The following is a 55,099-nucleotide window of genomic DNA, read 5'->3' as shown; positions in this document are numbered from 1 at the left end:
CGTTGGGCGTGGAGGCGTCCTCCACGACCTTGCGCCACGCCTCGGCCTTCGCCTCGGCGTCGGGGCGGCGGGCCCGCGCGCCGGCCGCGTTCTCGCGGCCCTGGTTCGTGTCGTCGCGCGCCAGCTCGGCGTCGATCTCGGCCTCGTCGACGTCGCCCAGGCGGGCCAGCCCGCGGATGAGCGTCCAGCGCAGGTCGGCGTCGATCTGCAAACCCTCGATCGAGCCGCCCAGCACGTCGCGCAGGCGGTCGGGCGTGGTGGCCGCCGCCGCGAGCGCCCGGGCGAACGCGAGCTGGTGGTCGCTGCCGGACTCGGCCGCGGCGAGCAGCTCGGCCACGCCCTGCTCCCAGCGACGCGCCAGCTCGACGCGGTGCTCGTCGGAGGTGAACAGGCTGATCGCCGACTGCGCCTGGCGCAGCAGGGACGACACGGCGGTCAGGTCGGACTCGGTGCCGACGCCCGCCAGCACGAGGTCGACGAAGCGCGCCGACGGCAGCTCTGCGTCGCGCGTCATGTCCCACGCCGAGCCCCAGCACAGGGCCCGCGGCAGCGAGTCGGCGAACGTGGCGATGCCGGCGAGGAGGGTCTCGAACGAGCCCTCGTCGAGGCGGATCTTGGCGTACGTCAGGTCGTCGTCGTTGAGCAGGATGAGGTCGGGACGGCGCTGGTCGACGAGCTCGGTGATCGTCGTGCGCTCGTCGCGGACGTCGGTCTCGATGCGCTCGGTGCGCACGAGGCGGCCGTCGTCGCCGCGGTCGTACAGGCCGATCGCGATGCGGTGGCGGCGCAGCGTGGGGTACTCCTCGGTGGCCGTCTGCACCACGTCGAAGCGCGTGAAGCGACCGTCGTCGTCGACGTCGAAGTCGGCACGCAGCGTGTTGACGCCCGAGGTCTGGAGCCACTCGGCGGCCCAGCTGTCGAGCTCGCGGCCCGACGCCTCGGACAGCTCCACCAGCAGGTCCTGGAGCTCGGTGTTCCCGTACGCGTGCTTCGTGAAGTAGGCGCGCAGACCCGCGAAGAAGTCGTCCTCGCCGACCCAGGCGACCAGCTGCTTCAGGGCGGAGGCGCCCTTCGCGTAGGTGATGCCGTCGAAGTTCGCCTCGACCGCGTGCAAGTCGTAGTTGTCCGCCGCGATCGGGTGCGTGGTGGGCAGCTGGTCCTGGCGGTAGGCCCAGTTCTTGCGGCTGTTGGTGAAGCCGGTCCACGCGTCGGTGAACCGGGTGGCCTTGACCGAGGAGTGGTGAGCCGCGAACTCGGCGAACGACTCGTTCAGCCACAGGTCGTCCCACCACTTCATCGTGACGAGGTCGCCGAACCACATGTGGGCCATCTCGTGCAGGATCGTGTTCGCGCGCTGCTCGTAGGCCGAGACCGTCTGGCGGCTGCGGAAGATCATCTCGTCGCGGAAGGTGACGGCGCCCGCGTTCTCCATCGCGCCCATGTTGTACTCCGGCACGAACAGCTGGTCGTACTTGCCGAACGGGTAGCCCATCTGGAAGGCGCCCTCGAAGAACTCGAAGCCCTGCTTGGTGATGCCGAAGATGTCGTCGGCGTCCAGGAACGGCACGAGCGACTGGCGGCAGAAGACGCCGAGCGGGATCTCGTCGTACGCGCCGGCGTAGGAGTCGCGCACCTCGTGGTACTCGCCGGCGACGAGCGCCGTGATGTAGGTGCTCATCGTCTTGGTGGGCTCGAAGTGCCACACCGCGCTGCCACCGTCGAGCGTGATCGGCTCGGGCGTGGGGGAGTTGGAGACGACCTTCCAGTGCGCGGGCGCCGTGACGTGGAACGTGAACTGCGCCTTGAGGTCGGGCTGCTCGAACGTGGCGAACACGCGGCGGGCGTCGGGCACCTCGAACTGCGTGTAGAGGTAGACGCGGTCGTCGGTGGGGTCGACGAAGCGGTGCAGGCCCTCGCCCGAGTGCGAGTAGAGGCACGTGCCCGTGACCACGAGCTCGTTCTGCGCCTCGAGGCCGTCGATCGCGATGCGGCTGTCGGCGTAGGCCGACAGGTCCAGCTCGCGGCCGTTGAGGGTGACCGAGGTCAGCTCGCCGTCCACCAGGTCGACGAAGGTGGAGGTGCCGGGCTGCGCGGCGAAGGTCAGGGTGGTGACAGAGCCGAAGCGCTCGCCCTCGAGGGTCAGGTCGAGCGCCACGTCGTAGGACGCGTCCGAGACGACGGCTGCGCGCTGGCGGGCTTCTTCACGGGTGAGGTTGGTACCGGGCATGCGCCCACTCTTTCACCCGCCACCCACAGATGTCACAGGCAGCGTCTGCACGATCTGGGTCACACGAGCGCCTTTCGTCGCGGCATGCTCCGGCGGGTCGGGCAGGATGGGGGAATGCACATCCCGTTCGCGGCTTCCGAGCGCTCGACGATCGGCATCGAGTGGGAGCTGGCGCTGGTCGACCAGGACTCCGGTGACCTCCGCCAGGTGGCGCAGACGGTCCTCGACGCGGTGGCGCCCGCCTACGGCGAGGAGCACCCGCACATCAAGCAGGAGCTGCTGCTCAACACGGTCGAGGTCGTCACGGGGGTGTGCCACACCGTCCGCGAGGCCACCGACGACCTGGGCCGCAACATCGAGCGGCTGCGCCAGGTCACCGATCCGCTGCGGGTCGAGCTGATGTGCGCGGGCACGCACCCGTTCGCGCGCTGGACCCAGCAGAAGGTCACCGACAAGGAGCGCTACGCGACCTTGATCGACCGCACGCAGTGGTGGGGCCGCCAGATGCTGATCTACGGCGTCCACGTCCACGTGGGCATCGAGGACCGCGACAAGGTGCTGCCGATCAGCCGGGCGATGCTGACCCACTACGGCCACTTCCTCGCGCTCAGCGCCTCGAGCCCGTTCTGGGGCGGCCAGGACACCGGCTACGCCTCGAACCGCGCCCTGATGTTCCAGCAGCTGCCCACGGCGGGACTGCCCTTCCAGTTCGACCACTGGCACGAGCTCGAGCAGTACGTCGACGACATGATGCACACCGGCGTGATCGACGTGTTCGACGAGATCCGCTGGGACATCCGCCCCTCGCCGAAGTTCGGCACGCTCGAGATGCGCATCTGCGACGGCATCCCCTCGATGTCGGAGCTGGCCAGCATCGCGGCGCTCACGCACTGCCTGGTCGAGCACCACTCGCGTGAGCTCGACGCCGGCCGCGAGCTGCCGTCGATCCCGTCGTGGTTCGTGCAGGAGAACAAGTGGCGGGCCGCCCGCTACGGGATGGACGCGATCCTCATCCTCGACCGCGAGGCCCGCGAGGAGCTCGTCACCGACGACCTCGAGCGGCTGCTCGTCGAGCTCGAGCCGGTCGCCGAGGACCTCGACTGCGCCGAGGAGCTGCAGGGGATCCGCGAGATCATGCGGGCCGGAGGCGCCTCCTACCAGCGCCAGCGGGCGGTGGCCGCGCAGAACGGCGGCGAGCTCGACGCGGTCGTCGCGGCCCTCGTGGAGGAAATGCGGGCGGGCCATCCGGTGTTGGACCGGACATGACCACCACCGAGAACGTCGACCTCTGGTTCGACCCGCTCTGCCCCTGGGCCTGGATGACCTCCCGCTGGATGCTCGAGGTCGAGCAGGTCCGCCCGGTGCGGACGTCCTTCCACGTGATGAGCCTGTCCGTCCTCAACGAGGACAAGGACGTGCCGGACGAGTACAAGGAGATGATCGAGCGCGGTTGGGGTCCGGTGCGGCTGTGCATCGCGGCCGAGCAGCAGCACGGCACCGAGGTGCTGCGGGACCTGTACACCGCGCTCGGCACCCGCCACCACGTCGAGGGCCGCGACTTCGACCGCGCCCTCTACGAGGAGTCGCTCGCCGAGGCCGGCCTGCCCCTGGAGCTGGCCGACGCCGCCGACGACACGTCGCTCGACGACGCCGTGCGCGCCTCGCACACCGACGGGATCTCGCGGGTCGGCGAGGAAGTCGGCACCCCGGTCATCGCGATCGGCGACACCGCGTTCTTCGGCCCCGTCGTCTCGCCCGCCCCGAAGGGCGAGCAGGCCGGCGCCGTGTTCGACGGCGCCCGCGCGCTGGCGTCCTACGACGGCTTCTTCGAGCTCAAGCGGACGCGCACGCGCGATCCGATCTTCGACTGATCTCGATACACCGCCTCGCAAGCTCGGCGGCACTCGATCACCGGCTTGGCGTTCCGACTGATCTCGTTGCGCCCTCGCGGGCACTCGATCACCGGCCTTCGGTGCCTGATCTCGATGCGACCGTCTCGCTCCGCTCGCCGGTCACTCGATCACCGGGCTCCGGTGATCGAGTGCCGGGGCGATCGCAGCGAGCTCCCGGTGTATCGAGATCACGCGGCGCTCCACGGGCCCTCGCATCCGAACCGCTAGGTTGGATCCGATGTCGACATTGCTGGAGCGGGTGCGAGGGCACCTCGATCGCCGTGAGCACCGCATGCGGCACCGGTTCCGCACCGACGTCTCCAGCCGCAACCGCGTCCTCTCGTGGTCGACAGCCGCCCTGGTCGGCGTCGCCGTCCTCGCGCTCCTGATCCGGTGGCTGCTCGACCTCCCGATGGCCGCCGGGGTCGTCGCGGCCGTGATCGGCGTCCTCGTCGTCCGCGTGGCGATGCTCCGCCCGGCCGCGCCGCCCCACGTCCACGGCCTGCCGGGCGTCCCCGAGCCGAAGGTCTGCCCCGCGCCCGAGCCGGCCGACCGCGGCCCCTTCGTCATCGCCGTGAGGTGGCTCGGCGCCGTCGCGGCGCTGGCCGTCGCGCTCGCCCCGTCGCTGGTCGTGGGCCTCGCCGTCCTGGTGCTCGTGGCGGCGGCCGCTCCGGTCATCGCCGACAAGGTCGTGCTGTGGCGGGCCCGCCTGACGCTGCGTCGCGCGCTGAAGGCCTACGAGCCGCGCTTCGTCCTCGGCTACGGCGGCTACGGCGGCGGCCCGATCCACGTGGGCATGTGGGAGCCGCACCTGCTGGCCTCGGGCGACCGCGGCGTGATCGTCGGCCTGCGCAGCCACTACTGCGCGGAACTGCGTGCGGCCATCCGTCCGTCGATGCCGTGGATCTCCGCCGGGTCCGACGTGCTGGGCGACATGCGCGTCCTCACGGTGCCGAGCGTCACCACCTTCTTCTACGTCCACAACGCGCCGGGCCACCTCAAGCTCATGGGCATCCGTTCGGTGCGCCACGTGTGGCTCGGCCACGGTGACTCGGACAAGGCCGGGAGCCACCACACGCGCCATCTGCGCTACGACGTCCTGGTGGCATCGGGCGAGGCCGCGATCGACCGCTACTCCCGCCACGGCGTGGAGATTCCGCGTGAGCGGTTCGTGCTGCTGGGCCGGCCCCAGTCCGGCGACGTGCTGCCGGCCGTCACGCCCGTCACCGAGGTCGCCCGGCCCACCGTGCTCTACGCGCCCACGTGGACCGGCAACGGCAAGATGACCGACTTCTCGTCGATGCGGATCGCCGACCGCATCCTGCGGGCGCTGCTCGACGCCGGGACCGACGTGATCTTCCGCCCGCACCCCGTGTTCCTGCGCGACGCCTACTGGGCCGGGCGGCTGGAGGAGCTCAACTCGATCCTCGCCGCCGACCACGAGGATCCCGTCACGCCCGGCCGCCACGTGTGGGGCGAGGAGGCCGTGAGGGGCTGGTCGGTGGCCGAGTGCATGAACCACGCCGACGCCCTCGTGTCGGACGTCTCCAGCGTCGTCTCGGACTGGTTGGCCTCGGGCAAGCCCTACCTGATGGTGAGCATGGTCCACGACCTCGACGAGTTCGCCGACGCCGTGCCGGTGGCCGCCGGCGGCTACATGGTCGACCGCGAGCTCACGGATCTGCCGAAGGTGCTCGCGCAGATGCTGCGCGAGGACCCCCTGGCCGCGCGCCGCCGCGAGCTCAAGGTGCACGTGCTGGGCGAGTTCGAGGGCGACGCGTCGGCCCGGGCGTTCTCGGCGTGGGTCCACGAGATGGCCCACACGCCGATGGTCCGCGGCTGATCCCACCTGCGAGAATGGCCGCATGCGCGTCCACCTCGGTGCCGATCACGCCGGCTACGAACTCAAGACCCACCTCGTCACCTGGCTGCGGGACAACGGCCACGAGCCGATCGACCACGGCGCCCACGCCTACGACGAGCTCGACGACTACCCGCCCTTCTGCATCGACGCGGCCCAGGGCGTCCTCGACGACCCGGGCTCGCTCGGCATCGTCATCGGCGGCTCGGGCAACGGCGAGCAGATCGCCGCGAACAAGGTGCCCGGCATCCGCTGCGCGCTGACGTGGAGCGTCGAGACCGCCCAGCTCGCCCGTCAGCACAACAACGCCCAAGTGATGGGCATCGGCGCGCGCATGCACTCGGTCGAGGAGGTCGAGTCGATCGTCGAGGCGTTCCTCACCACGCCGTGGAGCGAGGCCGACCGCCACCAGCGTCGGATCGACCTGCTGGCCGAGTACGAGGAGAAGGGCACTCTTGCCTGAGGGACACACCCTCCACCGGCTCGCGCTCGACCTGACCGGCACGTTCGGCGGCAAGCGCGTCCGTTCGTCCAGCCCTCAGGGCCGGTTCGAGTCCGCCGCGGTGTTCGACGGCCGTGAGCTGGTCGAGGCCACGGCCCACGGCAAGCACCTGTTCGTCGCCTTCGCGGGCACCGAGGAGCAGGTGCATGTGCACCTCGGCCTGTACGGGTCGTTCAACCTCGTCGACGATCCGGCGCCGCCGGTCGTGGGGCAGGTGCGCTGGCGCATCGCCTCCGACCGGGTCAGCGCCGACCTGCGCGGCCCCACCGCGTGCGAGTCGCTGACCCCCGACGAGGTGGAGACCGTGCTGGCGCGGCTGGGCGAGGACCCGCTCGACCCCGACGCCGACGTGGAGCGGGCCGCCGCGCTGGTGGCGCGGTCCCGCGCACCGATCGCGACGCTCCTCATGGACCAGCGCATCATCGCGGGAGTCGGAAATGTCTACCGCGCCGAGGTGCTCTTCCGGCACCGCATCGATCCGAGGACCCCCGGACGCGACCTGCGGCCGGTGACGTTCCTCACACTGTGGTCCGACCTGGTCGACCTGATGGGGGAGGGGGTGCGCACCGGACGCATCGACACGGTGCGCGCCGAGCACGAGCCGGAGGCCATGGGGCGCCCGCCCCGCGTGGACGATCACGGCGGCGAGGTCTACGTCTACCGCCGTGCCGGACAGCCGTGTCACGTGTGCGGGACGAAGGTCCGCACCGAGGTCGTCGCGGCGAGAAACCTGTTCTGGTGCCCGCGTTGCCAGAGACGCCGATAGGGTCAGTCCGTGAGTACGGCGCGAGGGGCGAGACGCGACCCTGTCGGTCGCTACCTGTCGTCCAACGCCCGTGAGTGGCGCTCGGGCTCCCGGGACGGGCAGATGGCCGTCCTGGCGGCCCTGCTGCTGGTCACCGTGGTCATGTTCATCATCAGCCTGACCTGGTACGCGATCATGCCGGTGACGATGTTCATCCTCCCGCTGCTGGTCGGCGGGATGCTCCTCCAGTGGTGGCCGCAGGCCTCGCTGACGGGCATCGTGCTGTTCGCCGCCACGGTCTCGTCGCTGGTCTACACGCTCGACAGTGGCTGGAACGCCGCCCGACCGGCGTCCCTGCTCGCGGTCTACCTCGCCAGCGCGATCCTGCTCTACAGCGCGTCCCGCACCCGCTCGGGCCTGCCCGCCGCACTCGGCGAGGCCATGCTGATGGAGCTGCGCGACCGCCTGCAGGCCCAGGGCACCGTGCCGAGGCTGCCCGAGGGCTGGGTCAGCGAGTCCGCCATGGAGTCGGCCGGATCGGCCAAGTTCGCCGGCGACTTCCTCGTCGCCAACCTGTCCAAGGACGAGAAGTACCTCGAGATGGTGCTCGTCGACGTCTGCGGCAAGGGCGTCTCCGCCGGCACCCAGTCGCTCCAGCTGGCCGGAGCGCTCGGCGGGCTGATCGGCTCGCTGCCACCGCTGGGCCTGTTCGCCGCGGGCAACGACTACCTGCTGCGCCAGTCGTGGGACGAGGGATTCGCCACGGCGGTGCACGTGCTGGTGAACCTCGAGACCGGCGGCTACGAGGTCCTCAACGCCGGGCACCCGCCGGCGATGCACTGGAAGCCCGACGAGGACCGGTGGGTCGTCTCGGGTGCGCGCGGTCTGGCGCTCGGCATCATCGACCACCCCGAGTTCCGCGGCGCCACCGGCGTCCTCGCGCCCGGCGAGGCGCTGATGTTCTACACCGACGGCGTCGTCGAGACCCGCACGCTCGACCTCGCGGTGGGCATCGAGTGGCTGCGGGGTGCGGCGAAGATCGCGATCAGTCACGGCATGGACGGCGCACCCCGCCGGATCCTCGACCAGACCGAGCCCGGCGAGGACGACCGCGCGGTGCTCATCCTGCACCGGCTTCCCGCCTGACCTCCGCGCTGCGGCCGTCGTAGAGTCCGAGGCATGGACGACTCGCCCCGCGGACTCGCCGACCAGTGGCCGCTGCTCGCCACGGCGGCGGGCGTCGTGCTGATGGGGGTCTTCATCCTGACCAGCACGAGCGACCCCGACAAGGGCTGGGTCTTCGTGGTGTTCGGCGCGGCCTGGATCGTGGTGACCGTGGGGCGGACCCTCGTCGCTCGCGGGCGGGGCCGGCGCGACTGAGGCGCAGGTACGTGGAGCGGACGACGAGATTCGAACTCGCAACATCCTGCTTGGAAGGCAGGGACTCTAGCCATTGAGTTACGTCCGCGTGGCGCCGAGGCGCCGCCTCCATGATGCCACAACCGCGTGAGGACTCAGGACCCCGTCGACACGATCAGGTCGGCTGCCTCCGGCGTGTGGTCGGTGGCGATGTACTGCTCCTCCTGGGCGGCCCACACGTCCCACCACGGGGCGTAGGTGTCGCCGTCGCGGGTGAGGGCCCGCCGGCGGCGCTCCTCCTCGGGCGCCTGGAGCCACACGAGATGGCTCAGGAACGGCCGCAGCGCGGTGGCGCCGGCCCCCACGCCCTCGATGATGAGGTCGTTCGTCGGTCGCACGGTGAGCCACCGGCCCGGCGCGTCGGCCTCCCAGTCCCACTGCCGGGCGCGGCCGATCTCGCCGATCGCCAGGTCGGCCAGGAGGGCACGGACGATCGCGGGGGTCCGGGACAGGCCGTGCCAGCCGGGGTAGAGACGCTCGAGGTGCAGGATTGGCGCGCCGATCCGGTCGGCGAGGTCCAGGGCGAGTGCCGTCTTGCCGGCTCCGCTGCGGCCGTCGATCGCGATGACGCGGGTGGCTCCGCAGGCCGGAGCGCGGCCGCGCACGCGCGCGGCCAGGAGCTCGGGAAGGCTGGAGGGGTCCACCGGGTCGACGCTACCCGTTCGTCGGATCGTGGCGAGCCCGCGTGGACGCTAGTTTGGCTGCATGGAGCCCGTGAGAGTGCGACTCTTCGCCGCCGCCCGCGAGGCGGCCGGCACCTCGGAGACGACGGTCGAGGCCGCCACGATCGGCGACGTCCTCGACGCGTTGGCCGCGAGGTTCGAGGACCTCGGTCCGGTGCTGACGCGGTGCTCGGTGCTGGTGGAGGGCACGCGCACGACCGACCGGTCGGCGCCCGTCCCGGCCGGTGGCACCGTCGACGTGCTGCCGCCCTACGCGGGAGGCTGAGCCGCGCCGCTCAGCCGCCGATGGCGCTCATCGGGCGGTCGGGCTGCACGAAGGTGGGGGAGTCGATCCCGTGGCCGGCGCGCTTCGCGGCGATCGAGCCGCTGATGATCCGCACGAGGTCCTCGTCGCTGCCGCCGCCGCGCAGGACCTTCACGAGGTCGGACTCGTCGCGCGCGAAGAGGCAGTTGCGCACGTGGCCGTCGGCGGTGATGCGGATGCGGTCGCACGCGGCGCAGAAGGGCGCGGTCACCGAGGCGATGACGCCGACCGAGCCGGGACCGCCGTCGAGCAACCACGTGTCGGCGGGGGAGGAGCCGCGGCCGGGGATCGGCTCCAGCTCGTAGCGCGTGCGCAGCCGCTCGAGGATCTCGTCGCCGGTGAGCATCGCGGCGCGGTCCCACGTGTGACCGGCGTCGAGCGGCATCTGCTCGATGAACCGCAGCTGCGCGCCCTGGCCGACGGCGTACTCGACCAGGTCGACGAGCTCGTCCTCGTTCACGCCACGCATCGCGACGGCGTTGAGCTTGAGCGGCGTGAAGCCGGCGACCCGCGCCGCCTCGATGCCCGCCAGGACGTCGTCCAGCCGGTCGCGGCGGGTGAGCTGGGCGAAGCGCTCGCGGTCGAGCGTGTCGATCGAGATGTTGAGGCGAGCGAGGCCGGCCTCGCGCAGGGGCTGGGCGAGCTCGGCCAGGCGCAGTCCGTTGGTGGTCATCGAGACCTCGGGGCCCAGCGCCGCCAGGCGCCGGACGACCTCGACGGCGTCCTTGCGCACGAGGGGCTCGCCGCCGGTCAGCCGGATGCTGGTGACGCCGAGACCGACGCAGACCCGCGCGATCCGCTCCAGCTCGTCGGTGGTGAGGATGCTGTCGCGCTCGATCCACGGCACGCCCTCGGCGGGCATGCAGTAGGTGCAGCGCAGCGAGCACTTGTCGGTGAGGGAGATCCGCAGGTCGCGGTGCACGCGGCCGAAGCCGTCGACGAGGGTCACAGGCCCACCCAGTCCGAGCGGCCCTGCGTGTCGGTCTGGCGCTTCCAGATCGGGACCTCGGTCTTGATCAGCTCGATCAGGGCGCGAGTGGCTTCCAGCGCCTCGCGGCGGTGGGGGGCCGCGCTGGCGATCACGACGGCGACGTCGCCGACGGAGAGCGAGCCGAAGCGGTGCGAGACTGCGACCGTCGCTCCGGTGTTGAGCGCGACCTGGCCCGCCAGGGCGGCCATCATCCCCTCGGCGTCGGGGTGCGCCTCGTACTCCAGCTGCGCGACGGTGCCGGCGGCGTCGGGGTCGTGGTCGCGGATCGTGCCGACGAACACGTCGGTGGCGCCGGTCGCGCGTCCGGTGACGGCGGCCAGGTGCTCGGCCACGTCGAGCGGCTCGTCGACCACGCGGGCGTGGACGACCCGTCCGGTCACCGCTTCGGTCGTCATGCAGACAGCCTAGGTGCCCGCACCGAGTTCGGCCGGGCTCGTCTCGTGGCCGGGACGTGGTCGGGATGACAGGATTTGAACCTGCGGCCCCCTGCTCCCAAAGCAGGTGCGCTACCAAGCTGCGCCACATCCCGTGGGCACGGATCAGTGTAGGCCGCTCGGCGGCAGCCCGTTTGACCCGCCACCACGGGGGCCCCGTAGACTGGACGCTGGCCTGCGTGAGGACTCCGTGGGCTTGCCACGAGCCCAACGACGCAGGAGTCATCACGTGAAGAGCAGCACCGAATCGCTGAGCCCCACCCGGGTCAAGCTGACCATCGAGGTGCCGTTCGAGGAGTTCAAGCCGAACCTCGACAAGGCCTACAAGACCATCGGTGCACAGATCCAGGTCCCCGGATTCCGCAAGGGCAAGGTTCCCTCGGCGATCATCGACCAGCGCGTCGGCCGCGGCGCCGTCCTCGACGAGGCCCTGAACTCGGCCCTCCAGGGCTGGTACGCGCAGGCTCTGCAGGAGACCAAGACCACGCCGCTCGGCCAGCCCGAGATCGACCTGACGAAGTTCGAGGACGGCGAGACCATCGAGGTCACCGCCGAGCTCGACGTGCGCCCGCAGCTCGAGATCCCCGACGCCTCCGAGATCGCCGTGACGGTCGAGGACATCGAGGTCGGCGACGACGACGTCAACGAGCAGCTCGACCAGCTGCGCGAGCGCTTCGCCACCTTCAGCGAGGTCGACCGCCCGGCCGCCGAGGGCGACTCGATCACGATCGACCTGTCGGCCGCTCGCAAGGACGGCTCGCTCATCGACGAGGCCCAGGCCGAGGGCCTGCCCTACGTCATCGGCAAGGCCACCATGCTCGACGGCCTCGACGAGGCCGTCACCGGCCTGTCGAAGGGTGAGTCGGCGACCTTCTCCACCACGCTGGTCGGCGGCGACCTCGCCGGCGAGGAGGTGGACGTCACCGTCACGCTGCAGGACGTGCGCCAGACCGACCTGCCCGAGCTCGACGACGAGTTCGCCCAGATGGCGTCGGACTTCGACACCATGGACGAGTTCCGCGCCGACCTCGTCGAGCGCCTGACCCGCGGCAAGCGGATCGAGCAGGCCGCCGAGGCCCGCGACCTCGTGCTCGAGGAGCTCGTCAGCAAGATCGACGCCCCGATGCCCGAGGGCCTCGCCGAGGGCGAGCTGACCAACCGTCGCCAGCAGATGGACCAGCAGCTCGCGATGGCCGGCCTGACGCTGGAGGACTACCTCACCGACCAGGAGGACGGCAAGACCGTCGAGGAGTTCGAGGCCGAGCTCGAGCGCGACGTGCGCGAGTCGATCGTGGCGCAGTTCGTCCTGGACCAGCTGGTCGAGGAGAACGAGTACCCGCTCGACAACGACGAGCTGAGCCAGCACATCATGCGCCGCGCCCAGCAGTCCGGTGAGGACCCGAACTCCTACATCCAGCACATCATGGAGCACAACCACGTGCCCGAGATGATCAGCGAGGTGCTGCGCGGCAAGGCGCTCGCCGCGCTCGTGGAGTCCGCGAAGGTCACCGACAAGTCCGGCAACGTCGTCGACCTGGCCAACCTGCGCGCCGACGGCACCGTGGGTGGCGCCGAGGACGAGACCGAGTCCGAGTCCGAGTCCGACTCGCAGTGATCCCCGGTGGGCTCGTCCCACCGACCGAGAGCCGGTACCCCGCTGGGGTGCCGGCTCTCTCTCGTCTCCGGACGCTCTCGCCACGCTGTCCAGCCAGAGAACAGGGTCTTGACGTGAGCCACCTCACACGGGAATGTAACTTCTAGTTACACTGTAACTAACAGTTACACGTCGTCCCAGCGACCAGGACCCCAGGAGACAATGTGAAGTTCCCACGCCCCCGTACCGCGAGTCTCGCGGCGACCGCCGTCGTCGCGTTCGCGGTTTCGACCATGTCCTCGCCCGCGCACGCCGCCGAGGACGTCTACACGCCCCCGGCCACCATCGCCGGCGCCCCCGGCGCCATCCTCAAGCAGGCACCCGGCACCTACGCCTTCGACAACCTCGGTCTGAACCGGGCCGATGCCACGGTCACGAAGGTCCAGTACGTCTCGACCGGTGCCCGCGGAGCCAAGACCGCTGTCACGGGCACGGTCATCGTCCCGAAGGCAGCCTGGACCAAGGGTGGTGAGCGTCCGATCATCTCGTTGAGCCCCGGCACCCAGGGCCTCAACGACAAGTGCGCCCCCAGCAAGCTGATCGAGACGGCCCAGCTGTACGACGGGAACTGGCTCAAGCAGTTCTACGACGCCGGCTACGCCGTCGCGATGACCGACTACGAGGGCCTCGGCACGCCGGGCACGCACCCGTACGCGAACAACATCGCGTTGGGCCAGAACGCGCTCGACGTGGTGCGGGCCGCGCAGAACCTCGGCTTCTCCAAGACCGCTCCGGTCTTCCTCCAGGGCTTCTCCGAGGGCGGTGGCGCCACGGCGGGCGCCCTCGAGCTGGCCCCGACCTACGCGCCCGAGCTGAGGATCAAGGGCGGCCACGCCACGGCGCCCACGGTCGACCTCGGCGCGGTCGCGAGGAACATCGAGCACAGCGCCTACCAGACGTTCATGCTGTTCGCGGTCAAGATGCTCGACGTCACCTACCCCGAGCTGGGCATCCGCGCCCTGACCAACGAGGCAGGCCAGAAGCTGCTCGACGGCGCGGACACCGCCTACGGCTGCCTGCCCGAGAGCCTGCCCAGCGGGTGGCTGGACACCAAGACGCTGACCAAGGAGGGCAAGACGATCACGTCCTACCTGTCGCGGGCCGACATCGCGAGCCGCCTGGGCCAGCTGAAGCTCGGCTCGAAGAAGATCGGCGTCCCGTTCAAGGTCACGTCCTCCTGGGCCGACGACGTCATCCCGAACGCGACGGTGAAGCAGGCCTCCAAGGACTGGTGCGCCAAGGGCTCGAAGATCTCGTACAGCACCCTGTTCGCCCCGACTCACGTGGCGTCCGGCTACGAGGGCAGCGGCCAGGCCGTCGGGTTCTTCAACGACCTCGTCGCGGGCAAGTCCTTCGCCTCGAACTGCGGCTGGATCTTCTGAGGTCCTCTCCGCGGCGCGACACCGCCCCCGCGAGCTCCGGCTCGCGGGGGCGGCTGCGTTCACGGGACGAGATCGCGCGCCTGCGATGCGAGGCCGTACGGCACCATGGGTCCATGTCCTCCACGGCGCGCACCACCGATGTCGCCGCGCTGGCCCTCGAGTACGGCGACAGGCTCGTCCTCGGCACGGTGCGCGAGGTCCACGGCGCCATCGCCCGCCGGGCCTTCCGGGCGACGCGACTGGTCGGCAGCCGGGTGCCCGAGTCCGTGCACGACGCGGTCGCGGGCTCGATCTACGGTGGCATCTCGGGTGCCCTGCGCCTCTCCGGTGGGGCGGCCCGCGCCCTGGCTGCGCGCGGCGTCGGCGCGCCGGTCGACGACTCCCGGCTCGGGCGCCAGGTGCGATCCGCCGTCAACGGCCTCGTCGGCGACGAGCTGCGGCTGCTGGGGGATCCGCAGGCCATCACGATGTCGCTGCGTCACGACGGCACGGACATCCCCGCCACGCCGTGGAGGCTGCGGCAGGCCTACCCCGACGCCACGGGTCACCTCGTCGTCTTCGTGCACGGCCTGTGCGAGAACGAGGAGTCGTGGTCGCGCAGCAGCCGCGAGCGCCCGACGTACGCCGACCGCGTCGCTGCCCACACCGACGCCACCCCGGTGCTCCTGCGCTACAACACGGGCCTGCACGTCTCGGAGAACGGCCAGCACCTCGACGAGCTGCTGGAGCAGCTGGTCGAGGCCTGGCCGGTGGCGGTGCACCGCATCACCCTCGTGGGCCACTCGATGGGCGGCCTGGTCGTGCGCGCCGCCACCAACCGCGCCACCGTGGCCGGGCACCAGTGGGCCCACCGCGTGAGCGACGTCGTGTGCCTCGGTACGCCGCACGCCGGCGCGAACCTGGAGAAGGCCGCGCACCTCGGCTCGCGCATCCTGAGGATCTGGCCCCAGTCCACGCCGTTCGGCGCCATCCTGGACTCCCGCTCGGCCGGCATCGTCGACCTGCGCCACGGCTACATCACTGCCGACGAGTGGGAGGGTCAGGACCTCACCGCTCGGTGGGGCCTCGACCGGATCGCCGCTGCCCCGCTGGCGCACGCGGAGTACCACTTCGTGGCCGCGACGGTCGGGGCCACCCAGCGTCACCTCCTCAGCACGGTGCTGGGCGACCTGATCGTGCACTTCTCCTCCTCGGCGGGCATCGGCCGGAGCGGGCCGGTCGTGGAGCACGCCCGGCTCGAGTACCTGCCCTCGACCCACCACCAGGCGTTGCTGAACCATCCGCGGATCGCGGACTGGCTGGTCACGTGGGTGACCGCGCGCCCGCGGCGTACGCGAGCGCTGGAGTCCTGAGCCCGCTCACACTGTGAGCCGGATCACCCCCATGTGACAGTTCTGGTGTCACGGTCCACTAGGCTCGCCGAGCAGTGACCGCGACGAAGGAGAGCAGCATGGCCAACCGCGACGAGATCTCGGCGACCATCGACATCGAGGCGCCCCCCGAGCGGGTGTGGGAGCTGGTGAGCAACCCGGCCCACATGCCCCGCTGGAGCCCGCAGTGCCGCAAGATGATCGTCCGCGGCAAGGGACCCGTCGGCGTGGGCACCACCACGATCAACGTGAACCGGCGCGGCCCGCTCTTCTGGCCGACGCGCTCGAAGGTCAAGGAGTTCGTCCCTGGGAAGCGGTTCGCGTTCAAGATCGCCGAGAACGGCACGATCTGGTCGTACGACCTCGAGGCCACCGCCACGGGCACGCGCCTCACCGAGAGCCGTCACGCGCCGCACGGTGTCTCGTCGCTGTCGAACTTCCTCACGCGCCGCGTGCTGGGCGGCACCGAGAACTTCGAGGAGGAGCTCGAGGCGGGCATCCGTCAGACGCTCGAGCGCATCAAGGCCGCGGCCGAGAGCAGTGACCTGGTGGGAAAAGCCTGAGCGGGGGAGTCCCGCCCCTCGAGACGTCCCTGCTCGTCGCCGCTCCGCCGGAGAAGGTCTGGGACGTGCTGAAGGACCAGCGCAGGATGAGGCGCTGGAGCCCCGAGACGTGGCTCCAGCTCTTCTACCCCCGGCGGCTGAGCCACAACCAGGTCTCGCTCAACCTGAACCGGCGCAAGGCGTTCGTCTGGCCCACCGTGAGCCGCTACGTCGACGTGGTGCGCCCCCAGCGCCTGGCGTTCCAGGTCTACGGCCCGGCCGCGCGGTGGAGCTACCGCCTCGACCCCGAGGACGGGGGCACGCGCCTGACCCTGCGCCGCGACCTGGCCGGGGGCCGGCGCAGCCTGCTCAGCCGGGTCGTGGCCACGCTGGCGCTCGGAGGGATCCAGAGTCACGACGACGAGCTCCTCGTCGGCATGGACCGCACGCTCGCGGCCATCTCGGCCGAGGTCGACGCGCACGTGGCCCGGTGACCCTGTACGCCGATGGCGAACACGGGGGCCGGGCGCGTGTCTGCGTCGGTTCCGCGGTCTAGGGTCAATGACGTGAACGCACCCATGAGCCCCCAGATGGCCGTCGAGGCGGGTCCCTCCGATCTCGACGGGCACATCTACAACCGACTGCTGAAGGAACGCATCGTCTTCCTCGGCTCGGAGGTCCGCGACCAGAACGCGAACGCGATCTGCGCGCAGCTGCTGCTGCTCAACGCCGAGGACCCCGAGGCCGACATCTACTTCTACATCAACAGCCCCGGCGGCTCCGTCGACGCGGGCATGGCGATGTACGACACGATGCAGTTCATCTCCAACGACATCGTCACCGTCGGCATGGGCCTGGCCGCCTCGATGGGCCAGTTCCTGCTCGCCGCCGGCACCGCGGGCAAGCGCTACGCGCTGCCCCACACGCGGATCATGATGCACCAGCCCTCGGGCGGCATCGGCGGCTCCGCGTCCGACGTCAAGATCCAGGCCGAGCAGTCCATCCTGCTGAAGAAGCAGCTCAACCAGCTGCAGGCCCAGCACACCGGCCAGAGCGTCGAGCAGATCGAGGCCGACGCCGACCGCGACCGCTGGTTCACGCCCGCGCAGGCCAAGGAGTACGGCTTGATCGACGAGATCGTCAACACGGCAGGAGACGTGCGATGAGCGAGCGCCAGCGAGTGAACAATCCAGATCTCCGAATCGCGACGCCGACCTACCGTCGCTTCTCCAGGAAGGCGTCGCGATGAGTTATTACATGCCGCAGTGGGAAGAGCGCACGTCCTACGGATTCCGCCGGATCGACCCCTACACGAAGCTGTTCGAGGACCGCATCATCTTCCTCGGCACCCCGATCAGCGACGACGTCGCCAACGCGGTCACGGCCCAGCTGCTGTGCCTGCAGTCGATGGACCCCGATCGCGACATCAGCATCTACATCAACAGCCCCGGCGGCTCGTTCACCGCGCTGACGGCGATCTACGACACGATGCGCTACATCAAGCCCGACGTGCAGACGTTCTGCCTGGGCCAGGCCGCCTCGGCTGCCGCGGTGCTGCTGGCCGCGGGTACGCCCGGCAAGCGCTTCGCGCTGCCGAACAGCCGGATCCTCATCCACCAGCCCTACACCGAGGGCACGGGCGGCCAGATCTCCGACCTGGAGATCCAGGCCAACGAGATCATCCGGATGCGTGAGCTGCTCGAGAAGATGCTCGCCGAGGCCTCGAACAAGACGGCCGAGGAGGTCAGCCGCGACGTCGAGCGCGACAAGATCCTCACCGCCGCCGGTGCCGTCGAGTACGGAATCATCGACCAGGTGCTCGAAACCCTCAAGGTCCCGGTCTGAGCGACACGACCGGACCGAACCGCCGTTGACGGGTCCCCCACGACGCCTCCGTGTGGCATCGTGGGGGGACCGCCAGGAAACGACAGGAAACAACTCGCATGGCACGCATTGGTGAGACCGCCGACCTGCTGAAGTGCTCCTTCTGTGGGAAGAGCCAGAAGCAGGTCAAGAAGCTGATCGCCGGACCCGGCGTCTACATCTGCGACGAGTGCATCGACCTGTGCAACGAGATCATCGAGGAGGAGCTGGCCGAGGGCGCCGAGGTCAGCCTCGGGGAGCTGCCGAAGCCGGCCGAGATCTACGAGTTCCTCAACACCTACGTCGTGGGCCAGGAGGGCGCCAAGAAGTCGCTCGCCGTGGCGGTCTACAACCACTACAAGCGCGTGCAGGCGCAGGCCTCCGGCCGGATCAACAAGGACGAGACGGTCGAGCTGGCCAAGTCGAACATCCTGATGGTCGGCCCCACGGGCTGCGGCAAGACCTACCTCGCCCAGACGCTGGCGCGCATGCTGAACGTCCCGTTCGCGATCGCCGACGCCACGGCGCTCACCGAGGCCGGCTACGTCGGCGAGGACGTCGAGAACATCCTGCTCAAGCTCATCCAGGCCGCCGACTACGACGTCAAGAAGGCCGAGACGGGCATCATCTACATCGACGAGATCGACAAGATCAGCCGCAAGAGCGAGAACCCCTCGATCACCCGCGACGTGTCGGGCGAGGGCGTGCAGCAGGCGCTGCTGAAGATCCTCGAGGGCACCACCGCCTCGGTGCCGCCGCAGGGTGGTCGCAAGCACCCGCACCAGGAGTTCATCCAGATCGACACCACCAACGTGCTGTTCATCGTCGGTGGCGCCTTCGCCGGACTCGACCAGATCATCGAGCAGCGCAGCGGCAAGAAGACCCTCGGCTTCAACTCCGACATCGCGCCGGTGGTCGAGGAGAACGACCTGCAGAAGCTGTCCAAGGTCGTGCCCACCGACCTGCTGAAGTTCGGCCTGATCCCCGAGTTCATCGGCCGCCTGCCGGTCATCGCCGCGGTCAACAAGCTCGACAAGCCGGCCCTCATCTCGATCCTCACCGAGCCGCGCAACGCGCTCACCAAGCAGTACATCCGGCTGTTCGCGATCGACGACGTCGAGCTGGAGTTTACCGAGGACGCGTGCGAGGCGATGGCCGACCTGGCCCTCGAGCGCGACACCGGCGCGCGCGGCCTGCGCTCCATCGTCGAGGACGCCCTGCAGGACGTCATGTACGAGATCCCCAGCCGCGAGGACGTCGCCAAGGTGATCGTCACGGCCGACACCGTGCGCCACCACACGCCGCCGCGTGTGCTCACCCACGACGAGGCCGACAAGAAGGCGAGCTGACCCCGGTATAGCGTCGACCCATGGTCGATCTCACGCTCTTCGGAGCCACCGGGTTCACCGGCGGTCTCACCGCCGACTACCTCGCCGTCCACCTGCCCGCCGACGCCACCTGGGCGATCGCGGGCCGCTCGCGCGCGAAGCTCGAGCAGGTGGCGGCGCGCATCGCGGCCACGGGTCGTGAGGCACCCGCGATCGTCGTCGCCGACCTAGCCGACGACGCCTCGATGGCGACGATGGCCTCCGGCACGCGGGTCCTCATCAGCACGGTCGGGCCCTACCTCGAGCACGGTGAGCCTGCGGTCAAGGCCGCGGCGGAGGCGGGCATCGACTACGTCGACCTGACGGGCGAGCCGCAGTTCGTCGACGAGATGTACCTCAAGTACCACGAGACCGCGGTGGCCACCGGGGCCCGGCTGGTGCACTCCTGCGGCTTCGACTCGATCCCGTACGACCTGGGCGTCTTCCACACCGTGCAGCAGCTCCCCGCCGACGCCCCCATCACGGTCAAGGGCTACATCCGCGCGAAGGCCTCCTTCTCGGCCGGCACCTACCACTCGGCGCTGGGCCAGATCGGCCAGTTCCGCGGCTCGAAGGCCGCCGCCAAGCAGCGTCGTGCCCGCGAGGGCCGACCCACGGGGCGTCGCGTGCGCGGCGGCGGCCGCGTCGGTCGCGCCGAGCCGCCCGTGAAGGGGTTCGGGGTGCCGCTGCCCACGATCGACCCGCAGATCGTGCTGAGGTCGGCCCGGGCGCTCGAGCGGTACGGCCCGGAGTTCACCTACGAGCACCACGCCCACTTCAGGACCCGCCGGATGATGGCGCTGGCCGCTCCCGTGCTCGGTGCGGTGGCGGTGGGCGCCCAGATCCCGCCGGTGCGCGCCATGCTGGTCAAGCTCAAGGCGGCCGGCGACGGTCCCACCGAGGAGCAGCGGGCGAAGTCGTGGTTCACGCTCACGCTCGTCGGCATGAGCGGCGACACCAAGCTCGTCACCACGGTGCGCGGCGGCGACCCGGGCTACACCGAGACCGCCAAGATGCTCGCGGAGTCGGCGATGTCGCTGGCCTACGACGACCTGCCCGAGGTCTCGGGCCAGACCACCACCGCCGTTGCGATGGGCGCCGCGTTGGTCAACCGGCTGCAGAACTCCGGCATCGACTTCGCCACCCAGCCCGTCGAGTAGAGGCGGTCAGGCGACGACGACCTCGACGCCGACGTCCTCGAGCATCGCGCGGTCGCGCCCGGTGATGCCGTCGTCGGTGACCACGGCGGTGGCGTCGCCGAGGTCAGCGAAGGAGAACACCCGGTGCGGGCCGAACTTCGTGGAGTCGGCGAGCACCACCCGGGTGCGGGCCGATCCGAAGAGCGCGCGCTTGACGGCGGCCTCCTCCGAGTCGGGGGTGCTGAAGCCGTGGTCGGCGGCGATCCCGTTCGTGCCGATGAACGCCACGTCGGCGCGCGTGCCCCGCAGGGCCTCCACGGTGGTCTGGCCCACGGCCACGCCGGTGACCTCGCGGACGCGGCCCCCGAGCGTGTGGAGGGCGATGCCGTCGTGGCCGAGCAGCAGGTGGGCGATGGCGACGCTGTGGGTCAGCACCGTCAGGTGGCGGTCGGCCGGCAGGACCTCGGCCAGGTGCGCCACCGTGCTGCCGCCGTCCAGCAGGATGCTGCCGCCGGTGCCGGGCAGGAACTCGAGGGCGGCCGCCGCGATGCGTGACTTCAGCTCGGGCCTCTCACCCGTGCGCTGGGCGAGGCTGGCCTCGAGGCGCGCGTACGCCGTGGACAGCACCGCACCGCCGTGCACCCGCGTGGCGGTCCCGGCACGCTCGAGCACGTCGAGGTCGCGGCGGATCGTCTCGGTGGACACCGACAGCTCCGCCGCCACCTCGTTCACCGAGAGCCGCCCGTCGCGGGTGAGGCGCTCGGCCAGCAGCACCTGACGTTCAGCGGCGTACACGTGACCTCCCGAGCTGTGGAACTCTGTGGCTTTCGCTGGGAGTTTACGGGGTCAGGACTCCGCGAGCGTGGCGTCGACCTTCAGCGCGCCCTCGCCGGCGGTGGTGACGACCTCGCCGACGACCCGCCCGGCCGCCCGCACGTCGGGCAGCGCCGACGCGAGGAGGTCGAGCGTGGCGGCGTCGCCCGAGATCTCCACCTGCGTGACCTCGGTGCGCTGACTGACCTTCGCCGTGGACTTCGCACCACGGATGCCGGCCAGTGCCTCGCCCGCGATCGCGAGCAGACGGGCGTCGAAGGCCTCGATCGCGAGGTCGTCGGCGGTGGGCCACGCGGAGCGGTGGATCGACCCCTCCTGCCACCACGACCAGACCTCTTCGGTGACGTAGGGCAGGAACGGCGCGAGCAGGCGCAGCTGCACCGAGAGCGCCAGCACGAAGGTGGCCTTCGCCGAGGTCCCGGAGGCGTCCTCGGCGCGGGCGCGCTCCTTCACGAGCTCGAGGTAGTCGTCGCAGAAGTCCCAGAAGAACTTCTCGGTGACCTCGAGCGCCGAGGCGTAGTCGTAGGCCTCGAAGTGCGCGGTGGCGGTCTCCACGACGTCGCGCAGGCCGGTGAGCAGCGCCCGGTCGAGCGGCTCCGTGACCAGCGCGGGGTCGAGCAGGGAGGCGTCGGCGCCGAGGCCGTACTGCTCGACCGGCGCGACGACGAACTTGCTGGCGTTCAGCACCTTCATCGCGAGGCGACGCCCGACCTTCATCTGGGTCTCGTCGAACGGCGAGTCCGCGCCCGGGCGAGCGCCCGCGGCGCGCCAGCGCACGGCGTCGGCGCCGAACTTCTCGAGGATCTCGTCCGGGACGACGACGTTCCCCTTGGACTTGCTCATCTTCTTGCGGTCGGGGTCGACCACGAAGCCCGAGAGGGCGGCGTGCTTCCACGGCACGGTGCCGAACTCCTGGTTGGAGCGCACCACGGTGGAGAAGAGCCACGTGCGGATGATGTCGTGGCCCTGCGGGCGCAGGTCCATCGGGAACGTGCGCTCGAACAGGTCGAGGTCACGCTCCCACCCGCACACCAGCTGGGGGCTGAGCGACGACGTGGCCCACGTGTCGAGCACGTCGGGATCGGCGATGAAGCCGCCCGGCTTGCCGCGCTGCGACTCGTCGAAGCCCGCCGGAGCCTGCGAGGCGGGGTCCACCGGCAGGTCGTACTCCGGCGCGAGGATCGGGTTGTCGTGGTCGGGCTCGCCGTCCTCGTCGAGCAGGTACCAGACGGGGAACGGGATGCCGAAGAACCGCTGACGGCTGACCAGCCAGTCGCCGTTGAGGCCCTCGATCCAGTTCGTGTAGCGCGACTGCATGTAGCCGGGGTGCCAGTCGATGTCGTCGCCGAGGCCCACCAGGTGCTGGCGCAGCTCGGCGTCGCGGCCGCCGTTCTTGATGTACCACTGGCGGGTCGAGACGATCTCGAGCGGCTTGTCGCCACGCTCGTAGAAGTTCGCCATGCGCTGCGTGGGCGTGGGCTCGCCGTCGAGATCGCCCGACTCCGCGAGGGCGGCCGTGATGGCCTCACGGGCGCTGAAGGTGGTCTTCCCCGCGAGCTCGGCGTAGACGCTCTCGCCCGGACCGCCGGCGATCCACTCGGGCACCTCACGCAGGATGCGGCCGTCGCGGCCGATCACGGTGCGGTTGGGCAGGTCGAACTCGCGCCACCACTGGACGTCGGTGAGATCGCCGAAGGTGCAGCAGTGGACGATGCCCGAGCCCTTCTCCGGGTCGGCCAGCGTGTGGGCCAGGACGGGCACCTCGACGCCGAAGATCGGCGAGTGGGCGGTGGTGCCGAACAGGTGCTGGTAGCGCTCGTCGTCGGGGTGGGCGATGAGCGCCACGGCGGCCGGGGTCAGCTCGGGACGGGTGGTCTCGATGAACACCTTCTGGCCGTCCGCGAGGTGGTAGGCGACGCGGTAGTAGTGGCCGGGGTAGTCACGTGCCTCGAGCTCGGCCTGGGCGACGGCGGTCTGGTAGGTGACGTCCCACATCGTCGGCGCGTCCTGGCTGTAGGCCTCGCCGCGCGACAGGTTGCGCAGGAACGCGCGCTGGCTGGTGACCTGCGCGTCGTGGCCGATCGTCGTGTAGGTCTGCGACCAGTCCACCGAGAGGCCGAGCGTGCGCCACAGCTTCTCGAAGACCTGCTCGTCGCGCACGACGAGCTCGTTGCACAGCTCGATGAAGTTGCGCCGGCTGATCGGGATCTGCTTCTTCGGGTCGGGCTTGGCCGGGGGAGTGAAGTCGGGGTCGTACGGCAGCGACGGATCGCAGCGCACCCCGTAGTAGTTCTGCACGCGGCGCTCGGTGGGCAGGCCGTTGTCGTCCCAGCCCATCGGGTAGAACACCTCGAGACCGCGCATGCGCTTGTAGCGCGCCATCAGGTCGGTGTGGGTGTAGCTGAAGACGTGACCCACGTGCAGCGAGCCCGAGACGGTGGGCGGCGGGGTGTCGATCGAGTACACCTCGTCGCGCGTCTTGGTGCGGTCGAACGCGTACGTGCCCTGCTCGGCCCATACGTCCACCCACTTCTCCTCGAGGCCTTCGAGGACGGGCTTCTCCGGAACGCGGTTCTGTGCAGTGGTCACGAGCGTCGATTCTACGTGGCTTCGCCGGTGACATCCGCCGCGGGAGCACGGCCCGTCGCTCGGGCTCTACGGACCGGGGATCGCGATTCCGGGGTTGAGGACGTCGCGGGGATCGAACGCCTGCTTGACGAGGCGGTGGGCGCGTACCGCGGAGGCATCGAGCTCGGTGCCGAGCCACCCCCGCTTGAGGGCTCCGACCCCGTGCTCACCGGTGATCGTCCCGCCCAGCTCGAGCGCGCGAGCGGTGATCTGGTCGAAGGCACGCAGCGCGGCGACGCGACTGTCGGGCCGGCCCTCGTCGTAGATGATCGTGGGATGCATGTTGCCGTCCCCGGCATGGCCGAAGACGCCGATCACCAGTCCCTCACGCGCGGCGATGTCCTCGACGGAGGTGATGAGGTCGACGATGCGGGACCGGGGCACGCAGACGTCGTCCAGCAGCCAGTCGCCGAGCCGCTCCAGGGCCGGCAGCGCGAGCCGTCGTGCCTGCAGGAGCAGGTCGCCCTCGCGGAGGTCGTCGCTGACGGCCACGTCCTCGGCCCCTGAGGCCCTGCAGAGGTCGGCCGCGAGGGCCACCTGCGCGGCACTGTCGGGCTCGTCGCTCTGGGCGAGCAAGATGGCGGCGGTGCCGGTGTCGAAGCCGAGCCGGCTCATCGACTCGATGGCGCTCAGCGTGGTCCGGTCCATGATCTCCAGCAGCGACAGCCGCGTGCCCGCCCGCGTCAGCTGCTGGACCGCCGTGCCGGCCGCGGCGAGCGTGCCGAAGGTGGCCAGCATGGTCGTGGGCGGTGCGGGCCGCGGGACCAGCCGCACCGTGATCTCGGTGATGACGCCGAGCGTGCCCTCGGAGCCGACCAGCAGCGAGGTGAGGTCGTACCCGGCGACGCCCTTCGCGGTCCTGCGCCCGGTCCGCATCACCGAGCCGTCGGCCAGCACCACCTCCAGCGCGCGGACGAAGTCGCGGGTGACGCCGTACTTGACGCAGCACATGCCGCCGGCGTTCGTGGCGACGTTCCCACCGATGGTGCAGCTGTCGACGCTGCCCGGATCCGGCGGGTAGAAGAGGCCGTGCTCCAGCACCGCGGCACGCAGGTGGCCGGTGATGACGCCCGGCTGGACCACCGCGACCTGCTCGTCGGGGTCGATGGAGACGATGGAGTCGAGCCGGTGGGTCGAGAGCACGATGGAGCCGCGCTGGGCGTTGGCCCCGCCGCTGAGGCCCGTGCCGGCGCCGCGGGTCACCACCGCCAGCCCGCGCCGAGCCGCCTCGCGCAGGACCTCGGCGACCTCCTCGGTGCTCCTGGGCGCGAGGACGGCCTCCGGCCGCGCGTGCTCGGTGAACCGCGACTGGTCCCGCGAGTAGCTCGCCATGACCTCGGGATCCGTCGACAGCAGCGCGGGTCCCCACCCGGAGAGGTTCGCGTCGTCCATCGGTCGATCCTTCCCTCGGTCCGGGTCGCGGGCAGCACCGCCGCCGCACGAGTGTCAACCTAGCCAACGTGGAGCAGGCGCCTCCCGGGCCGGTCGGGTGGTCGGCTCCGGCCGGCGGTCGAGCAGGATGGGGACCGGAGGCGATCAGATGAGCGAGGACGAGAGGCCGACGATCCACGTGGTCGCGGCGTTCACCACCGACGCGCAGGACCGGATCCTCATGGTCCGCAAGCGCGGCTCGGAGGTGTTCATGCAGCCCGGCGGCAAGCCCGAGCCGGGCGAGGAGGCGGTGCCCGCGCTCGTGCGCGAGCTGGCCGAGGAGCTGCTCGTCGAGGTCGCCCCGGACGACCTCACGGCGTGGGGCCGGTTCGAGGCCGACGCCGCCAACGAGCCCGGGCACCACCTCGTGGCCGACGTGTTCGCGCTGCGCCTCGACGGCGAGGTCACGGCGGCGGCCGAGATCGCGGAGGCCCGCTGGTTCACGCGCGAGGAGGCCCGGGCGCTCGGCGAGCGCCTGGCCCCGCTGGCCCGGCGCATGCTCGAGGTGCCCGAGGTCCGCTCGCACCTCCGGCCCTTCCGCTTCACCGAGCCGATCGAGACCGAGCGGCTGCGGCTGCGACCGATCACGCTGGACGACGTCGACGCCTTCCACGCCTACCAGGGCCGCGAGGACGTCGCCCGCTTCATGCTGTTCGAGCCGCGCACCCGCGAGGAGATGGCGGCCAAGGTGGCGGAGTGGTCGTCGCACACCGCGCTGGAGCGGGAGGGCGACTACCTGGAGATCCCGGTCGAGCGCCGCACCGACGGGCGCATGATCGGGCACCTCTACCTGAGCCTGCGCAGCGTCGACCACCTCACCGCCGAGATCGGCTGGGGCCTCCACCCTGACTTCCAGGGGCAGGGCTTCGCCGAGGAGGGCGCCCGAGCGCTGCTCCGGCTCGCGTTCGAGGACATGCGCCTGCACCGGGTCGTCGCCGAGCTCGACCCGCGCAACGACGCCTCGGTGGCCCTGTGTCGCCGCCTGGGCATGCGCGAGGAGGCGTTCTTCCGTCAGGACATGTGGTTCAAGGGCGCCTGGGCCGACACCGGCGTCTACGCGATGCTCGCGGGCGACTTCTCCTCGACCTGAGGCTCCGGCGGTGCGGAGCCGTCGGTGCGGCCGAGCCGGCTGGGCCACCAGATCGACTTGCCGATGTCGAGGTTCAGCGCCGTGACCAGCACCGACCGGACGATGATCGTGTCGAGCAGGACGCCGATCGCGACCGCGAAGCCGAGCTCGGCCAGGAACACGATCGGCAGCGTCGCCAGGGCGGCGAACGTGCCGGCCAGCACGAAGCCCGCCGAGGTGATCACGCCGCCGGTGGCCGCCAGCCCGATCAAGGCGCCTCGGCGCGTGCCGTGCAGCAGCGCCTCCTCGCGGACGCGGGTCATCAGGAAGATGTTGTAGTCGATGCCCAGCGCCACGAGGAACACGAACGCGAAGAGCGGGAACGAGGAGTCGGCGCCGGCGAAGTCGAACACGTAGTGGAACACCAGTGCGCTGATGCCCATGGCCGCCGCGAACGACAGCACGACCGTCAGCAGCAGGATCAACGGCGCGGCGATGGACCTCAGCAGGAGCATGAGGACCAGCAGCACGACGAGCAGGATGATCGGGATGATCAGCCGGTTGTCGGCCGACGACGCCTCCTGGACGTCGAGGTTGAGGGCGGTGTTGCCGCCGACGAGCGCGTCAGCACCCTCCACGTCGTCGAGCGCCGTGCGCGTGTCCTCCACGGCGGTCTTGGCCTCCTCGGAGTCGCTCGGGACGCTCAGGGTCGCCTCGAAGTACGCGAGGTCGTCCTGGACCTGCGGCTCGGTGACCGTGGCGGGATCGACGTTCTCGACCCCGGCCACGACCTCGCGGACCTCCGCGGCCTGGTCGGCGTTCGTGATGATCTGGAGCGGATCGCCCGCGCCCGCCGGGAAGTGCTCGGCGATGCGCTCCTCGGCGACCACCGAGGGCTGGGTCGTGGTGAACGCCTCGGCGTTGCTCAGGCCCGTGGCGTCGAGCTTCACGATGCCGAACGACAGCGCCACGAGGATCAGGCTGGTGACGACCCAGACCGCGCGGGGCGCTCGGGCGATCCGCGTGCCGACCTTGGCCCAGAACCCGGTGTCGGTGCGCTCGGGGTCGCCGAAGTGGGGGATGAAGGGCCAGAACACCCAGCGTCCGAAGATCACGAGCAGCGCGGGCAGCAGGACCAGCATCGCGAGCAGGGCCACCGCGATGCCGGCGGCGCCCACCGGGCCGAGGCCGGCGGTGGAGTTCATCTGCGCGAAGAGCAGGCACAGCAGGCCGATGATCACGGTGCTGCCGCTGGCGAGCACGGCGGGCGCGGCCCGGTGCAGGGCGTGCGCCATCGCCTCGTGGCGGTCCTCGTAGCGACGCAACTCCTCGCGGTATCGCGCCACGATCAGCAGCGCGTAGTCGATGCCCGCGCCGAGCACGAGGACGCTGAGGATGCCGGCGCTCTGGCCGTTCACCGTCAGCCCGCCGTACTTGGCCAGCAGGTAGACCAGGCCCTGGGAGGCGAAGACGCTCATCAGGCCGCAGAACAGCGGGATCAGCCACAGGATCGGGCTGCGGTACGTCAACAGCAGCATCACGACGACGACGCCCACGGCGGCCGCGAGCAGAATGCCGTCGATGCCCGCGAACGCCTCGGCCTGGTCGGCGCCGAGCGCGGCCGGACCGCCCACGTCGACGCGCAGGTCGGTGCCCTCGACCGCGTCCTCCGCCGCCTCGGTCACGTCGTCGATCCAGTCGGGCAGCTCCTCCCAGCCCTCCTCGTCGAGGGTGATGGGCACGATGAGCTGCGCGGCCACGCCGTCCTCGCTGGGGATCGGCCCCGCGACCTCGCCGACCGGCACGTCCTCGAGGGCGCCGATCGCGGTGGCGGCCTCCTGGGCGGCGGCCAGGTCGGCCGGCGTCAGCGGCTCCTCCGACGTCAGCAGCTCGATCGCGGGGGCCATGTTCTCGTCGTAGAACGAGCCCGCCTGCTGGATCACCTGTGTCGACTCGGCCTCGTCGGGAAGCCACGAGGCGATGTCGTTGTCCTGCACGCTCGTGAGCTTGGCGCCGAACGAGCCGAGGCCGCCGAGGATGACGAGCATGACGACCAGCACGACCCACTTGACCCAGCGATGAGTGATCCAGCCCGCGATCTGACGGTTCATGCGTTCAGTCTGTGACCGCGCTGTGGCCCCTGACCATGGGTGAAGACCCCGATTCTCGGACCGGTTCCGGCCACCCGCCACAGCAGGCGCCTCAGCCCCATGGGTGACGCGACAAACGCCTGTGACGCCGCGCGATGCCCGGGCTGGGATACTGGGGACGATGAGGCCCACCTACCCCGATGTCGAGCTCGCCCTGCTGTCCCGCTGGCCCGAGACGCGGCTCGAGCCGTCGCTCGACCGGATCCGCGCCATCTGCGAGCTGATGGGCGACCCGCAGCGCGCCCAGCCGGTGATCCAGCTGACCGGGACCAACGGCAAGACCTCGACGAGCCGCATGATCGACGCGCTGCTGCGCGCCCTCGACCTGCGCACGGGCCGCTTCACCAGCCCGCACTTGCAACGCATGAACGAGCGGATCTGCGTCGACGGCGAGCCGCTCTCGGACGAGCTCTTCGTCGACGCGTACGCCGACGTGGCGATCTACGCCGACCTCGTCGACCAAGGCCAGCCGCACCCCTTGAGCTTCTTCGAGATGCTCGTGGCGATGGGCTACGCGGCGTTCGCCGACGCCCCCGTCGACGTCGCCGTCGTGGAGGTCGGCATGGGCGGCGCGTGGGACGCCACCAGCGTCGCCGACGCCTCGGTCGCCGTGATCACCCCGATCGACGTCGACCACGCGTCCTTCCTGGGCGACACGCCCGCCGACATCGCGGTGGAGAAGGCGGGGATCATCAAGCCCGGCTCGCGCACCGTGCTCGCCTCGCAGCCCGAGGAGGTCCTCGAGGTCATCATGGGCCGCGCGAACGAGGTCGGCTCGATGCTCGTGCTCGAGGGTGCCGACTTCGGCGTCGAGTCCCGCACGGCCGCGGTCGGCGGCCAGGTGCTCACGATCCAGGGCGTCAAGGGCCGGTACGAGGACATCCTGCTGCCGCTGCACGGCGCGTTCCAGGCCCGCAACGCCGCTCTGGCGGTGGCCGCCGTCGAGGTCTTCACCGGTGACGCCGAGCTCGATCCCGACCTGATCCGGGCGGGCTTCGGCGCCGTCACCTCCCCGGGACGGCTCGAGGTCGTGCGCCGCAGTCCCACCGTCGTGCTGGACGCCGCGCACAACCCTCACGGGGTGCGGGCGATGGTCGAGTCGATCAGCGAGGAGTTCGCGTTCAGCCCGCTCATCGGCGTCGTCGGCATCATGGCCGACAAGGACGCCGAGGAGATCCTGCGCGAGCTCGAGCCCGTCGTGGCCCACCTCGTCTGCACGCAGAACAGCACCGAGCGGTCGCTCGCCGCCGCCGACCTCGCCGAGATCGCCAGCGGGGTCTTCGGCCCCGAGCGGATCACCGTCGTGCCCCGGCTCGACGACGCGCTCGAGCGGGCCATCGGGCTCGCCGACGCGTCCGGCGAAGACTTCGGCGACTCGATCGGCTCCGGCGGCGTGATCGTCACGGGCTCGGTCGTCACGGTGGGCGAGGCCCGCACGCTGCTGCGTGGCGGTGAGTCGCAGTGAGGCACATGTGCGCGGCGATGCTGTCGCTCCAGGCGATCATCCTCGGCCTGTCCATCCCGGTGATGATCGCGGTCGAGGACGTCTCGGCGCCGCTGGCGTCGCTGATCGGTGGCGGGCTGGCCGTGCTGTGCGTCGTCGTGGCAGGTCTGCTGCGGCACCCGTGGGCCTACTGGGTCGGCCACGGGATCCAGGTGGCCACGATCCTCACGGGTTTCCTGGTGCCGATCATGTTCTTCATCGGGCTGATGTTCGCCGCCCTGTGGCTGGGTGCGTTCTTCCTCGGCCGCAAGATCGCGGCCGACAAGGCCCGCTGGGCCGCCGCGGAGGAGTAGGAAGAGTCCCGCGATGTGACGTGGCTCACCATGTTCCCCGGTACGGTTGAGGCATGGTGCGCGTGCTCGTGGTCGCTGACGAGATCTCGCCGGTGATCCATGACGCCGGCGTCCGTCGGCTGCGCCCGGACGTCGTGCTCGGCGCCGGCGACCTGCCGTGGGACTACCTGGAGTTCCTGTCCTCGATGCTCGACGTGCCGGTGGTGTTCGTCCCGGGCAACCACGACCCCGCGGTGGAGGCGCCGCTCTCGGGCTTCCGCGGCTGGCTGACCAGCAACGGCCTGCCCCAAGAGGATCCGCGCCCCCTGGGCGCCGTGAACGCCGACGAGTCGGTCGTCGACGTGGCCGGACTGCGCGTCGCGGGCCTCGGCGGCAGCATTCGCTACAACGACGGCCCGAACCAGTACACCCAGGACGAGTTCGCCAAGCGGGCCAAGCGCCTCATGAAGGTGGCCGCGAAGCGCGGGGGAGGGGTCGACGTGCTGCTCACCCACTCGCCGCCGCGCGGGCTCGGTGACGGTGACGACGCGCCCCACCACGGCTTCGAGGCGCTCCACGAGGTGGTCGAGACCCTGCGGCCCACGTGGCACCTGCACGGTCACATCCACCCGTTCGGCCAGCCCCAGCCCGACCGGGTCGTCGGCGACACCACGATCCGCAACGTCGTGCCCTACAAGCTCCTCGAGATCGAGTCGGTGCTCGACCCGGTGGGCGGTCATGGCTGAGTCCGGCTCTCCCCGGATCGACGCCGAGAGCGACTTCATGCGGGCTCGGCGCCTGCAGACGCTCTCCGCCCTGGCCGCTCGCCTGCGCGGCGAGGGTGGCGAGGGCACCCGTGCGCTCTCCTTCGACGAGGTGGTGGACGCGCTCGGCCGGCGCGGCGAGCGCAGGATCGGGCTGCACCTGATCCCGCTCGACGCGATCATCGGCTCGGTCGACAAGGTGCGCGACTTCGACCGGCGGTTCCGGCCCACCTCGGACAAGAGCCGGGCGCGCTGGGAGCGGATCGCGCGTGCCAGCCGGATCGGCGGGGAGATCCCGCCGATCGACGTCTACAAGCTGGGCGACTACTACTTCGTGCGCGACGGCCACCACCGCGTGTCGGTGGCTCGCGCCCTGCGGCTGCGCCTCATCGAGGCCGAGGTCACCGAGGTGCAGACCCTGCTGGAGCCGCGCGACATCGGCCGTCGTGAGGACCTCGAGCTGAAGCACTGGCGCAAGGTGTTCCTGCAGCGCGTCCCGCTGCCCCCGGGAGTGCGCGACAAGGTCCGCGTGACCAAGCCGCACGGCTACGGCGTGCTGGCCGAGATGGTCGAGGCGTGGGCCGCCCGCACGATGCAGGCCGAGGCCCAGCTGATGGACAAGAAGACCATGGCGCAGCGCTGGATGGACGAGGAGTTCCTGCCGGTGCTCGAGCTGGTCGACGAGGCCGGCCTCAAGGGCGAGGACGAGACCGAGGGCGACGCCTACATGCGCGTGTCGGGTGAGCGGTACCGGCTGATCCGCGAGCACGCGTGGGACCGCGAGATCATGAAGCAGGTGGCCGCGGGCAAGCGGCGGCGGCGCAAGTCTCGCTGACCTGCGCCGCGCCCGCCCCGGGTCTCAGTGGGTGATGTTCTCGCCGGACTGGGCGTCGAACACCTGGATCTTGCTGGAGTCGACGTACAGCTCGGCGCTCTGGCCGCCGGCGACCTTCGACTCGGCGCTGAGCCGGGCGTTGACCTGCGTGCCGTCGCCGGCCATGTCCTGCCCGGTGTCCTTGGCCAGGTCATCGAGGTCGGCGTTCGCCGCCCCGCCCTGCACCGTGAAGTAGGCGTAGACGTCCGAGCCCATCTGCTCCACGAGGTCGACGTTCACCTCCACCCGCGCGCCGGGCACGTCGGAGGACACCAGCGAGGCGTCCTCGAAGTGCTCGGGCCGGATGCCCACGATGACGTCGCGGCTCGCGCTGCCCGACCGCAGCGCCTCGCGATACGCGTCGGGGACCGGCAGGTCGCCGATGGAGGTCGACAGCGACTCGCCCTCGATCGTGGCGGGCAGGAAGTTCATCGACGGGCTGCCGATGAAGCCCGCGACGAACAGGTTGTTGGGGTTGTCGTAGAGGTCGGTCGGCGAGCCCACCTGCTGGATCTTGCCGGCGCGCATGACCACGACCCGGTCGCCCAGCGTCATGGCCTCGGTCTGGTCGTGCGTGACGTAGACCGTGGTGGTGCCCAGCGTCTTCTGGATCCGCGCGACCTGCGTGCGCATCTGCACGCGCAGCTTGGCGTCGAGGTTCGACAGCGGCTCGTCCATGAGGAACGCCTTCGGGCTCCGCACGATGGCGCGGCCCATGGCGACGCGCTGGCGCTGGCCGCCCGACAGGTTGGACGGCTTGCGGTCCAGGTGCTGCTCCAGCTCGAGCATCTTCGCGGCCTCGGCGACCTTCTCCTTGATGGTGGACTTGTCCACACCGGCCAAGGTCAGCGGGAACGCCATGTTCTCGTAGACGGTCATGTGCGGGTACAGCGCGTAGGACTGGAACACCATGGCGATGTCGCGGTCCTTCGGCGCCTTGTCGTTGACGACCGTGCCGTCGATCTTGAGGTCACCGGTGGTGATGTCCTCCAGCCCCGCGATCATGTTCAGGGTGGTGGACTTACCACAGCCGGACGGGCCCACCAGGATGATGAACTCGCCGTCGGCGATCTCGAGGTTGAAGTCCTCCACCGCGAGGGCTCCGTCGGGGTACCGCTTGACCACGTGGTCCAGGACGATTTCAGCCATGATGATTCCTTTCAGCCCTTGACGGCGCCGCTGGTGAGGCCGGCAACGATCCGGCGCTGGAAGAAGAGGACGAAGATGACGATCGGGATGGTGATGACCACCGCGGCTGCGGCGATCGCCTGGGTGGGCTTCTCGAACGTCGTGGCGCCGGTGAAGTAGCTCAGGGCCGCCGGCACGGTGCGCGAGCGCTCACTGGAGGTCAGCGAGATGGCGAACAGGAAGTCGTTCCAGCAGGAGATGAAGACCAGGATGGCCGTGGTGAAGACGCCGGGCATCGCCAGCGGTGCGATCACCTTGCGGAACGCCTGGTAGGGCGTGGCGCCGTCCATCTTGGCCGCCTTCTCCAGCTCCCAGGGGATCTCGCGGAAGAAGGCGCTCAGGGTGTAGATCGCCAGCGGCAGGGCGAACGTGATGTAGGGGATGATCAGGCCGAGCCAGGTGTCGAACAGCCCGATGCCGGTCAGGATCTTGAACAGCGGCGTGACCAGCGCGATCTGGGGGAACATCGCGATCATCAGCGACGCGCCCACGACGAACTTCTTGCCCGGGAAGTCCAGGCGAGCCACGGCGTAGGCCGCCATCGTGCCCACGACGATCGCGATGAACGTCGAGATGAGGCAGATGCCGATCGAGTTGATCAGGGCTCGGGTGAAGCTGTCGTTCTGGAAGATCGCCTCGTAGTGCTCCCCGGTGTACTGGCTCGGGAAGAAGCTGCCGTCGTTGAGGATCGCGTCGGGCTTGACCGACAGCGAGATGATCCACAGGACCGGGATGAACGCGTAGATGAGGACGATCGCGTTGACGCCCCACCAGATCGCCTTGCGCTTCGGTGTCTCCACTGCCGTGCTCATGGTCATCGCCTCCCTTCATCGGAGCCCGGCGCCGCGGCGCCGAACAGCTTCACGAAGATGAACGCGATGATCGCGATCGTGATGAAGATCAGCACCGACATCGTGGAGCCGATGCCCAGGTTGAGCCCTCGGATGAGGTTGTTGTACGCCACGATCGACACGCTGGAGGTGTCGTTGGCTCCGCTGGTCAGCACGTAGATGTTGTCGAAGACGCGGAAGGCGTCCAGCGTGCGGAACAGCACCGCGACCAGAATCGACGGCTTGATGAGCGGCACCGTCACCTTCCAGAAGCGCTGCCACGGGGAGGCGCCGTCGATCGAGGCCGCCTTGAGCAGGTCCTCGGGCACGAGCGCCAGGCCGGCCATCAGCAGCAGGGCCATGAAGGGGATGGTCTTCCAGACCTCGGCCAGCACGATGATCCAGAACGAGGACCAGTGGCCGGTCAGGGGTGCGTTGTCCCCGGCCAGCCAGCCGATGTCCTGGCTCCAGGCGAACCGCCAGCTGAACGCCGCGACGACCGTGACGATCGCGTACGGCACCAGCGCCGAGGTGCGGATGAGCCCGCGTCCGACGATCGTCCGGTGCATCACGATGGCCAGCCCCATGCCCAGCACCAGCTCGAACGCCACGCTGACCACGGTCAGCAGCAGCGTGAAGCCGAAGGCGCTCCACCAGATGTCGCTGGTGAGGACCGTGACGTAGTTGTCCAGGCCGACGAACTCGTTGTCGTCAGGGGTGCGCAGGTCCGCGCGGAACAGCGACAGCCAGATGGCGTACCCGATCGGGTACGCCGTGACGGCCACCATGAGGATCACGGCCGGCGCCACGAGCATCAGGCCCAGCCGGCGCTCGGCCTTCTTGCCCTCGCTGTAGCGCTGACGTGCGATCTCAGCACTCTCGTCGTCCGTGCGGGACTCGACCGGTGCGGTCGTGGTCATGGCAGGATCCCCTTCCCCACAATGGCGTCGTTGATCGCCGTGTCGAGCTCCTCGGCCGTGTTCTCACCGTCGATGCTCGACGGGGGCGAGAGTGTGGAGGAGATGATCGTCGAGATGTTCTGGTAGACCGGCGAGATCGGACGCGAGCTGGCCGCCTCGAGCGAGTCCAGGAGCACCTGGCCCTGCGGGTAGGCCTCCTTGAACTCCGCCTCCTCGAACACCGACTCGATGACGGGCGGCTCACCGGCCGTCAGCGAGTGCTTGAGCTGGTTCTCGGGGGAGCGCAGGCACATGGCCGCCTCGAACGACTCCTCCGGGTGCTCGCTGAACTTGCTGATGGCGAAGTTCATGCCGCCGACCGTGACCTTGGACGGCTGGCCCTCGACCGTGGCCGGGAACGGCGCGAACGCGAGGTCCTCGGCGATCTCGGGGCTGGCCTCGCGCATGGCGCTGAGGACGTACGGCCAGTTGAGGCTAAAGGCTGAGGCGCCGTTCTGGAGCTGGGCGAAGACCTCGGGCTCCTGCGAGTTCGACAGCGACGCGTTCGCCAGGCCCGACGTCGCGAGCTTGTTCAGCAGATCCAGCGCCTGCACGGTCTTGTCGTCGATCGTGGTCTCGGTGCTGTCCTCGTTGACGATCGTGCCGCCGAACGAGGAGAGGATCGTGTTGAACCCGACGACGAGGCCCTCGTAACGGGCACCGGTGAAGCCGATCTCGTACGGGTCGCCCTCGGCCTTGAGCTTCTCGGCCATGTCGAACATCTCGTCCCACGTCTTCGGCGGCTCGCCGTTGCCCACCTTGTCGACGAGCGACTTGCGGTACCACATCAGCTGGGCGTTGGTGTGCTTCGGAATCGCGTAGAGCTTGTCCTTCCACGTCGCCGTCTCGAGCGGCACGGCGAGCGTGCCCTCGGACGCCTCGGCGCGCTGCGCGTCGGTCAGCGGGAGGATCCAGCCGGCCTCGGCGAACTCGGCGGTCCAGACGACGTCCATGCCGATCAGGTCCATGCCGGTGTCGCCCGCGGCGAGGCGGCGGACCATCTGCTCGCGCTGACCATCCGCGTCGCTGGGAACGAGGTTGCCCTCGATCTTCCACTTGCCCTCGGCCTGCTCGTTGCAGCCGTCGATGAGGTCCTGGAATCCCGTGGCGGACGCGCCGCCGAAGAGGTTGATGGTCGGGACCCCGCCCTCGTCACCGCCGCCACAGGCAGCCAGTGTCGCCATGAGGGTTGCGGCGGCAGCCAGCCCTATTCCACTGCGCGTCTTCCTCGATCGCCTAGTCACGTGCACCACCCGACCTTCCCCCGAGATCCTGCGGCGTGCGACTCGTGGAAATGTGACGCCGCTCACATGAAACTACGGCGGGTGGAAGAACGCCGCAAGTCCGGCGAGCGGGCGAACCTTCAGCCGGGGGCGATCCAAGCCGTGGTGTCGGTGGGCAGGCGGTGCCCCTCCAGCGGACCGCTCACGGCCAGGAGCTCGCCGTGGGGAAGGTCGATCGGATCCGCGCCGAAGTTCGTCACCACCTGCACCCGGCGACCGCCGGAGCCCACGACGGTGAACGCCAGGAGGTCGTCGGAGCCCTCCTGCCAGTGCAGCTCGCCACGGCCGAGGCCGTACTTGCGGCGCACGGTGAGCAGGCGCCGGTAGAACTCCAGCGTGCTGCCCGCGACGCCGTCCTGGCGGTTGGGCGCGAGGTCGCCGTACACCTCCGGCTGCGGCAGCCAGCTGCGGCCGGTGGGGGAGAACCCGAACGCGGGCTGGTCGGCGTGCCACGGCACGGGAACGCGGCAGCCGTCGCGGCCCACGTCCTTGCCCTCGGTGCGCGCGAACGTGGGGTCCTGGCGGACCTCGTCGGGCAGCGTCGTGGCCTCGGGCAGGCCGAGCTCCTCGCCCTGGTAGAGGTAGGCCGAGCCCGGCAGCGCGAGCATGACGCCCGTGGCGGCCCGCGCGCGGCGCAGGCCCAGCTCCGCATCGGGCTGGGGGTCGTCGGGACCGATGCCCAGCACGCGGGTCGCCCGGTCGATGTCGTACGACAGGCGCGACGCGTGACGCGGCACGTCGTGGTTCGACAGCACCCACGTCTGCGGCGCGCCGACGGCCGCGGTGGCCTCGAGTGCGGAGGTGATGGAGTCCCGCTGGTGCTGCGCCCTCCACGGGGTCATGAGGTAGCCGAAGTTGAACGACTGGTGCAGCTCGTCCGGCCGGACGTACTTGGCCAGGGACTCCTCGGGCACGACCCACGCCTCGGCCACCAGGATGCGGTCGGCGTCCTGGCCCTCGACGCGGTACTCGTCGACGAGGCGGCGCCAGTCGCGGTAGACCTCGTGCACGGCGGGCTTGTCCCACATCGGCTGGGCGGAGGTCGGGTGGATCGCGAGGTCGTAGTCGTCGGGCGCGTCCGGCAGGCCGGGCTCCTTGTGCAGCCCGTGCGCCACGTCGATGCGGAACCCGTCGACGCCGCGGTCGAGCCAGAAGCGCAGGACCGAGCGGAACTCCTCCTGGACCTCCGGGTTGTTCCAGTCGAAGTCGGGCTGGCTGGGGTCGAACAGGTGCAGGTACCACTGGCCGGGCGTGCCGTCGGGGTTCTGCACGCGGGTCCACGCCGGGCCGCCGAAGTTGCTCTCCCAGTTGTTCGGCGGGAGGTCGCCGTTCTCGCCCCGGCCGTCGTGGAAGATGTAGCGCGCGCGCTCGGGGCTGCCGGGATCCGCCGCGAGGGCCTCCTGGAACCAGGCGTGCTGGTCGGAGGAGTGGTTCGGGACGAGGTCGACGATGACGCGCAGGCCCAGCTCGTGGGCGCGGGCGGCCAGTGCGTCGAAGTCGGCGAGCGTGCCGAACAGCGGGTCGACGTCGCGGTAGTCGGCCACGTCGTAGCCGGCGTCGTTCTGCGGGCTCGTGTAGAACGGCGACAGCCAGACGGCGTCGACGCCGAGCGCGACCAGGTGGTCCAGGTGCGCCGTGATGCCCGGCAGGTCGCCGATGCCGTCGCCGTCGGAGTCCGCCCACGAGCGCGGGTAGACCTGGTAGATCACGGCGTCCCGCCACCAGGCGGGGGTGGTGGTGTGGGTGCTGTCGACCATGGGAACTCCTTGGCGAGCGCGGAGGGATAGGTTGGGCACATGACGCAGCGCACGCTTGTTCTCATCAAACCCGATGCCGTGGCCCGGGGCCTCGTGGGGGCCGTGCTCTCGCGGTACGAGGCCAAGGGATTGCGCATCGTGGCGATGGAGCACCGCGCGATCGACGCCGAGATGGCCGACGCCCACTACGCCGAGCACACCGAGCAGCCCTGGTACCCGCCGCTGCGCGAGTTCGCGGTGTCCGGCCCGCTCGTGGCCCTGGTGCTCGAGGGCGACGAGGCGATCGAGGTCGTGCGTGCGCTCAACGGCGTCACCGACGGCCGCAAGGCGGCGCCCGGCACGATCCGGGGCGACCTGTCGCTGTCCAACCGCGAGAACCTCGTGCACGCGTCGGACTCCGAGGAGTCCGCGGCGCGCGAGATGAGCCTGTGGTTCCCGGGGTTGTGACCCCATGGGCCCGCCGTTGATCCAGGCCTGCATCAACGGCGCGCGTCCTCCCGCAGTCCATCCGGCACTGCCCGTCACCCCGGTCGAGATCGCCTCGGACATCGCGGCGGTCCTGCGGGCCGGGGCCGACGGCGTCCACGTGCACCCCAAGGACGTCGACGGGCTCGACACCCTCGATCCCGACGCCGTCGACGCCGTGATCACGGCGGCCCGCTTCGTCCTGCCCTCGAGGCCGATCGGCGTCACCACCGGCGCGTGGGCCCTGCGCGACCCGGCCGCACGGGTGGCGGCCGTCCGCCGCTGGAGCGTGCTGCCCGACCTCGCGTCGGTCAACTGGCACGAGTCGGGGTCCGAGGCGGTGACCGCGGCGCTGCTCGAGCGAGGCATCGGCGTGGAGGCGGGCCTGTGGACGGTCGACGACGTCCGGGAGTGGGCCGTGTCGCCCCTGCGCGACGAGGCCGTCCGTGTCCTCCTCGAGCTGCCCGAGGGGATCGGCGACGCCCAGGTCGTCATCCTCGCCCAGGAGATGCTCGACGTGGTGCGCGAGGTCGCGCCCGCCGTCCCGGTGCTGCTGCACGGCGAGGCGCACTCCGCCTGGCCGACGCTGCGTCATGCGCTGCGCCTCGGCCTGCAGGCCCGCATCGGGCTGGAGGACACCCTGCAGCTGCCGGACGGCTCGATCGCCCCGGACAACGCCGCCCTGGTCCGGGCTGCGCGGTCGTTCGCCGACCAGCAGGCGGTGGACGTCGGCCTGCCCGAGCAGGACGACTCAGCGGTCTGACGGAGCCTGCTCCGCGAACTCCCCGTCGAGCCACGCGACGCGCCGCTCCAGCCAGCGTCGCAGCAGGTCGACCTCGTTCCGCCAGCCCTGGCCCACGTCGACGGCCGGGTCGGAGTTCGCGAACACGTACACCTCGGGGTCGTTGTCGAGGGCACTGGCGGCCACCGGCAGACCGGGGCCGTCGACCTCCGGAGGGCTGAAGTTGTCGACCGCGTCGTCGGCGATCACGGCCGCGCGCTCGTCGACGAAGTCCCCGATGGTGGACAGATCCTCGGACACCTCGGTCCAGCGCTGCGCCACGCGCTCGGCGAAGTCGGGGTCGGACATCAGCACGTTGAAGTAGTGCCCCTGCGGCTCGTTCCAGACCTGCGTGGGCGAGAACGCGCGACGCCAGGCGGGGTCGTCGCTGATCGCGTACCAGGACCGCTGGAGCCACCAGCCCTTCGGATGGTCGAGGCGCCACGAGCCGTTCCGGCGATTGCCCTGCGAGGCTGAGAAGTCCCACGGAGGCCCCAGCGCCAGCGTGCCGTCACCGCGCAGCACGAAGTACACGTCGTCGTAGAGCGGGCTGCCCAGGTTCTTGGTCACCTCGTTCAGCAGGTACCACTCCACGAACGAGTCGACGTCGATGCGGTCGCGGTACCCGTTGCCGGGGAAGGCCGGGTCGTAGAGCAGGTCCTCCACGGCCTGGAAGTCCGCGGCCACCTCCTGCGGGTCGGCTTCCTGCGGGTCGGCGACGTGGACGCGCAGCCCCCGCTCCGTGCGGAACCGCGGACCCTCGAGGTCGCGCGCGTCGGCCAGCAGCAGGACGTCGTCGTCGGCGAGCTCCGCGCGACCCTCCTGCGCGGTCGGGACCTCGCCGAACGAGTACAGCCCGCAGGGCGTGCCGTTGATCTCGAGGTTCGCCGGGACGAGCCGCGGGACCCAGTCGATCCCGAGCCGCCGGGCGATCTCCATCGCGGAGGCGGTGCGCAGCAGGGACCGGTCGGCGAACTCGTCGAGCAGCACCCAGTCGCGCGACGCCGGGAGTCCGAGCACGGAGGCGGGGTCGACCAGCTCGACGGCGTAGGGGCGCTTGAGGCCGTTGAACGGGTTGGCCGTCGCGGAGACGCGGACCTCGGCATCGAGCTCCTGCTGCTCCCCGTCGGAGGCGGTCACGGCCAGCTCCACGGACGGCGGGTCCGTCGCGCTCGTGACGAGGTCGCTGCACGGGGCGGCGGGCTCGGTGGCGAGGTCGTCGGTGGGGACGGTGAGCCGCACGGTCGCGACCCCGTCGACCTCCACCTGGGGCTGCCCGCCCGTGGTCTCCTCGGCTGCCTCCGGAGCTGTGGCCTCGGGTGCCGCGCGGACGTTGACGACGACGACGAGCGCGAGGAGGGCCAGGGCCAGCAGGGCCGCCAGCGCCACGGCGGTCGTTCTGGTCCGGCTCATGGTCCGACGATACGTCCCACGCGTCACGGGAGCACTCAGGAGCCCCCGGCGCCGAGACGGACGACGAAGGAACCGCAACCGAGGGTTACCGCCCGGTACGGTGTCGAGGTGAACCGATGGATGCCTTGGGCGTGGGCCACGGTCGTGGGCCTGCTCTACAGCCTGATCTCCCTGCTGTCGTGGCGGCGACTGACCGTGAACTCGTGGGACAACGCGATCTTCGAGCAGGCCGTCAAGGCCTACTCGCGGTTCGAGGCGCCGATCGTGCCGGTGAAGGGACCCGGGTACAACATCCTGGGCGACCACTTCTCGCCGATCGACGCGCTCCTCGCGCCGGCGTACTGGCTGTTCCCCTACGGGCAGACGCTGCTCGTCGCGCAGGGGCTGCTGATCGGCCTGTCGGTCGTGCCGATCACGCGCCTCGCGGTCGACCGGCTCGGCCCACGCGTGGGGTGGACCATCGCGCTGATGTACGGGCTGGCCTTTGGCTTCGGCAACGCCGTGGTCGCCGACTTCCACGAGGTCGCGTTCGCGGTGCCGATCCTGGCGATGGCGGGCGTGGCGTTCGTGGAGCAGCGGTACAGCGCCGTCGTCTGGTGGTCGCTGCCGCTGCTGCTGGTCAAGGAGGACATGGGCGTCACCGTCGCCGCGGTGGGCGTGGCGCTGTGGCTCGCCGGCGAGCGCAGGCGCGGACTGCTGCTCGCCCTGGGCGGGGCCGTCGCGCTCGTGCTGGTCGTGTGGGTGATCATCCCGGCCTTCAACACCGGTGGCGGGTACGACTACACCGGCAACCTGGGCGGCGAGGTGGGTGTCTGGGAGACGCTCACCACGGAGGCCGACCGCAAGCTCCTGACGCTGCTGCTGACCTTCGGCGTCACCGGCTTCGCGGCGCTGTGGTCGCCGTGGGCCGTGGTCGCGGCGCCCACCTTCCTGTGGCGATTCCTCGGCGACGTCGAGTACTACTGGGGCACCGAGTGGCACTACTCGATCGTCATCATGCCGATCGTGTTCGTCGCGATGATCGACGCGATCGGCAAGCGCCCGAGGCTGGAGTGGCCGGGTGTCGTGCTGGGCGCCGCGGTCAGCGGCTACCTGCTGGCCGGCGGGCCGGTGGTCAAGCTGCTTGAGCCCGAGACGTGGGACGCGTCGCCGCGGCGCGAGGCGATGCAGGAGGCGATCGCCACGATCCCCGAGGACGCCGTCGTCGAGACCGACATCGCGGTCCTGAAGTACCTCACCGGAAGCCACGACGAGGCCTACTGGATCGGCACGATCGGCGACGTCGTGCCCGACTACATCATCTTCGACCGCAACCTCACGCAGACCGACCCCATCCAGCACGGTGCCGAGCACGGTGCCTCGTACGAGGTGGTCTTCGAGCGCGACAACTACGTCGTCGCCCGCAAGGTGGGCTGATCTCGATACGCGTCTCGCTGCCCTGGCGATCGGCGTCCGTTGTCGGTGGTGATCTCGATATGCCGCTCGTTCCTCGCGAGCTACTCGATCACCGGGCGGGCGAGTCGGTGATCGAGTGCCGGCGAGCGGAGCGAGACGGTGTATCGAGATCGGGCACAACGACGAACGCCGCCCGCTCCAAGGAGCAGGCGGCGTTCTCGGCTTCAGACCGTCACGGGTGGGTCATGCTCATGACGTCCAGGGCGGCGTCGAGGTCGGCCTCGCTGATGTCGCCGCGCTCGACGTAGCCGTCCTCGATCACGACCTGGCGGATCGTCTTGCGCTCCTTGACCGACTTCTTCGCGATCGCGGCGGCGTTCTCGTAGCCGATGTGTCGGTTGAGCGGCGTCACGACCGACGGGCTCGACTCGGCCAGCTCGAGGCAGCGCTCCACGTCCGCGGTGATGCCGTCGATGCAGCGGTCGGCCAGCGTGGTGGAGGCGTTCGCCAGCAGGCGCATCGACTCCAGGATGTTGCGACCGATCACCGGCAGCATCACGTTGAGCTCGAACGAGCCGGAGGCGCCGGCGAACGCGATGGCGGCGTCGTTGCCGATGACCTGGGCGCACACCATGAGCGTGGCCTCGGGCAGCACCGGGTTGACCTTGCCGGGCATGATGCTCGAGCCGGGCTGCAGGTCGGGCAGGTGGATCTCGCCCAGACCCGTGCGCGGGCCCGAGCCCATCCAGCGCAGGTCGTTGTTGATCTTGACCAGGCTCACCGCGATGGTGCGCAGCTGGCCCGACATCTCGACCAGGCCGTCGCGGGCGCCCTGCGCCTCGAAGTGGTCGCGCGCCTCGGTCAGCGGCAGGCCGGTGCGCTCGGCGAGGATCTCGATGACGCGCTGCGGGAAGCCCTTCGGGGTGTTGATGCCCGTGCCCACGGCGGTGCCGCCGAGGGGGACCTCGGCCGTGCGGGGCAGCGAGGCCTCGACGCGCTCGATGCCGCGGCGGATCTGCGCGGCGTAGCCGGCGAACTCCTGGCCGAGGGTGACCGGCGTGGCGTCCATGAGGTGGGTGCGGCCGGACTTGACGACCTCGGCGAACTCGGTGGCCTTGGCCTCGAGGCTCGTCGCGAGGTGGTCGAGCGCGGGGACGAGGACCGTCAGGGCTGACTCGGTCGCGGCGACGTGGATCGACGTGGGGAACACGTCGTTGCTGGACTGCGAGGCGTTGACGTGGTCGTTCGGGTGGACCTCGATGCCCGAGTTCCTCGTCGCGAGGGTCGCGATGACCTCGTTCGTGTTCATGTTGCTCGAGGTGCCCGAGCCGGTCTGGAACACGTCGATCGGGAAGTGCGCGTCGTGGGCGCCCGTGGCGACCTCGTCGGCGGCGGCGACGATCGCGTCGGCCATCGCCTGGTCGAGGATGCCGAGCTCGGCGTTCGCGCTCGCGCAGGCGGCCTTGATCTGCGCCAGTGCACGGATCTGCGCCGACTCGATGGGCGTTCCCGAGATCGGGAAGTTCTCGACGGCGCGCTGCGTCTGGGCGCGATAGAGGGCGTCGGCGGGGACCTTGACCTCGCCCATGGTGTCGTGCTCGATGCGCCACTGAGTGTTGTCGGTCATGCCTCGCACCTTAGTGGGCCGCGGTCGTCAGGACGTTGAGAGGTCGGGCCTCAGCGGGTGCGGGCGGCGGTGGCCGCGATGGCGTCGACGAAGGTGCCGTACAGCTGGGCCGGCAGGTCGTGGCCCATGCCGGCGATCTCGAGCAGCTCGGCCCCGTCGATGGCCGCGGCGGTGGCCCGGCCGCCCGAGCGGTGCACGAGCAGGTCCTTCGAGCCGTGGATGACCTGGGTGGGCACCGTGACCGCGCCGAGGCGCTCGGTGCGGTCGGGCTGGGTGAGCACGGCGAGCATGTGGCGCGAGACGCCGCTGGCGATCCAGCCCCGGTCGTAGGTCTCCAGCGCGCGGGCGTGGGCCACGTCGTCAGGGGTCGGGAACGCGGGGGAGGCCACCGCCTTGCCGTTCCTGACCGAGAGCTCGGCGTACTCGGGGCGGGTGCGGCCCGCCGGCGCGAGCATCGTGCGCATGACCAGCGGGTGGATCCAGCCGACGCGGCGGCGACCCGTGGTGGACATGATCGACGTGAGTGAGCGGACCCGGTCGGCGTGCTCGACGGCGAGGGTCTGCGCGATCATGCCGCCCATCGAGACCCCCACGACGTGGGCCGCGTCGATGCCGAGGTGATCCAGCAGCGCCGCGGCGTCGTCGGCGAGGTCGTCGAGTCCGTAGGGCGCCGAGCCGCGGCCGAGGTAGGCCTTCACGATGTCGGTCCGGGACACCCGGTGGTGGCGCAGCTTGGTGGAGCGGCCGGTGTCGCGGTTGTCGAACCGGATCACGTGGAATCCGCGGGCGGCCAGCTGCACGCAGAATGCCTCAGGCCACCACGTCATCGGGCCGCCGAGACCCATGATCAGCAGGACCGGCTCGTCGCCGGGGTCGCCGAACGTCTGGTGGCACAGGTCGAGCCCGCTGGGCAGGTGCGCGAACGCCTCCTCGGAGACCGCGACGGACTCCTCGCGCGCCGGCCCTGGACCCATCGGCTCAGTGCTCGTAGTCGATGGAGGAGAAGGCCATCAGCTTCTGCAGGCGGTGCTCGCTGCGGATCGTGCGGATCGTGCCCGAGCGGGACCGCATGACGATCGACTCGGTGGTGGCGCTGCCGGCGCCGTACCGCACGCCGCGCATGAGGTTGCCCGTCGTGATGCCGGTGGCGACGAAGAAGCAGTCGTCGGCGGTGACGAGGTCCTCGGTGGACAGGATCCGGTCGAGGTCGTGGCCCGCGTCGATGGCGCGCTGGCGCTCCTCGTCGTCCACGGGCGTGAGGCGGCCCTGGATGACGCCGCCGAGGCACTTCATCGCCACGGCGGTGATGATGCCCTCGGGCGTTCCGCCGATGCCCAGCAGCAGGTCGACGCCGGAGTCGGGGCGGGCCGCGGTGATGCCGCCGGCGATGTCGCCGTCGGCGATGAACTTGATGCGGGCGCCGGTCTCGCGGATCTCGTGGACGAGCGCGTCGTGGCGGGGTCGGTCGAGCACGCAGACCGTGACGTCCTCGACGTCGAGGCCCTTGGCCTTGGCGACGATGCGGATGTTCTCGGCGGCGGGCAGGCGGATGTCGACCTTGTCGGCGGCCTCGGGGCCGGCGATGAGCTTCTCCATGTAGAAGACCGCGGAGGGGTCGTACATCGAGCCGCGCGGCGCGACGGCCATGACCGAGATGGCGTTGGGCAGGCTCTTGGCCGTGAGGGTGGTGCCGTCGATCGGGTCGACGGCGACGTCGCACTCGGGGCCGGTGCCGTCGCCGACGCGCTCGCCGTTGTAGAGCATGGGCGCGTCGTCCTTCTCGCCCTCGCCGATCACGACGACGCCGTCCATCGCGACGGTGTTGATCATCGACCGCATCGCGTTGACCGCGACGCCGTCGGCGCCGTTCTTGTCGCCCCGCCCGACCCAGCGGCCGGCGGCCATGGCCCCGGCTTCGGTCACCCGGACGAGGTCCAGGGCGAGGTTGCGGTCGGGGGCGGCCTCAGCGGGCTTCAGTCGGTCCACGCGGTCATCCTATCGGGCACGAAGGCTAGGCTGGCCAGCGCGACCGAACGGTTCTTCCCGGCACGACAGGAGCACGATGAGCGGGTACTCGCGCGGCAATCCGGCGATGGGCGACGTGGTGCGCTCGGTGCTCGTGCTCGGTGCCATCGTGCTGGGCCTGTGGTTCGTCGGCCGGCTGTTCACCGAGACGCCCGACAACCCCACCTCCGAGGTCGACTGGCGCGGTGCCGCGTCGGGCGTCGAGGAGCGTGCCGGGTTCGTGCCGCTCGTGCCCACCGAGCTGCCCGAGCGCTGGCGCGCCACGCGGGCCGAGCTGATCGACGACCGCTGGCAGCTGAACGTGGTGACCGACGACGACGAGTACGTGGGCCTGACGCAGCGGATCGGCGAGGCCGACGACCTGCCGAACCTCGTGGAGGACCGCGCGGCCGGCAGCAAGCCCGACGGCGAGCAGGAGATCGCCGGCACGACGTGGCAGGTGTTCTCCGGACCCGACGACTCCGTCACGTTCGGCGCCGTCGTGGGCACCGAGCTCGTGGTGGTCACCAGCGGCGCCGAGCGCCCCGTGGTGGAGGACTACGTGGCCTCGCTGGAGCCCTTCGCGTCCTGAGCCGGGTCGATCCGGGCCCGCGCGCCGTCGAGCCAGCGCTGGCACGCCTCGGCGAGCGCCTCGCCGCGCTCCCACAGCGCCAGCGACTCCTCGAGGGTCGTGCCCCCGGTCTCGAGCCGCTGGACGATCGAGACCAGCTCGTCGCGGGCCTGCTCGTAGGAGAGCTCGGCCGGGTCGGTGGGCGTGGGTTCACTCATGCGGGTGCTCCTGCAGGTCGGTGACGCGGACGGTGGCGTGACCGTCGGTGAGGTGGAGGACGAGGTCGTCGCCGGCGGCGAGCGTCTCGACGGACGTGACGGCCCGGCCCGACGGGTCGAGCGCGACGGCGTAGCCGCGCTGCATCGTGGCCAGGGGTGAGAGGGCGCGAACGCGGGCCAGGTGGTGGCCGACCTCGTCGTGGGCCCGGTTCAGCCGGGCGCGCATCGCCAGCCGGGCGCGCTCGCGCTGGGCGGAGACCACGTCCTGCTGCGTGTCGACGAAGGCCGCGGGAGAGCGGAGCACGGGTCGGCTGCGCAGGGCGGCGAGCCCGGCCGCCTCGCGGTGCAGGTGGGCGGCGACAGCCTGCCGGGCTCGTTCGCGGGCGGCGGCCAGCCCGGCCAGCTCGTCGCCGACGTGGGGCACGACGCGCTTCGCCGCGTCGGTGGGGGTGGAGGCGCGCAGGTCGGCGACGAGGTCGAGCAGTGGCACGTCGGGCTCGTGCCCGATCGCGCTGACGACGGGCGTGGTGGCGCCGTGCACGGCCCGCACGAGCGCCTCGTCGGAGAAGGGGAGCAGGTCTTCGAGCGAGCCGCCGCCGCGGGCGATGACGATGACGTCGACGTGCTCGGCGGCGTCGAGCTCGCGCAGGGCGCCGATGACCGCCATCGCCGACTGCGACCCCTGCATCAGCGCGTGGCGCACCTCGATCGAGGCGCCGGGCCAGCGGTCGTGCACGTTCTGCAGGACGTCGCGCTCGGCGGCGGAGCCCTTGCCCGTGACCAGCCCGATGGAGCGGGGCAGCAGCGGCAGCGGGCGCTTCCAGCGGGCCTCGAATAGGCCCTCGGCGGCCAGCAGCTGGCGGCGCCGCTCGAGCTGGGCGAGCAGCTCGCCCTCCCCGGTGGGGCGAATCTCCAGCAGCTTGAGCGAGAGGCGGCCGTTGGGCGAGTAGAACTCGGGCTTGGCGTGCACGATCACACGGGTGCCGTCGGTGATCGGGGTGGCGCTGGACTCGATCACGGCGCGGAACGCGATGGCACTGATGCTCATCGTGGCGGTGAGGTCGCGCAGGGTGAGGTAGTAGGTGTTGCCGCTCAGCTTCGGCTGGACGACCTCGGCCTCGACCCACACCGCGCCGAGGCGCGCGATCCAGCCCTGCAGCGCCAACGAGATGGAGCGCAGGGGAGCCGGGTTGTCCGCGCTCGTCTCCAGGGCCATGCGCCCACCCTATGAGGCGGCGCCGACGCTGCGGTCGTCATCGGCGGGTCGGTAGGCTGGGCGACATGTCCACTCAGGTCAATCTCGGCATGCCCGGAACGTCGGGCCAGGTTCTCTTGGCCGACCCGCGAGGTTACTGCGCGGGCGTCGACCGAGCGGTCATCACCGTCGAGAAGGCGCTCGACCTCTACGGCGCGCCCGTCTACGTGCGCAAGCAGATCGTGCACAACAAGCACGTGGTGAACGACCTCGCCGCGCGCGGCGCGATCTTCGTGGAGGAGCTCGACGAGGTGCCTCACGGCGCCACCGTCGTGTTCAGCGCGCACGGCGTCTCGCCGGCCGTCCACGCCGAGGCCTCCGAGCGCAGCCTCAAGACGATCGACGCCACCTGCCCGCTGGTCACCAAGGTGCACCACGAGGCACGCCGCTTCGCCTCTGACGGCTACCGCATCCTGCTGATCGGGCACGCCGGTCACGAGGAGGTCGAGGGCACCGCGGGCGAGGCTCCCGAGCACATCACCCTGGTCGAGCACCCCGACGACGTCGACGGCCTCGAGTTTCCCGAGGGCACCCGGCTGAGCTGGCTGAGCCAGACCACCCTGAGCGTCGACGAGACGATGGAGACCGTCCGCCGGCTGCGCGAGAAGTTCCCGCAGCTGGAGGATCCGCCCAGCGACGACATCTGCTACGCCACCCAGAACCGCCAGGTCGCGGTGAAGGAGATCGCCAAGGACGCCGATCTGGTGATCGTCGTGGGCTCGTCTAACTCGTCGAACTCCGTGCGCCTCGTCGAGGTCGCGCTCGAGGCCGGCGCCAAGGCGTCGTACCGCATCGACGACATCACCGAGATCGACGAGGCGTGGCTCGAGGGCGTCAGCACCGTGGGCGTCACCTCCGGCGCCTCGGTCCCCGACGACCTCGTGCAGGACGTGCTCGGCTACCTCGGCGAGCGCGGCATCGGCAACGCCAAGGCCATCCGCACCGCCGACGAGTCGCTCATCTTCGCGCTGCCGCCCGAGCTGCGCCGCGACATGAAGGCCGCCGCGCAGGCCTGACGCCTCGGTGGTCGTCTCGAGGTCACGTCATCGGTGTGATCTCGATACACCGTCTCGCTGCGCTCGCCGGCACTCGATCACCGAGGCCGCCACCGGTGGTCGAGTGCCCGCGAGGAACGAGCGGTGGGGGCACCTCCCGCTTGCGGGGGAGTATCGAGACCGGTCAGCGACGACGGACCGGCTTGACCACCAGGGCGGTGCCGCCGCCCCGGCGCTGCGGCTCGGCCGCTGCGGTGATGAGGCCGCGGCGATCCACCTCGATCGTGGCGGCCGCCCCGATCTCCGCGGCCGACGTGAACGTGTCGCCCGACGGCACCAGTCGCTGACCGAACGGCGCGAGGTCGTCCGCGTACTGCTCGATGAAGGCCGGCTCGGCCGGGGTCGTGGCCGCGTTGCGCTGCGAGGCCCGCGGTGCCGCCACCGCCTCGGGCAGTGTCATGCCGAGGTCGATCCGGTTCATCAGGATCTGCAGAACGGTCGTGATGATCGTGGCGCCACCGGGGGAGCCCACCACGAACCGCACCTGGCCGTTCTTCGTCACGATCGTCGGCGACATGGAGGAGCGCGGGCGCTTGCCCGGCTCGATCCGGTTCGGGTCGGTCGCGACGTACGTCGTGCTGAAGTCGGTCAGCTCGTTGTTCAGCAGGAACCCGCGACCCGGGACGGTGATGCCCGAGCCGCCGGTCTGCTCGATCGTGAGCGTGTACGCCACCGCGTTGCCCCACTTGTCGACCACGGACAGGTGGGTGGTGGAGACGTTCTCGGTGTCGCGCATCTCCTCGAAGGCCGTCGTGGCGCAGCCGGAGCCGTCGAGCGCGCCGGCCGGGACCGGGCGGGTGGACGCCTGGTTCGGGTCGATGGTGCAGTCACGCGAGTCGGCGAACCGCTGGCTCAGCAGCGTGCGTGTGGGGACGTCGACGAACGCCGGGTCGCCCAGGTAGGCGGCACGATCGGCGAAGGCCCGGGCCGAGGCCTCGAGGTAGAGGTGCAGGCTCTGGCCGATCCGGGCGCCGCCGCCGAGTCGGTGGTTCTCCAGGATGTTGAGCGCCTCGCCGACGGCGATGCCGCCGGACGACGAGGGCGCCATGCCGTAGACGTCGTAGCCGCGGTAGTTGACCTTCGTGGGCTTCTGGAGGCGCACGGAGTAGCCGGCGAGGTCGCGCGTGGTCATCGACCCGGGCGGCACGGGCAGCGTGGTGTCGGGGCTCTTGGGCGGAGCCTGGACGGTGCGGGCGATGTCCTCGGCGAGCGCTCCGCGGTAGAACGCCTGCGGTCCACGCCGCGCGATGAGCGCGTAGGTCCGGGCGAGGTCGGGGTTGCGGAAGCGCGAGCCGACGACCGGCAGCTGGCCGCCCGGCAGGAACAGCCGCGCGGTCTCGGGGAAGGCGGCGAAGCGCGTCGCGTTGTCCTTCGTCTGGTTCTGGAAAGTCTGGTCCACCGTGAAGCCACGCGCGGCGAGCGAGGTGGCCGGCGCCAGGTTCCGCTTGAGGGAGCGCTTGCCGAACAGGCGGGTCGCCTTGTCCCACGTGGCGACCGTGCCGGGGACGCCGACGGAGACGCCCGAGGAGACCAGGTCGGCGAACGGGCGCGGCTGGTTCGTCGCCGGGTCGTAGAACGTGGTGGGGGTGACGCCCGCCGGAGCGGTCTCGCGGCCGTCGATCGTCGTCACCCTGCCGGTGCGGCCGTCGCGGAACACGAAGTAGCCGCCTCCGCCGACACCGGCGCTGTAGGGCTCGGTGACGCCGAGCGCGGCAGCGGTGGCCACGGCGGCATCGGCCGCGTTGCCCCCGGACTTGAGGACAGAGAGTCCGACCTGGCTCGCGTCACGGTCGACTGAACTCACGGCACCGCCGTAGCCGTAGGCCGTGGGGCCCGCGGCGGTGGGGCGATCGGGGTGGTGGCCCCCACGGGCCTGGGCCGGTGACTGCAGGGCCACCGCGCCGGCGGCCAGGGTGAGGGCCGACAGGGCGGCGACGGAACGGCGGACGAACATGGTTTCCCCCCGGAAAGTGGTCGTCCTGCCACGGTAGGTCTCGCCCGGCAACTGGGCAACCGGGTCGTTAGGGTGGGGGGCCGCCTCGGGGAGGGGCGCGCCCGTACCGAGCGAAGGGGAGTTCCATGCGCCGCGATCAGACGCTGCTGCTGACCAAGGTGATCTCGTGCGTGGTGGCCGCGGGGGTGCTGCTGTACCTGCCGATCCTCATCGACGAGTCCGATGATCCGGAGCCGGGCCTGCTCTTCCTGACGCTGCTGATCTCCGGCATGGTCGCCGGCGTTCCCGTGCTGGTCAGCGCGGTCGTGCACGGGTGGGCGGGTCGCGCCGACACGTGGACGCCGCTCGTGGCGTCGGCGGCCACGGTGGCCGCGACGGTCATCCTGCTGACGAAGGGCGGTCGGGTCGCGAACCTGCTCCCGACGGCGTTCGTCCTCATCGCGCTCTTCACCGCGCTGATGTTCGTCGGGCTGTGGGTGGCGCGGCGGGTGTCGGGCGGTGGCGCGAAGGGGATCAGCGCCGGGCGCTGAGGATCCGCGCCACGATCACGGCGATGGCCAGGGCGTGACCGATCAGTAGGGGCACGCCGTGGGCGATCGTGGCGTTCAGCGTCAGGCCGAACACGCCGGCGGTCTCGGGCAGACCCTCGATCACGATCGCGTCGGGGACGGTGGAGGCGAGCAGGAGCAGTGCGCCGACCAGCAGCACCGGCGGCAGGACGCCGACGGTGAACAGCCCACGCTCCTGCACCGCGGCGGCGGCGGTGAGGACCACCAGGACGAAGCCGACGGCGAAGGCCGGGCCGAGACGGCCGTCGATGAGGTCGAGCCCCGTGACGGCGGCGAGGGTGAGCACGGCGCACAGGACCGTGGCACGCGGTGTCAGGTCGTACCTGGAAGCCACGGCCGGAGTCCTGGCCAGGGCCATGACGGCGCCGGCTGCCGGCGAGCTCATGGTCATGAACTTAGTTCATCGAGCAGCTCGGGCGCGGTCATGACGCGGGGTGTCGCCTCGATCACACGCGGGTGGAACGGCGGGGTGTCGTCGACCTTCAGGTCGTGCAAGCGCCGGGCGCTGACGAGCAGGCGCGACTCCACCGAGGCGACCGTGTCGTTGTACGAGCGCACGGCGCGCTCGAGCGACGACCCGAGCCGGTCCACGTGGCCGGCGACCGTGCCGAGGCGCTCGTAGAGCTCGCTGGCGACGCGGTGGATCTCGCGGGCGTTCTCCGCGAGCGACTCCTGCGTCCACGCGAGGGCGACCGTGCGCAGCAGTGCCACCAGGGTGGTGGGGGAGGCCAGCACGACCTGCCGCTCGGCCGCGTGCTCCAGCAGCCCCGTGTCGGCCTCGAGGGCCGCCGAGAGGAAGGACTCGCCGGGCACGAACAGCACCACGAACTGGGGCGCGGAGTCGAACTGGCGCCAGTAGGACTTGGCCGCGAGCTGGTCGACGTGGCTGCGCAGCTGGCGGGCGTGCCGGTCGAGGTGGGCCTCGCGGGCGTCGGGATCGTCGCTCGCCGTGGAGTCGAGGAAGGCGTCGAGCGGCACCTTCGCGTCGACGACGATGTCGCGGCCGCCGACCAGGCGCACGATCATGTCGGGGCGCAGGCGGCCGTCCTCGGTCGTGACTTGGAGGTCGAAGTCGCAGTGCTGCGTCATGCCGGCGAGCTCGGCGGTGCGCCGCAGGTGCATCTCGCCCCAGCGGCCGCGGACCTCGGGCCGGCGCAGGGCGGTGGACAGCGAGGCGGTCTCGCGGCGGAGGGCCTCGCCCGTGACGCGCACGGACTCCACCTGCTCGCGCAGCTGGGCGTGCCACTCGATGCGGCTGGACTCGAGGTCGCGCAGCCGCGTGTCGAAGCGGTCGAGGCTCTCGCGGACCGGCGCGACGGCGCGGGACGTGGCGGTGGCGGCGATCTCGACGTCGTGCGCCGACGCGGTGCGCGTGCGGGTGCCGAGGAGGTAGCCGAGCGCGCCGGCGAGGCCGGCGACCAGGAGCAGGACGAGCAGCGCGGTCAGGCTGGGGAAGGTGGCCATGCGGCCATGGTGGCGGCGGGCACCGACAGTTCCCGGTCGCGAGGGCGTGGAACGGTGGACATGGTGCGGTCGGGCGCGTCACGATCGAGGCACCGGCGCACCTAGGAGGCACCATGCCGAAGATGACACTCACGATCAGCACGACGCTGGAGCCGCGCGGCCCCGCGGCGGCGGTGATCCTCACCGACCAGCAGGTGGCCTCGTTCGGCGCCGGGAAGTCGTTCCCCGTGCGGATCACGATCGGCGGGGTCACCGAGCCGGCGCGCCTCGCCCGGATGGATGCGGAGAACCTGATCGGCCTCAGCAAGGCCAAGCGGGAGGCGCTCGGTGTGGAGATCGGCGACGAAGTGGACGTGCGGATCGAGCTCGACGACGCTCCTCGTGAGGTCGACGTGCCCGATGCGCTCGCGGAGGCGCTGGCCGCGGCGGGACTGCGGGAGGCCTTCGATGCGCTGGCCTACTCGCACCGCAAGGAGCACGCGCGCTCGGTGGAGGAGGCGAAGAAGGACGACACGCGGGAGCGCCGGGTCCAGAAGGTCCTCGACGCCCTCCGCGGGTCGTGAGGGGTCAGCCCTGCGAGAGGTCGGCGACCTCGTAGCTCCAGACCTCGCTGTGGGTGGACACCGGCTTCGGCGCCTCGCCGCCCGATCGCTCGGACTCCGAGCGGTGTCCGTGGCCGAACGCGGGGGAGCTCAGCCACGCCTGGAACGACTCCTCGTCGCGCCAGCGGGTGACGACGAGCCACTGCTCGCGGTCGTCGGTGGGCTTGAGGAGCTCGAACCCCTCGAAGCCCTCCTGGCCGTCGACGGCTCCGGCGCGCTTGGCGAAGCGGTGGGCGAGCTCGTCGCCGGCGGACGTGGGCACGGTGATGGCGTTGATCTTGATGACGGTCACGCCAGCCATGATCCCACCGAGTCCGGATCCAGGACCAGCACGGCGTCCTCGTCGTCCTGCCACGCGATGCGGCCCGGGACGTGCGCGGCCTGCTCGACCGAGAGCAGGGTGACGAACGCGCCACCGGGCGCGAGCCAGGCGGCGAGCGGCGCGACGACGGCGCGCAGGTGGTCGAGTCCGTCCCCACCGCCGTCGACGGTCGAACGCGGCTCGTGGGCGCGAAAGTCGGGGTGGATGCCGTCGACGCGCGTGCTGGGGACGTGGGGGAGGTAGCCGACCGCGAGGTCGATCCGTCCGCGCAGGCTGCGCGGGAGCCCGTTCCACCAGGAGCCTTGGTGGGCGGTGAAGCCGAACCGCCGGCCGTTCGCGCGGGCCACCACGACCGCGGTGGGGTCGAGGTCGACGGCGTGGATCTGGGCGGCGGGCAGCAGCCGGCTCATCGCCGCGGCCAGCGCCCCGGACCCACAGCCGAGGTCGACGACGATGCGGGCGTCGGGCCGGTGGGCGGCGGCCGCCTCGGGGATCGCCTCGGCCCGGCGGCGCGGGACGAACACGCCCTCGGCGACCGCGACGGTCACGCCGTCGAACTCGGCCACACCCACGGCCTGCTCGAGCGGGACGCCGGCCACCCGGGCCGTGACCGCGCGCTCGACGTCGCCGGGATCGACGAGGTGGCGGCGCACGAAGGCGGCCTCGCGCTCGGCGAACACGCAGCCCGCGGCGCGCAGCCGGGCGATGATCGGGTCGCTCTCCACGACTCGATCATCGCCCGGTCGGCTCATCGGGCTGCCGTCAGGGCAGCAGCCACAGGGAGCTGCAGTTGGACCTCACGGACTTGCCCGTCAGACGGTCGGCGAGCCAGTCGTGGGTCTGACCCAGGCGCGTGATGGCCGGACCGAGGTGGTTGAGCGCCGTGCCGCCGGTGCCGACCAGCTGCACCACGGGGGTGTAGGTGACGTTCACGCCCTTCGCGCACCAGTCCTTCGCCAGCTGCTTGGCCTGCGCGTGGTCGACGATGTCGTCCTTCGTGCCCGTGAGCACCTGCACCGGCACGTTCGGCTTGAGGCGGCCGATCCGCTGGGCGTCGACCGGGGCGCGCAGCGCTGGGTCGGCCTTGACGATGTCGTACAGCGACTGGCCCGTGGTGGTCCACTTCGAGGTCTTCTGGAACCCGTACGAGAACAGCGTCCCGCCGATGCACTGGGTCTTGACCTTCTCCAGCGCCTCCTTGCCGGCCGGCGTCGCCAGCTGGTCGAGCGCGCCCTGCAGCTCGGGGTGGTACGGCGTGATGCCGTTGATCGCGTACGCGATGACGCCCGTGAGGTCGGTGCCGTCGGCGGACTTGAGCACCTCGACCAGGTTCGCCGGGGGAGCACCGGCGTAGGCGCCCTTCAGGTTCAGCTCGGGGGCGTAGGTGGGGGCGAGCTCGGCTGCGGAGCCGGCTGCGCCGCCACCCTGGGAGTAGCCGTAGAGGCCGATCGGCGACGACGTCGTGACCGACGTGTCGGGCAGGTTC

54 protein-coding genes and 2 tRNA genes (2 of these 56 only partly in view) are annotated in these 55,099 nt (G+C 70.9%); 29 read left to right on the top strand and 27 right to left on the bottom strand.

Annotated features, from left to right (window positions below):
- A protein-coding gene (gene pepN, locus ACY1JX_RS06415; protein WP_462565596.1) for an aminopeptidase N crosses the window boundary here: on the bottom strand, positions 1-2,227 show its 5' portion. Its footprint begins 293 nt before the window's first position; only the first 2,227 of its 2,520 coding nucleotides appear in the window; the start codon lies at positions 2,225-2,227; its stop codon lies beyond the left edge, outside the window.
- 114 nt (positions 2,228-2,341) lie between these two features.
- Here pepN and ACY1JX_RS06410 point away from each other — a divergent pair, with 114 nt between their 5' ends.
- From ACY1JX_RS06410 to ACY1JX_RS06380, 7 genes are all read left to right on the top strand, one after another.
- Positions 2,342-3,493 (top strand): glutamate--cysteine ligase, encoded by a 1,152-nt coding sequence (locus ACY1JX_RS06410; protein ID WP_181754874.1) that lies wholly within the window; start codon positions 2,342-2,344, stop codon positions 3,491-3,493.
- Positions 3,490-4,098 (top strand): mycothiol-dependent nitroreductase Rv2466c family protein, encoded by a 609-nt coding sequence (locus ACY1JX_RS06405; protein ID WP_462565595.1) that lies wholly within the window; start codon positions 3,490-3,492, stop codon positions 4,096-4,098. The genes ACY1JX_RS06410 and ACY1JX_RS06405 overlap by 4 nt, the downstream gene beginning before the upstream one ends.
- Positions 4,099-4,357: 259 nt before the next feature.
- On the top strand, positions 4,358-5,962 hold the full coding sequence (locus tag ACY1JX_RS06400) for a CDP-glycerol glycerophosphotransferase family protein (RefSeq protein WP_462565594.1): 1,605 nt from the start codon (positions 4,358-4,360) through the stop codon (positions 5,960-5,962).
- 22 nt (positions 5,963-5,984) lie between these two features.
- The gene (locus tag ACY1JX_RS06395) at positions 5,985-6,443 is read left to right on the top strand and encodes a ribose-5-phosphate isomerase (RefSeq protein WP_462565593.1); all 459 of its coding nucleotides are present in this window, start codon (positions 5,985-5,987) and stop codon (positions 6,441-6,443) included.
- The gene (locus ACY1JX_RS06390; protein WP_462565592.1) at positions 6,436-7,248 is read left to right on the top strand and encodes an Fpg/Nei family DNA glycosylase; all 813 of its coding nucleotides are present in this window, start codon (positions 6,436-6,438) and stop codon (positions 7,246-7,248) included. The genes ACY1JX_RS06395 and ACY1JX_RS06390 overlap by 8 nt, the downstream gene beginning before the upstream one ends.
- Before the next feature lie 9 nt (positions 7,249-7,257).
- Positions 7,258-8,373 carry a PP2C family protein-serine/threonine phosphatase gene (locus ACY1JX_RS06385; protein WP_462565591.1) on the top strand — a complete coding sequence of 372 codons (1,116 nt, stop codon included), beginning with the start codon at positions 7,258-7,260 and terminating at the stop codon, positions 8,371-8,373.
- A gap of 33 nt (positions 8,374-8,406) precedes the next feature.
- Positions 8,407-8,607, top strand: a complete 201-nt coding sequence (locus tag ACY1JX_RS06380; protein WP_181754886.1) for a hypothetical protein — start codon at positions 8,407-8,409, stop codon at positions 8,605-8,607.
- Between the two features lie 12 nt (positions 8,608-8,619).
- Here ACY1JX_RS06380 and ACY1JX_RS06375 read toward each other — a convergent pair.
- Positions 8,620-8,695: transfer RNA gene (locus ACY1JX_RS06375), tRNA-Gly, on the bottom strand.
- Positions 8,696-8,741: 46 nt separating this feature from the next.
- The gene (locus ACY1JX_RS06370) at positions 8,742-9,290 is read right to left on the bottom strand and encodes a nucleoside/nucleotide kinase family protein (RefSeq protein ID WP_462565590.1); all 549 of its coding nucleotides are present in this window, start codon (positions 9,288-9,290) and stop codon (positions 8,742-8,744) included.
- Between the two features lie 61 nt (positions 9,291-9,351).
- On the opposite strand from ACY1JX_RS06370, the gene ACY1JX_RS06365 reads away from it, so the two are divergent.
- Positions 9,352-9,594 carry a MoaD/ThiS family protein gene (locus ACY1JX_RS06365; RefSeq protein WP_181754890.1) on the top strand — a complete coding sequence of 81 codons (243 nt, stop codon included), beginning with the start codon at positions 9,352-9,354 and terminating at the stop codon, positions 9,592-9,594.
- A gap of 10 nt (positions 9,595-9,604) precedes the next feature.
- Here ACY1JX_RS06365 and moaA read toward each other — a convergent pair whose 3' ends face one another.
- The 3 genes from moaA to ACY1JX_RS06350 form a co-directional block, all read right to left on the bottom strand.
- A complete protein-coding gene (moaA, locus tag ACY1JX_RS06360) occupies positions 9,605-10,582 on the bottom strand; it encodes a GTP 3',8-cyclase MoaA (RefSeq protein ID WP_462565589.1) in 978 nt (325 codons plus the stop codon).
- Entirely contained in the window at positions 10,579-11,019 is a 441-nt protein-coding gene (locus ACY1JX_RS06355; RefSeq protein WP_462565588.1) for a molybdenum cofactor biosynthesis protein MoaE, read from the bottom strand. The genes moaA and ACY1JX_RS06355 overlap by 4 nt, the downstream gene beginning before the upstream one ends.
- Before the next feature lie 57 nt (positions 11,020-11,076).
- Positions 11,077-11,153: transfer RNA gene (locus ACY1JX_RS06350), tRNA-Pro, on the bottom strand.
- Positions 11,154-11,287: 134 nt separating this feature from the next.
- On the opposite strand from ACY1JX_RS06350, the gene tig reads away from it, so the two are divergent.
- The 9 genes from tig (at position 11,288) to ACY1JX_RS06305 (ending at position 20,396) form a co-directional block, all read left to right on the top strand.
- Positions 11,288-12,673, top strand: a complete 1,386-nt coding sequence (tig, locus tag ACY1JX_RS06345; RefSeq protein ID WP_462565587.1) for a trigger factor — start codon at positions 11,288-11,290, stop codon at positions 12,671-12,673.
- A gap of 272 nt (positions 12,674-12,945) precedes the next feature.
- On the top strand, positions 12,946-14,094 hold the full coding sequence (locus tag ACY1JX_RS06340) for a lipase family protein (protein ID WP_462565586.1): 1,149 nt from the start codon (positions 12,946-12,948) through the stop codon (positions 14,092-14,094).
- A 113-nt stretch (positions 14,095-14,207) separates the two neighbouring features.
- Positions 14,208-15,446, top strand: a complete 1,239-nt coding sequence (locus ACY1JX_RS06335) for an esterase/lipase family protein (RefSeq protein WP_462565585.1) — start codon at positions 14,208-14,210, stop codon at positions 15,444-15,446.
- Positions 15,447-15,544: 98 nt separating this feature from the next.
- Positions 15,545-16,027 (top strand): SRPBCC family protein, encoded by a 483-nt coding sequence (locus ACY1JX_RS06330; protein ID WP_181754902.1) that lies wholly within the window; start codon positions 15,545-15,547, stop codon positions 16,025-16,027.
- Positions 16,028-16,092: 65 nt separating this feature from the next.
- Positions 16,093-16,500: a hypothetical protein gene (locus ACY1JX_RS06325; protein ID WP_462565584.1), complete on the top strand. Its 408-nt coding sequence runs from the start codon at positions 16,093-16,095 to the stop codon at positions 16,498-16,500.
- A gap of 96 nt (positions 16,501-16,596) precedes the next feature.
- A complete protein-coding gene (locus ACY1JX_RS06320; RefSeq protein WP_078698878.1) occupies positions 16,597-17,172 on the top strand; it encodes an ATP-dependent Clp protease proteolytic subunit in 576 nt (191 codons plus the stop codon).
- Between the two features lie 79 nt (positions 17,173-17,251).
- Positions 17,252-17,851 carry an ATP-dependent Clp protease proteolytic subunit gene (locus tag ACY1JX_RS06315; protein ID WP_462565583.1) on the top strand — a complete coding sequence of 200 codons (600 nt, stop codon included), beginning with the start codon at positions 17,252-17,254 and terminating at the stop codon, positions 17,849-17,851.
- Between the two features lie 98 nt (positions 17,852-17,949).
- The gene (clpX, locus tag ACY1JX_RS06310; RefSeq protein WP_181754908.1) at positions 17,950-19,218 is read left to right on the top strand and encodes an ATP-dependent Clp protease ATP-binding subunit ClpX; all 1,269 of its coding nucleotides are present in this window, start codon (positions 17,950-17,952) and stop codon (positions 19,216-19,218) included.
- A 20-nt stretch (positions 19,219-19,238) separates the two neighbouring features.
- Complete coding sequence (locus tag ACY1JX_RS06305; RefSeq protein ID WP_462565582.1) at positions 19,239-20,396, top strand: saccharopine dehydrogenase family protein; 1,158 nt, start codon at positions 19,239-19,241, stop codon at positions 20,394-20,396.
- 6 nt (positions 20,397-20,402) lie between these two features.
- Here ACY1JX_RS06305 and ACY1JX_RS06300 read toward each other — a convergent pair whose 3' ends face one another.
- The 3 genes from ACY1JX_RS06300 to ACY1JX_RS06290 all read right to left on the bottom strand — a co-directional run bounded on the left by ACY1JX_RS06300 (position 20,403) and on the right by ACY1JX_RS06290 (position 25,229).
- On the bottom strand, positions 20,403-21,170 hold the full coding sequence (locus ACY1JX_RS06300; RefSeq protein WP_462565581.1) for a DeoR/GlpR family DNA-binding transcription regulator: 768 nt from the start codon (positions 21,168-21,170) through the stop codon (positions 20,403-20,405).
- 51 nt (positions 21,171-21,221) lie between these two features.
- Positions 21,222-23,798, bottom strand: coding sequence for a valine--tRNA ligase (gene valS, locus ACY1JX_RS06295; protein WP_462565580.1), 2,577 nt, complete (start codon positions 23,796-23,798; stop codon positions 21,222-21,224).
- A gap of 66 nt (positions 23,799-23,864) precedes the next feature.
- Positions 23,865-25,229 (bottom strand): FAD-binding oxidoreductase, encoded by a 1,365-nt coding sequence (locus ACY1JX_RS06290; RefSeq protein ID WP_462565579.1) that lies wholly within the window; start codon positions 25,227-25,229, stop codon positions 23,865-23,867.
- Between the two features lie 148 nt (positions 25,230-25,377).
- On the opposite strand from ACY1JX_RS06290, the gene ACY1JX_RS06285 reads away from it, so the two are divergent.
- A complete protein-coding gene (locus tag ACY1JX_RS06285; RefSeq protein ID WP_462565578.1) occupies positions 25,378-26,358 on the top strand; it encodes a GNAT family N-acetyltransferase in 981 nt (326 codons plus the stop codon).
- Here the strand turns inward: ACY1JX_RS06285 and ACY1JX_RS06280 are convergent.
- Complete coding sequence (locus ACY1JX_RS06280) at positions 26,322-28,448, bottom strand: MMPL family transporter (RefSeq protein ID WP_462565577.1); 2,127 nt, start codon at positions 28,446-28,448, stop codon at positions 26,322-26,324. The two genes, ACY1JX_RS06285 and ACY1JX_RS06280, sit on opposite strands and share 37 nt — an antisense overlap.
- A 160-nt stretch (positions 28,449-28,608) precedes the next feature.
- Here ACY1JX_RS06280 and ACY1JX_RS06275 point away from each other — a divergent pair, with 160 nt between their 5' ends.
- Genes ACY1JX_RS06275 through ACY1JX_RS06260 form a run of 4 tightly spaced genes read left to right on the top strand, consistent with a single transcriptional unit; the run spans position 28,609 to position 31,862 of the window.
- On the top strand, positions 28,609-29,952 hold the full coding sequence (locus ACY1JX_RS06275) for a bifunctional folylpolyglutamate synthase/dihydrofolate synthase (protein ID WP_462565576.1): 1,344 nt from the start codon (positions 28,609-28,611) through the stop codon (positions 29,950-29,952).
- A gap of 5 nt (positions 29,953-29,957) precedes the next feature.
- The gene (locus ACY1JX_RS06270) at positions 29,958-30,284 is read left to right on the top strand and encodes a DUF4233 domain-containing protein (RefSeq protein WP_181756198.1); all 327 of its coding nucleotides are present in this window, start codon (positions 29,958-29,960) and stop codon (positions 30,282-30,284) included.
- A 53-nt stretch (positions 30,285-30,337) separates the two neighbouring features.
- Positions 30,338-31,009 (top strand): metallophosphoesterase family protein, encoded by a 672-nt coding sequence (locus tag ACY1JX_RS06265; protein WP_462565575.1) that lies wholly within the window; start codon positions 30,338-30,340, stop codon positions 31,007-31,009.
- A complete protein-coding gene (locus ACY1JX_RS06260; protein WP_462565574.1) occupies positions 31,002-31,862 on the top strand; it encodes a hypothetical protein in 861 nt (286 codons plus the stop codon). The genes ACY1JX_RS06265 and ACY1JX_RS06260 overlap by 8 nt, the downstream gene beginning before the upstream one ends.
- 24 nt (positions 31,863-31,886) lie before the next feature.
- On the opposite strand, the gene ACY1JX_RS06255 is transcribed toward ACY1JX_RS06260, so the two are convergent.
- The 5 genes from ACY1JX_RS06255 to ACY1JX_RS06235 all read right to left on the bottom strand — a co-directional run bounded on the left by ACY1JX_RS06255 (position 31,887) and on the right by ACY1JX_RS06235 (position 37,918).
- Complete coding sequence (locus tag ACY1JX_RS06255; RefSeq protein WP_462565573.1) at positions 31,887-33,050, bottom strand: ABC transporter ATP-binding protein; 1,164 nt, start codon at positions 33,048-33,050, stop codon at positions 31,887-31,889.
- Positions 33,051-33,061: 11 nt separating this feature from the next.
- Complete coding sequence (locus tag ACY1JX_RS06250; protein WP_078701265.1) at positions 33,062-33,901, bottom strand: carbohydrate ABC transporter permease; 840 nt, start codon at positions 33,899-33,901, stop codon at positions 33,062-33,064.
- A 2-nt stretch (positions 33,902-33,903) separates the two neighbouring features.
- Complete coding sequence (locus ACY1JX_RS06245) at positions 33,904-34,839, bottom strand: carbohydrate ABC transporter permease (protein ID WP_286929433.1); 936 nt, start codon at positions 34,837-34,839, stop codon at positions 33,904-33,906.
- Complete coding sequence (locus ACY1JX_RS06240; protein WP_286929434.1) at positions 34,836-36,062, bottom strand: ABC transporter substrate-binding protein; 1,227 nt, start codon at positions 36,060-36,062, stop codon at positions 34,836-34,838. Before ACY1JX_RS06240 ends, ACY1JX_RS06245 begins: the two co-directional genes overlap by 4 nt.
- 179 nt (positions 36,063-36,241) lie before the next feature.
- A complete protein-coding gene (locus tag ACY1JX_RS06235) occupies positions 36,242-37,918 on the bottom strand; it encodes a glycoside hydrolase family 13 protein (protein ID WP_462565572.1) in 1,677 nt (558 codons plus the stop codon).
- A 39-nt stretch (positions 37,919-37,957) separates the two neighbouring features.
- Between ACY1JX_RS06235 and ndk the strand changes: the two genes are divergently transcribed.
- Positions 37,958-38,365, top strand: a complete 408-nt coding sequence (gene ndk / locus ACY1JX_RS06230) for a nucleoside-diphosphate kinase (protein ID WP_181754935.1) — start codon at positions 37,958-37,960, stop codon at positions 38,363-38,365.
- A gap of 4 nt (positions 38,366-38,369) precedes the next feature.
- On the top strand, positions 38,370-39,146 hold the full coding sequence (locus tag ACY1JX_RS06225; protein WP_286929436.1) for a 3-keto-5-aminohexanoate cleavage protein: 777 nt from the start codon (positions 38,370-38,372) through the stop codon (positions 39,144-39,146).
- Here the strand turns inward: ACY1JX_RS06225 and ACY1JX_RS06220 are convergent.
- Positions 39,135-40,577 carry a CotH kinase family protein gene (locus tag ACY1JX_RS06220; RefSeq protein ID WP_462565571.1) on the bottom strand — a complete coding sequence of 481 codons (1,443 nt, stop codon included), beginning with the start codon at positions 40,575-40,577 and terminating at the stop codon, positions 39,135-39,137. The genes ACY1JX_RS06225 and ACY1JX_RS06220 overlap by 12 nt on opposite strands.
- A gap of 108 nt (positions 40,578-40,685) precedes the next feature.
- Here ACY1JX_RS06220 and ACY1JX_RS06215 point away from each other — a divergent pair, with 108 nt between their 5' ends.
- A complete protein-coding gene (locus ACY1JX_RS06215) occupies positions 40,686-41,993 on the top strand; it encodes a DUF2079 domain-containing protein (RefSeq protein WP_462565570.1) in 1,308 nt (435 codons plus the stop codon).
- A 211-nt stretch (positions 41,994-42,204) separates the two neighbouring features.
- On the opposite strand, the gene ACY1JX_RS06210 is transcribed toward ACY1JX_RS06215, so the two are convergent.
- From ACY1JX_RS06210 to glpX, 3 genes are read right to left on the bottom strand one after another with little or no spacing between them, the layout of a single operon-like run.
- The gene (locus ACY1JX_RS06210; protein WP_462565569.1) at positions 42,205-43,599 is read right to left on the bottom strand and encodes a class II fumarate hydratase; all 1,395 of its coding nucleotides are present in this window, start codon (positions 43,597-43,599) and stop codon (positions 42,205-42,207) included.
- Between the two features lie 50 nt (positions 43,600-43,649).
- A complete protein-coding gene (locus tag ACY1JX_RS06205; RefSeq protein WP_462565568.1) occupies positions 43,650-44,573 on the bottom strand; it encodes an alpha/beta fold hydrolase in 924 nt (307 codons plus the stop codon).
- A 4-nt stretch (positions 44,574-44,577) separates the two neighbouring features.
- On the bottom strand, positions 44,578-45,585 hold the full coding sequence (gene glpX / locus ACY1JX_RS06200; RefSeq protein WP_462565567.1) for a class II fructose-bisphosphatase: 1,008 nt from the start codon (positions 45,583-45,585) through the stop codon (positions 44,578-44,580).
- Positions 45,586-45,661: 76 nt separating this feature from the next.
- On the opposite strand from glpX, the gene ACY1JX_RS06195 reads away from it, so the two are divergent.
- A complete protein-coding gene (locus ACY1JX_RS06195; RefSeq protein ID WP_462565566.1) occupies positions 45,662-46,195 on the top strand; it encodes a DUF4245 domain-containing protein in 534 nt (177 codons plus the stop codon).
- On the opposite strand, the gene ACY1JX_RS06190 is transcribed toward ACY1JX_RS06195, so the two are convergent.
- Both ACY1JX_RS06190 and xseA read right to left on the bottom strand, forming a co-directional pair.
- Entirely contained in the window at positions 46,162-46,392 is a 231-nt protein-coding gene (locus ACY1JX_RS06190; protein WP_462565565.1) for an exodeoxyribonuclease VII small subunit, read from the bottom strand. The genes ACY1JX_RS06195 and ACY1JX_RS06190 overlap by 34 nt on opposite strands.
- On the bottom strand, positions 46,385-47,608 hold the full coding sequence (gene xseA, locus ACY1JX_RS06185) for an exodeoxyribonuclease VII large subunit (protein ID WP_462565564.1): 1,224 nt from the start codon (positions 47,606-47,608) through the stop codon (positions 46,385-46,387). The genes ACY1JX_RS06190 and xseA overlap by 8 nt, the downstream gene beginning before the upstream one ends.
- A 65-nt stretch (positions 47,609-47,673) precedes the next feature.
- Here xseA and ACY1JX_RS06180 point away from each other — a divergent pair, with 65 nt between their 5' ends.
- Positions 47,674-48,663 (top strand): 4-hydroxy-3-methylbut-2-enyl diphosphate reductase, encoded by a 990-nt coding sequence (locus tag ACY1JX_RS06180; protein WP_286929444.1) that lies wholly within the window; start codon positions 47,674-47,676, stop codon positions 48,661-48,663.
- Between the two features lie 163 nt (positions 48,664-48,826).
- On the opposite strand, the gene ggt is transcribed toward ACY1JX_RS06180, so the two are convergent.
- A complete protein-coding gene (ggt, locus tag ACY1JX_RS06175) occupies positions 48,827-50,656 on the bottom strand; it encodes a gamma-glutamyltransferase (protein ID WP_462565563.1) in 1,830 nt (609 codons plus the stop codon).
- Between the two features lie 125 nt (positions 50,657-50,781).
- Between ggt and ACY1JX_RS06170 the strand changes: the two genes are divergently transcribed.
- Positions 50,782-51,186, top strand: coding sequence for a hypothetical protein (locus ACY1JX_RS06170; protein WP_462565562.1), 405 nt, complete (start codon positions 50,782-50,784; stop codon positions 51,184-51,186).
- Here ACY1JX_RS06170 and ACY1JX_RS06165 read toward each other — a convergent pair.
- Together ACY1JX_RS06165 and ACY1JX_RS06160 are read right to left on the bottom strand one after the other, a co-directional pair.
- On the bottom strand, positions 51,170-51,610 hold the full coding sequence (locus ACY1JX_RS06165) for a DUF6542 domain-containing protein (RefSeq protein WP_462565561.1): 441 nt from the start codon (positions 51,608-51,610) through the stop codon (positions 51,170-51,172). The two genes, ACY1JX_RS06170 and ACY1JX_RS06165, sit on opposite strands and share 17 nt — an antisense overlap.
- A gap of 2 nt (positions 51,611-51,612) precedes the next feature.
- Complete coding sequence (locus tag ACY1JX_RS06160; protein ID WP_462565560.1) at positions 51,613-52,689, bottom strand: DNA recombination protein RmuC; 1,077 nt, start codon at positions 52,687-52,689, stop codon at positions 51,613-51,615.
- A 113-nt stretch (positions 52,690-52,802) separates the two neighbouring features.
- Here ACY1JX_RS06160 and ACY1JX_RS06155 point away from each other — a divergent pair, with 113 nt between their 5' ends.
- Positions 52,803-53,252, top strand: a complete 450-nt coding sequence (locus ACY1JX_RS06155) for a YdeI/OmpD-associated family protein (protein WP_206679981.1) — start codon at positions 52,803-52,805, stop codon at positions 53,250-53,252.
- A 4-nt stretch (positions 53,253-53,256) separates the two neighbouring features.
- Here ACY1JX_RS06155 and ACY1JX_RS06150 read toward each other — a convergent pair whose 3' ends face one another.
- The 3 genes in view from ACY1JX_RS06150 to ACY1JX_RS06140 are tightly spaced (at most 37 nt apart) and all read right to left on the bottom strand, a layout consistent with a single transcriptional unit that may run on beyond the window.
- A complete protein-coding gene (locus ACY1JX_RS06150; protein ID WP_194956247.1) occupies positions 53,257-53,592 on the bottom strand; it encodes an antibiotic biosynthesis monooxygenase family protein in 336 nt (111 codons plus the stop codon).
- Positions 53,580-54,338 (bottom strand): 50S ribosomal protein L11 methyltransferase, encoded by a 759-nt coding sequence (locus ACY1JX_RS06145; protein WP_462565559.1) that lies wholly within the window; start codon positions 54,336-54,338, stop codon positions 53,580-53,582. The genes ACY1JX_RS06150 and ACY1JX_RS06145 overlap by 13 nt, the downstream gene beginning before the upstream one ends.
- A 37-nt stretch (positions 54,339-54,375) precedes the next feature.
- Positions 54,376-55,099 carry the 3' portion of a lipase family protein gene (locus ACY1JX_RS06140; protein ID WP_462565558.1) on the bottom strand. 563 nt of this gene lie beyond the right edge of the window, so 724 of the gene's 1,287 nt are visible here — the last part of the coding sequence; the start codon falls outside the window, past its right edge — the gene reads right to left on this strand; it ends in the stop codon at positions 54,376-54,378.

The sequence above is a fragment of the Aeromicrobium sp. JP4 genome (assembly GCF_054957925.1).
Note: the sequence above shows the minus strand (reverse complement) of the source record. Positions and strands in the feature narration are given on the sequence as shown.

Excerpts from the sequence above, each read along its gene's own strand:
- ACY1JX_RS06410 (WP_181754874.1), top strand. The coding sequence starts at position 2,342 with ATGCACATCCCGTTCGCGGCTTCCGAGCGCTCGACGATCGGCATCGAG.
- ACY1JX_RS06405 (WP_462565595.1), top strand. The coding sequence starts at position 3,490 with ATGACCACCACCGAGAACGTCGACCTCTGGTTCGACCCGCTCTGCCCC.
- ACY1JX_RS06400 (WP_462565594.1), top strand. The coding sequence starts at position 4,358 with ATGTCGACATTGCTGGAGCGGGTGCGAGGGCACCTCGATCGCCGTGAG.
- ACY1JX_RS06395 (WP_462565593.1), top strand. The coding sequence starts at position 5,985 with ATGCGCGTCCACCTCGGTGCCGATCACGCCGGCTACGAACTCAAGACC.
- ACY1JX_RS06380 (WP_181754886.1), top strand. The coding sequence starts at position 8,407 with ATGGACGACTCGCCCCGCGGACTCGCCGACCAGTGGCCGCTGCTCGCC.
- ACY1JX_RS06365 (WP_181754890.1), top strand. The coding sequence starts at position 9,352 with ATGGAGCCCGTGAGAGTGCGACTCTTCGCCGCCGCCCGCGAGGCGGCC.
- ACY1JX_RS06355 (WP_462565588.1), bottom strand. The coding sequence starts at position 11,019 with ATGACGACCGAAGCGGTGACCGGACGGGTCGTCCACGCCCGCGTGGTC.
- ACY1JX_RS06340 (WP_462565586.1), top strand. The coding sequence starts at position 12,946 with ATGTCCTCGCCCGCGCACGCCGCCGAGGACGTCTACACGCCCCCGGCC.
- ACY1JX_RS06335 (WP_462565585.1), top strand. The coding sequence starts at position 14,208 with ATGTCCTCCACGGCGCGCACCACCGATGTCGCCGCGCTGGCCCTCGAG.
- ACY1JX_RS06330 (WP_181754902.1), top strand. The coding sequence starts at position 15,545 with ATGGCCAACCGCGACGAGATCTCGGCGACCATCGACATCGAGGCGCCC.
- ACY1JX_RS06320 (WP_078698878.1), top strand. The coding sequence starts at position 16,597 with ATGGCCGTCGAGGCGGGTCCCTCCGATCTCGACGGGCACATCTACAAC.
- ACY1JX_RS06315 (WP_462565583.1), top strand. The coding sequence starts at position 17,252 with ATGAGTTATTACATGCCGCAGTGGGAAGAGCGCACGTCCTACGGATTC.
- clpX (WP_181754908.1), top strand. The coding sequence starts at position 17,950 with ATGGCACGCATTGGTGAGACCGCCGACCTGCTGAAGTGCTCCTTCTGT.
- ACY1JX_RS06305 (WP_462565582.1), top strand. The coding sequence starts at position 19,239 with ATGGTCGATCTCACGCTCTTCGGAGCCACCGGGTTCACCGGCGGTCTC.
- ACY1JX_RS06290 (WP_462565579.1), bottom strand. The coding sequence starts at position 25,229 with ATGGACGACGCGAACCTCTCCGGGTGGGGACCCGCGCTGCTGTCGACG.
- ACY1JX_RS06285 (WP_462565578.1), top strand. The coding sequence starts at position 25,378 with ATGAGCGAGGACGAGAGGCCGACGATCCACGTGGTCGCGGCGTTCACC.
- ACY1JX_RS06280 (WP_462565577.1), bottom strand. The coding sequence starts at position 28,448 with ATGAACCGTCAGATCGCGGGCTGGATCACTCATCGCTGGGTCAAGTGG.
- ACY1JX_RS06275 (WP_462565576.1), top strand. The coding sequence starts at position 28,609 with ATGAGGCCCACCTACCCCGATGTCGAGCTCGCCCTGCTGTCCCGCTGG.
- ACY1JX_RS06270 (WP_181756198.1), top strand. The coding sequence starts at position 29,958 with ATGTGCGCGGCGATGCTGTCGCTCCAGGCGATCATCCTCGGCCTGTCC.
- ACY1JX_RS06265 (WP_462565575.1), top strand. The coding sequence starts at position 30,338 with ATGGTGCGCGTGCTCGTGGTCGCTGACGAGATCTCGCCGGTGATCCAT.
- ACY1JX_RS06260 (WP_462565574.1), top strand. The coding sequence starts at position 31,002 with ATGGCTGAGTCCGGCTCTCCCCGGATCGACGCCGAGAGCGACTTCATG.
- ACY1JX_RS06255 (WP_462565573.1), bottom strand. The coding sequence starts at position 33,050 with ATGGCTGAAATCGTCCTGGACCACGTGGTCAAGCGGTACCCCGACGGA.
- ACY1JX_RS06250 (WP_078701265.1), bottom strand. The coding sequence starts at position 33,901 with ATGAGCACGGCAGTGGAGACACCGAAGCGCAAGGCGATCTGGTGGGGC.
- ACY1JX_RS06245 (WP_286929433.1), bottom strand. The coding sequence starts at position 34,839 with ATGACCACGACCGCACCGGTCGAGTCCCGCACGGACGACGAGAGTGCT.
- ACY1JX_RS06240 (WP_286929434.1), bottom strand. The coding sequence starts at position 36,062 with ATGGCGACACTGGCTGCCTGTGGCGGCGGTGACGAGGGCGGGGTCCCG.
- ACY1JX_RS06235 (WP_462565572.1), bottom strand. The coding sequence starts at position 37,918 with ATGGTCGACAGCACCCACACCACCACCCCCGCCTGGTGGCGGGACGCC.
- ndk (WP_181754935.1), top strand. The coding sequence starts at position 37,958 with ATGACGCAGCGCACGCTTGTTCTCATCAAACCCGATGCCGTGGCCCGG.
- ACY1JX_RS06225 (WP_286929436.1), top strand. The coding sequence starts at position 38,370 with ATGGGCCCGCCGTTGATCCAGGCCTGCATCAACGGCGCGCGTCCTCCC.
- ACY1JX_RS06220 (WP_462565571.1), bottom strand. The coding sequence starts at position 40,577 with ATGAGCCGGACCAGAACGACCGCCGTGGCGCTGGCGGCCCTGCTGGCC.
- ACY1JX_RS06210 (WP_462565569.1), bottom strand. The coding sequence starts at position 43,599 with ATGACCGACAACACTCAGTGGCGCATCGAGCACGACACCATGGGCGAG.
- ACY1JX_RS06205 (WP_462565568.1), bottom strand. The coding sequence starts at position 44,573 with ATGGGTCCAGGGCCGGCGCGCGAGGAGTCCGTCGCGGTCTCCGAGGAG.
- ACY1JX_RS06195 (WP_462565566.1), top strand. The coding sequence starts at position 45,662 with ATGAGCGGGTACTCGCGCGGCAATCCGGCGATGGGCGACGTGGTGCGC.
- ACY1JX_RS06190 (WP_462565565.1), bottom strand. The coding sequence starts at position 46,392 with ATGAGTGAACCCACGCCCACCGACCCGGCCGAGCTCTCCTACGAGCAG.
- xseA (WP_462565564.1), bottom strand. The coding sequence starts at position 47,608 with ATGGCCCTGGAGACGAGCGCGGACAACCCGGCTCCCCTGCGCTCCATC.
- ACY1JX_RS06180 (WP_286929444.1), top strand. The coding sequence starts at position 47,674 with ATGTCCACTCAGGTCAATCTCGGCATGCCCGGAACGTCGGGCCAGGTT.
- ggt (WP_462565563.1), bottom strand. The coding sequence starts at position 50,656 with ATGTTCGTCCGCCGTTCCGTCGCCGCCCTGTCGGCCCTCACCCTGGCC.
- ACY1JX_RS06170 (WP_462565562.1), top strand. The coding sequence starts at position 50,782 with ATGCGCCGCGATCAGACGCTGCTGCTGACCAAGGTGATCTCGTGCGTG.
- ACY1JX_RS06165 (WP_462565561.1), bottom strand. The coding sequence starts at position 51,610 with ATGAGCTCGCCGGCAGCCGGCGCCGTCATGGCCCTGGCCAGGACTCCG.
- ACY1JX_RS06160 (WP_462565560.1), bottom strand. The coding sequence starts at position 52,689 with ATGGCCACCTTCCCCAGCCTGACCGCGCTGCTCGTCCTGCTCCTGGTC.
- ACY1JX_RS06155 (WP_206679981.1), top strand. The coding sequence starts at position 52,803 with ATGCCGAAGATGACACTCACGATCAGCACGACGCTGGAGCCGCGCGGC.
- ACY1JX_RS06150 (WP_194956247.1), bottom strand. The coding sequence starts at position 53,592 with ATGGCTGGCGTGACCGTCATCAAGATCAACGCCATCACCGTGCCCACG.